The following is a 49,741-nucleotide window of genomic DNA, read 5'->3' on the forward strand; positions in this document are numbered from 1 at the left end:
CCAGCCCGGCGAGTCTGCCGGGAGTTGCAATTTCCAGATCTTCGGGCACCCGTTGCCCGGTGGTGAAGTAGGAAAGCGGAAACTTGGTCCGCAGATGGGCGTTGACGATGCTGCCGTAGCTCTCGCTCTCGTCCAGCTTAGTGAAGATCACGCGGGAAACCGGCAGGACGCCGAACCGCTCCACTATTTCCAGGACCTCCAGGTCCCTGGTGGTGGCTGCCAGGCAAAGATGAATCTCAATGGCGAAGCGCGATTCCAGAAACCCCTTGAGCTCTTCGATCTTCTCGCTGTCCTTGTGGCTGCGGCCGGCCGTATCGATCAGGATCAGCTCCTTGTCGGAGTGGAGCTCGATGGCCGCCTCCAGCTCCGCCGCGGTGGCAGCCACCTCCACCGGCACGCCCATGATGCGCGAGTAGGTCTTCAACTGCTCCACAGCCCCCACCCGGAAGTTGTCGATGGTGATCAGGGCGGCCCGGTGCCCTTCGCGCAGGGCATAGTGGGCGGCCAGCTTGGCTATGGTGGTCGTCTTGCCGACCCCTGTCGGCCCCACCAGGGCGATGATCCGCGGGCCGTTCTTTTTGACGGTCAGGGGGCCGGAGCACTTGATGGCGCTCTTGAATGCCTGGGGCAGGAACGAACGGATCGCCTCCACGGTTCCCCCCTTGCGGGCCTCCGGCTTCAGATGGTCCATGACGGCCCTGATGGCGCCCCGCTCGAGCCCCTTGCGATGGAGCTCGGTCACCACCACCCGCAGCGCAGCCTTGATGCCGCCGGATGCTTTTTCGGTCTCGGCCTGCGGAGCCTTGGCCGGCGCCGGGGCGGCCTCGGCTTTTTCGGCGGGTTGCTCCGCCCCCGCTTCCTTTGCGGCCAGGGTTTTGAAGAGGATCTTCTTCATCTCTTCCAGGTCCTGCCTGGGGATGGAGCGCGGATTGAACTCACGGGCCGCCGGGGCAGAGGCCTCGGCGGCAGCGGCACTTTCCTCGCGGCTTTGCGCCTCGGCGGCCTTGGCCTTGGCCTCCGCTTCCTGGCGCGTCATCTGCTCCACCTTCAGGCGCAGGTCTTTCAACTCCCGGGCCAGGGGGGCCAGCATGGAGTTCTCCAGCATCTCCTTGGCCGAGAGGTTCTGCTCCTGGGCCTCCCGGTAGGGATTGGGCACCGGCTGGCGCGGCTTCACCTCAAGGGCCGCCGTCACCTTGATCACGGGCTTGCTGAAGAAGCCGAGAAAGCCCTTCTTCCGCTCCTTCTTGGAAGAAATGATCATGGCGTCTGGCCCCAGTTCGGCCTTCACCATCTTGAGGGCCTCGGACATGTCCACCGCTTCGAAAGTCTTAACCAGCATTGAGCGTCACCACCCCTAACGATTGAATTTTTATGCCTGACGGCACCTCGTTGTGCGACAGAACCACCAGATTGGGCACGAACCGTTCCGTGAGCTTCTTGACATGTCGCCGGATGGATGGCGAAGCCAGCAGCACCGGCTGGGTTCCGATCTGGTTGAATTTTTCCATTTCCTGCCGGACCCCGGAGAGGATCAATTGGGCCGTATTGGGCTCGATGGCCAGATAGCTCCCCTGGTCCGACGGCTGGATCGCCTCGGCCACGACCTCCTCGACCCGGCGGTCGAGGCTGATGAGGCAGAGGGTGTCGTCGTCCCGCTTGTATTGCTCCACAATGGAGCGACCCAGGCCCTGGCGGACGAACTCGGTCAGGGTGTCAGGGTCCTTGGTGAGCCCGCCGTAGTCGGCCAGGGTCTCCAGCACGGTCCGCAGGTCGCGGATGGAAACCCCTTCCCGCAGCAGGTTCTTGACGACGCGCAGCACGGTCCCCAGGTTCAGGAGGTTCGGCACCAGTTCTTCAACAACCTTGGGGAAGGAGGCGGAGAGGTTGTCCAGCAGTTGCTGGAGCTCCTGACGGCCCACCATTTCGTAGGAATGCTTGCGGATGATCTCGCTGATGTGCGTGGCGATGATGGTGGTGCTGTCCACCACGGTGTAGCCCGCCAGTTGGGCCTGTTCCTTCAGCTCGGGCCTGATCCAGATGGCGGGGAGCCCGAAGACCGGCTCCGTGGTCCGGATGCCCTCGACCGGCATGGAAACGGCGCCCGAATCCATGGCCAGGTACTGCCCGGCCATCTCGCCGCCGCCGACCTTGGCCCCTTTGATGAGGATGTTGTACTCGTGGGGCTTGAGCTGCAGATTGTCGTGGATGTGGACCGGCGGCACCACGAACCCCATCTTCTGGGCATACTGGCGACGGATCGAGCGGATCCGCTCCAGCAACTCGCCCTCCTGAGCCGCATCCACCATGGGGACGAGGCCGTACCCGACCTCCAGCTCCAGCATGTCCAGGGGACGGATGGCGCCGGCCTGGTCGCCGGACTCGCCGGCCTCGGACGGTGCCGGCAGCGTCATGAGGTCGTCCTCCACCACCTGGGCGCTCTCCTTGGCCATCCGCCCCCCCATGTAGGCCGCTCCGGACAAAAGGAAGAAGGCCACATGGGGTAGCCCGGGGATGAGGCCGAAGGCGAAGAGAACGCCCGAGGAGACATAGAATGCCTTGGGATAGTTGAGGAACTGGCCCGAAATTTCGTGGCCGAAGTTCTTCTCGTCTGCCGAGCGGGTCACGATGATACCGGCGGCAGTGGAGATGATGAGTGCCGGGATCTGGGCCACGAGCCCCTCGCCGATGGTCAGCAGCGTGTAGTTCGAGAGGGCGGCCTCCAGGGGCATGCCGTTCTGCCAGACACCGATGATGAAGCCCCCAATGATGTTCACCAGCATGATCAGAATGCCGGCGACCGCGTCGCCACGCACGAACTTGCTGGCACCGTCCATGGAGCCGTAGAAGTCGGCTTCGCGCGACACCCGCGACCGGCGGCGCCGGGCCTCTTTCTCGTTGATGAGCCCCGAGGACAGGTCCGCGTCGATGGCCATCTGCTTGCCGGGCATGGCATCCAGGGTGAAGCGGGCAGCCACCTCGGCCACCCTGCCGGCACCCTTGGTGATGACCACGAAATTGATGATGACCAGAATCAGGAAGATAACCGCGCCGACCACGTAGTTGCCCCCGACCACGAACTGGCCGAAGGCCCTGATCACATGCCCGGCGGCATCGATCCCTTCGTTTCCGTGCAGGAGAATGAGCCGGGTACCGGCCACGTTCAGCGCCAGCCGGAAGAGCGTCGTCACCAGCAGCACAGACGGGAACACCGAAAAATCCAGGGGTTGCTGGGTGTAGAGGGCCACCAACAGAATCGCCAGCGCAATGGTTATGTTGGCGGCCAGGAACAGGTCCAGCAGAAACGCCGGCAACGGGATGATCATCAGGGCCAGGACGCCGATGAGCGCCAGGGCCATATAGATATCCGAATTGCTTTTTACAGGCTGGAGTTCGACTGCGTCCGCCGCCATGTTGGCCATGAGAAAATCCTCTCGTAAAATCAGGCGCTTTTCGTGCGCACCACACTATCTGCAACCGTTGTGCCAGCCGACTGGAGAGGGAACAAAGCAACACCATCGGATTGAATCCGGCGGGCGGGGAATCTTTTTTCAGGGAAAGGGCTAAAGAATAGTGAGAGTTGACCGATACGGATCATGTGATGTCGTATCGACAGCTTTTTGAAACAGGCCCGTCAATGTTTTGACCCCCCACCGAACAAGCCGATAAATCAGGAAAGCACTCCAAACCACCATACCCATCACAACAGATGAAAAAAAACGCCGCCCCGTTTCCGGGGAACGGCGTTTCCATGCAGAACAACAGTCAGAACGGTGCCACGGCGCGACAGCGGGTGGAGCAGTCGGCACCGTGCATGAGGACTGCCAAAGGAGGGACGAGTCTCAGTAGTATTCTTCGCCGTAGGCGGGAACCTCGTCGAGGAAGCCGGGCATCTTGTCGAGCCGCGCCAGGGCGGCATCCACCTCGGCAATGAGCCGCTGCCGGTCCTTGGGGTAGCTGCCGGCCAGCTCCAGGAAATTGGAGACATGGTTGGAGCGAAGAATCGTCCTGGCTGGCGCCAGATGGGCAAGAAGCTCCCGCGCCTCGTGCAGCAGCTCCCGCCGTGTGCACAGGTCGAGGGTGCGGATGAATTCGTCATTGTGGCGATGGAAGAGGGTGAGGAGAGAAAAATACTCGGGACTGACCCGGTTGATCCATTGCGCGGTTGCCCGGGCATGGTCGAGACTGCGACCTCGGCCGGCCAGCCCCAGGATGGCGGTCACCGAGAGCTTCATGCCCGCCTCCCGCGCCTTCAGGGCTTCCCGTGCCATTTCCTCGGCCGCAAACCCCTTGTTGGCCGCGTCCAGGGTCGCATCGTCCCCCGACTCCAGCCCGAAGTAGAGGATACGGAGCTTTTTCCCCCGCAGATGCCGGAGCTCCCCGACGCTCTTGGTGGCCAGGCTCCGGGGTGATGCGTAGGAGCCCACCCGCGTGAGATTCGGGAACACCGACGCCAGCCGGTCAAGGATGGTTGCGAGCCCGTCGAAGGGATAGACCAGGGCGTCGCCGTCGGCCAGGAATACCCGGTCCACCACGGGACGGTAGCGTGCCGGGATGCCATGGATCTCGGCCAGAACCTCGGCCTCGGGCTTCAGACTGAACCGTTTCGTCTTGTACATGCCGCAAAAGGCGCAGTGGTTCTGGGAACAGCCGATGGTTATCTGGAAGATGAGACTGCGCGCCTCGCTCGGCGGACGAAACACGGGTTCGACATAGGTGGGCATGGTCACCTCCCCGTCACCCGAACGCCAGCCGATAGTCCCGGACCAATCCCCCTCTCCATCCAATCAACGCTTGACAGCACGCCAGTGATCCTCTATTTTGTGAAAAGTTTAGTTAACACTGTTAAGCATCATGACTTTACGAGAACGCAGACAAAAACACAAGGCTCTCTTTCGCCAGGAGATTCTCGACGCCGCCCGGGAACTGTTCTCCCAGATCGGGTACGAACGGTTCTCCATGCGTAAGCTTGCGGCCAAAATCGAGCACTCCCCCACAACCATCTACCTCTATTTCCGCGACAAGGACGACCTCCTCTATTCTCTCTGCGAAGAGTTGTTCGCCAAGCTGTTCCAGAGCTACCAGGACATCTCGAAGGGGCACAGCAGCCCATTGCAGGTGTTGCGGCTCTGTCTTTTGAGGTACATCGAGTTCGGGTTGGCAAATCCCGGCCACTACAAGGTCGCCTTCTTCACAAGCCCTGTCGTCTATGGTTCGCCAACGGAATTCCTGCAAAAGGACAGCATGGGACGGCGGACCTACTTCCATATCCTCCAGACCGTTGAAGGGGCCATGGCGGCTGCCGCGCTCCGCCCCATGAACGCAGCCCTTCTCGCACAGACATTATGGACCGCCGTCCATGGCGTCGTGACCTCGCGGATTTACACGGCTGACTTTCCCATGGTGGACGCTGCCCTTCAGGCAGAGACACTGGTGGACGGGCTGCTCGCCGGCTTTGGCACCTGAAAATTTTTTCACCGCACCGTTTACACTGTTAACTGAAGATACCGTAGTTAATATTCTTGCCGCTCAAGGGAAAGGAGACTCGAATGGCAAAGGGAATACTCCACAAGTTTGCCGTAATAGCCGGCAACAAGAAGGCCGGGCGGCCGATTGAGGAAGAACGCACCACCATCGCACCCATAAAAGAGGTAACGGGAAAGGCCGTCCACTGCCGTCAGGCTGTCAAAAAGGCGGAGCAGTATCTCCTGGCGCTCCAGAACCCGGAGGGGTACTGGGTTTTCGAACTGGAGGCGGACGTTACGATACCGTCTGAGTACATCATGCTTCAGCGGTTCCTCGGCAGGGAGATTCCCCCGGAACTGGGGAAGCGGCTGGAGAACTATCTCCTGGACAGGCAACTGCCCGACGGCGGCTGGCCTCTCTACGCCGAGGACGGATTCGCCAACATCAGCGCCACGGTCAAGGCGTATCTCGCCCTCAAGGTGCTGGGGCACTCACCCCAGGCACCCCACATGATACGCGCGCGCCTCATGGTCCTCAGCCTCGGCGGCGCGGCCAGATGCAATGTGTTCACCCGTATCCTGCTGGCCCTGTTCGGCCAGATCCCCTGGCATACCCCGCCGGCAATGCCCGTGGAAATCGTGCTTCTCCCCCAGTGGTTTATCTTCCATTTGAGCAAAGTATCCTACTGGTCGAGAACCGTCATTGTCCCTCTGCTGCTGCTCTACGCCAAACAGCCCGTGTGCCGGCTGCGGCCCGAGGAGGGGGTTCCCGAGCTGTTCAGCACGCCGCCCGACAAACTGCGCCACCTGGATGGCTTTCAACCGGGGCACTGGCGGAAAAACGCCTTCATCATCCTCGACCGCCTGCTCAAGCGTTTCAACCGGCACATTCCTTCCGCCCTGCACCGGAAAGCCATTGCCGAAGCAGAACAGTGGACCAGGTCCCACATGCAGGGCAGCGGCGGGATCGGCGCCATTTTCCCGGCCATGGCCTATGCGGTCATGGCCCTCCGCGTACTCGGCTGCGGGGAAGACGACCCTGACTATATCCGCGGACTGCAGGCCATCGACGACCTGCTCCAGCATCGCACTCCGCAGGAGGCAGATTCCCCCCGCCCGGACGGCGCGTGCATCGACAGCGGCATGTCTGCGGCTTTTGCCCTCACCCCCTCTGCCCACGCGGCAGCGGACGGCACAAGGAGCAGCAGCATCTGCCAGCCGTGCAATTCCCCGATCTGGGACACCTGCCTGAGCCTTTCGGCGCTCATGGAAGCGGGCATGCCGGCGAGCCACCCCGCGGCGAAACAGGCCGTTGAATGGCTCTTGTCACAGCAGATCCTCTCGCCCGGAGACTGGTCGCTGAAGGCTCCCGACCTGGAGGGGGGTGGATGGGCGTTCCAGTTCGAGAACACCCTCTATCCCGACCTGGACGACACATCGAAGGTCATCATGTCGCTTCTGCGGGCCGGCGCGCTGGAGAATGAGCTCTACCGCGACCGGATCGCCCGCGGCGTGAACTGGGTGCTCGGGATGCAGAGCAGTGACGGCGGATGGGCCGCCTTTGACATCGACAACAACCACCACTACCTGAACGACATCCCGTTCGCCGACCATGGGGCGCTCCTCGACCCGAGCACATCGGACCTGACGGGACGCTGCATCGAGCTCCTCTCCATGGTCGGTTTCGACAGGACGTTTCCGCCCATCGCGCGGGGGATCGGGTTCCTGCGCTCGGAGCAGGAAGAAAACGGCGCCTGGTTCGGCCGCTGGGGGGTGAACTACATCTACGGCACTTGGTCGGTGCTGTCCGGCCTCAGGCAGGCCGGTGAAGATATGCAGCAGCCCTATATCCGCAAGGCGGTGGGATGGCTTACGTCATGCCAGAACCACGATGGGGGATGGGGAGAGACCTGCTATTCCTACGACGATCCTTCGCTGGCCGGCAAGGGGGCGAGCACCCCGTCCCAGACCGCCTGGAGCCTCCTGGGGCTCATGGCCGCGGGAGAGGTCCACAGCCTGGCCGTCCGGCGGGGCGTGCGCTACCTGCTCGACCACCAGAATCAATGGGGAACCTGGGAGGAAAAGCATTTTACCGGTACCGGTTTCCCACGGGTCTTTTACCTGCGCTACCATGGGTACCGCCACTTCTTTCCCCTGTGGGCGCTCGGCGTCTATTCACGGCTCAGCTCAGGACAAAAGGCCTGTCAGGACGAACGTCGCCATGCATCACCCGGCGATCTCCATCTGCCTTGGCTGGAGAGGATCAAGAAACGATAGCGGCCTCACTGCCGAGGGAACGCCTCCAGATATTCCCGCCTGAGCCGGTCGACGCCGGCGCTGCCAATGACATCCCAGGGCAATGTTTCGTCAAGGGGAATGTTGCGGTAGACGAGCGAATCGGTGTCGACAGCGAACTCCCGGGCGGCCCGCTTCCAGCTCCCTAATTCGGCGGCCCGGAGCAGAAATGCGGAGAGCCGGCGGTCGCCCCGGGAGAGGAGTGTCTGCAGGTAGGCGTCCCTGGGGCTCTCGGCAATGAGCCGGACGTTTGACAGTTTCCTCACTGCCTGCTGGAGGTAGCTAAGCTTCTTCTCCAGAGAGGCCGTATCTTCCATGCCGCACCACTGGAACGGGGTAAACGGCTTGGGCACAAAGGGGTTAACCGAGAGGATGATCTCACCGAGGCGCCTGTTCTTCCGGGCCGCAGCGATGACCCGCTCGCGGATCTTCCCCACCAGGCGGACCATTTCCTCCAGGTCGTCAGTGGTCTCGGTGGGGAGCCCGATGATGAAGTAGAGCTTCAGGTTCAGGATATCGTGGCCGATCAGCAGGTCGCAGGCGGCGAGAATCTGCTCTTCGGTCAGGTTCTTGCGCACCAGGTCGCGCATCCGCTGGCTGCCCCCCTCCGGCGCCAGGGCCACCGTCTTGTGGCCGCTCGCCTTGAGCACCTCGATCATGTCGTCGTCGAGCCGGTCGATCCGCAGTGACGAAACCGACACCTTCCCTCCCTTCTCCAGGATGAACCGGCAGAGCTCGCCGATGTCCCGGTGGTCGGAGACCGCCGCGCCCACGAGGCCGATCTTCCCACGGCGGGCCAGCCCCGCCACGGCCTGGCGCTTCAGTTCGTCAAGGGAACGCTGGCGGTAGGGAAGGTAGATGAAACCGGCCGCACAGAAGCGGCACCCCCGGGGGCACCCCCGGGAGACCTCCATGAGATACATGTCGGAAAATTCCGTGTCCGGCGTCAAAATCTCGGACACGCTCTCCCGCCGGTCCGGTTCAGCCATCGGCAGCCGCTGCACCTGCTCCGGCGCACCGCGAACCGCCCGGCGGCCGACCACGCGAACGCCGTCGTAGTTCAGGCCATAGCAGGAGGGCACATAGATTCCCGGCAGACGCGCGGCCCGGGCCAGAAAAGGCTCCCGCTCGACGATCCCCTCGTCCCGCACCAGTTCCAGCAACGGGGGCAGCAGCTCCTCCCCCTCCCCCACGCAGATCAGATCGAGAAAATCCGCCACCGGCTCGGGATTGAGGAACAGGGCCGCGCCTCCGGCCATAACGAGGGGATGGGAAGGGGTCCGCTCCGATGCCAGGGGCGGAATGCCGGCCAGGTCGAAGATGACCGGGATGTTCAGGTAGTCGCTTTCGAAGGAAACCGAAAAGGCAATGATATCGAAGGAGCCGAGGGGCTCCCCCGACTCCAGGGAGAGGAGCTTCGTATTGCTCCTGCGGTACTCCCGCAGATCGTCGGCATCGGGGAGAAAGGCCCGGTCACAGAGGATGTCGGGCTCTTCGTTCAGCAGCGCGTGGACCGCCTGGAACCCCAGGTTGCTCATCCCCACGGCATAGCGGTTGGGGTAGACCAGGCAGACGGTCAGCTTGCCGCCGCGCCGTTTGGGGGAAAAGCCTTCCTCCCGGCTCAGGAGACGGCGGTTTTTCTCGATGATTTTCCACGACATGGGGGATCAGGGTACCACGAAGGGAGAAGAGGGAAAAAGGAAAAAAAAGACCCGGCCCCCCTGGAGGGGGTAAATGGGGAGCCGGGGAATGAAAGCAGAGACCGGAACTGCTCCGGCGTGCCGCCTGCTGGCCGCGGCCAGCGCGCCGGAAGATGCTGCTAGTCGACGGACTTCCTCAGGAAGGTCGGGATGTCGTACTGATCCTCGTCGTCGATGAAAAACGCCTTCTGCCGCGAGAGCGAGGGCTCGCGGGTCTGCTGGTTGCGGACAAAGGTCGGGATGTCGCGGTTCACCTCGGCTTTGCCGAAGGGAGTGACGTTCTTCAGCTCCTGGCGGGCCTTCTCCATGTCGAAGCGGTCGCCGAAGCCGGTGGCAATGGCCGTCACCTTGAGCTGGTCGCCCAGGGTCTCGTCGATACTGACGCCGATGATGATGTTGGCGTCCTCGTGGACCTTCTCGTGGATGGACCGGTTCACCGCCTCGAACTCGTCCATGGTCATGGAGGAGGAACCGGCGATGTTCACCAGGACGCCCTTGGCGCCGGAGATGTCCACCTCTTCCAGCAACGGGCTGGAGATGGCGCGCAGGGCGGCTTCCACGGCCCGGTTCTCGCCGGAGGCGATGCCGATACCCATCATGGCCATGCCGCGCTCGCCCATGATCGCCTTCACGTCGGCGAAGTCCACGTTGATGAAGCCGCTGGTGGTGATCAGGTCCGAGATCCCCTGGACCGCCTGGCGGAGCACGTCGTCGGCCGGCTTGAAGGCGTCGATGATCGACATGGACTTGCCGGCCAGGCCGATGAGCCGGTCATTGGGGATGACGATGAGCGAATCCACGTGCTTCTTGAGTTCGCGAATCCCCTCTTCAGCCTTGGAAAGGCGCTGCTTGCCCTCGCGGGAAAAGGGCTTGGTCACCACACCCACGGTGAGTGCTCCCACTTCCTTGGCCACCTCGGCGATGACCGGAGCCGCCCCGGTACCGGTGCCGCCCCCCATGCCAGCGGCCACGAAGATCATGTCCGCACCCTTGAGGAGTTCCGCCACCTGCTCCCGGTCTTCCAGGGCCGCCTCGCGCCCCTGGGAGGGATCGGCACCCGCCCCGAGCCCCTTGGTGAGCTGACGCCCGATCTGGATCTTGGTGGGTGCCTTGGAGATGCGCAGGGCCTGCACATCCGTGTTGGCCACGAGAAAGTCAACCCCTCCGACCTGGCACTCAATCATGGTGTTGACTGCGTTTCCGCCGCTGCCGCCCACGCCGACAACCTTGATCTTTGCACACTGGTCAATGCTCTCATCGAATTCGAACATACCCTACCCCCTTGTTGGTCTAACTATGATGATGCACGTGAATGAACCGAATCAGAAGAATTCCCCGAACCACTCTTTCATCCGCCGCGTTACCCGCCGGAACATGTTCTCGTCGGTCTGGGCCGTGGGGAATTCGCGAATACCCACGTTCTTGCTCCCGTACACGACGAGTCCCACGCCCGTGGCGTAGACCGGCGAGTTGACCACGTCGGTGAGCCCGCCGATCTGCTGGGGCAGGCCCCGGCGCACGGGCAGATTGAAGACCTGCTCGGCCAGCTCCGGCATCCCCTCCAGAATGGTGGTGCCGCCGGTGATGGCGACCCCGGAGGCGATGAGGTCCTCGAAACCGCTCTTGACGATCTCCCGGTTGACCAGGGTGAATATCTCTTCCACCCGGGGCTCCAGGATCTCGGCCAGGAGCTGGCGGGAAAGGACCCTGGGCTTGCGGCCGCCCACGCTGGGCACCTCGATGGTTTCATCCTTGCCCACCAGGGATGCCATGCAGCAGCCGTACTTCTGCTTGATCTTCTCCGCCTCGGCCATGGGCGTGCGCAGCCCCACGGCGATGTCGTTGGTCAGGTGGTTGCCGCCCAGCGACAAGACCGCCGTGTGCTTGATGGCGCCGTCCACGAAAATGGCAATATCGGTGGTGCCGCCGCCGATATCGATGAGCGCCACCCCCAGTTCCTTTTCGTCTGCCGACAGGACCGACTCGGAGGCGGCGAGTTGCTCCAGGACTATGTCGGCCACGTCGAGCCCGGCGCGGTTGCAGGCCTTGATGATGTTCTGGGCGCTGGCCACGGCGCCGGTAACGATGTGGACCCGGGCCTCGAGCCGCACCCCGCTCATGCCGAGGGGCTCGCGGATGCCGTCCTGATCATCGATGATGAACTCCTGGGGAAGGATGTGGATCACTTCCCGGTCCATGGGAATGGCGATGGCCTTGGCCGCGTCGATGACCCGCTTCACGTCCTCGGAGCTCACCTCGCGGTTCTTGATGGCGATGACCCCCTGGGAGTTGATCCCCTTGATGTGGCCGCCGGCAATGCCGGCATAGACCGAGCGGATGTCGCAGCCGGCCATGAGTTCCGCCTCGGAGACCGCCTTCTTGATCGACTCGACGGTGCTCTCGATGTTGATCACGACCCCCTTGCGCATCCCCCGGGAGGGACTTGTGCCGATGCCGACGATGTCGATGCCGTCCTCGGTCACGTTGCCGACGATGGCGCAGATCTTCGTCGTGCCGATATCGAGCCCGACGATCAGATTATCCCTTCTTCCCGACATACCGTTCCCCCCCTTGCTAGCCTTTTTTCACTATGATCTTGTCCAGATAGTCGCAATCGATGTATTCCACCGCCGCCATGTGTTCCCTGAGCTCCCCGTAAATGCGGACGAAGCGGGCGAGCTTGGCCTCGTAGCCGCCGTTGCCCAGTCGGACCGGCACCCCGCCGGCCGCGGTAAAGAGCGTAAGGCCGAAGCCCTTGTCCAGGTGAATCTCAGATACGTCGGCAAGGGTGAACCCTTTACCCCTGCGCAACTGTTCCATGAGCGCCACGGTTCCCTTCAGGGCTTCGCGGGTACCGACGGGGTCCCGCGCCAGGTCCTCCTCGGTGACTCCGGTGATAACCGGGTAATCGAGGCTGTCGCCCTGGGTGAGCGGCTTGAAGACCGTGCCGCCGGCATCCATGTAGTAGAGGAATCCCATGTTCACCACGGCCACCGGCACCCGCTCCACCACCTCGATGGCGAGGGTGTGGGGGAAATAGCGCCTGACCTGCACCTTGTCGATCCAAGGGTTCTTGGCCAACTGACTGCCGATGTCCTGCAGTCTCAGCCCGAGCATCGAATCTCCGGGACGGACTCCGGCCTGCGCGATCACATCGTCCCGCTTGAGGCGCTGAAGCTTCGAAACCTCGATCTCCCTCAGCGGCAGCGGCGCGAACTCCCACTGGGAGAGGTAGCGGTATCCACCATAGCAGATGCCTCCCGCCGTTGCCAGACCGGCCAGGCCGCAGACCAGCCGGCTCCCCCAGGTAATGAGAGGACGCCAGTTGATCGGCTTGCGCTCCCGCTTCACGCGGTTGCGGGTCTGGGCCGGCTTTATCCGTGTCTTGACGTGCAGATCGCGCATATGCCCCGCGCCTAGCTTCCGGCCCCTTCCCCCTTGATTTTCAGCGCTGCGGAAACCAGAATCCTCTCCACCAGGTCCTCGAAGCCGGTCCCGGCCTCCTTGAGGGCGATCTCGGGCAGAAGGCTCAAGGCGGTCATTCCCGGCAGGGTGTTCACCTCCAGGAGATAACACTCGCCCCCTTCCGTCACGAGGAAATCGACTCTGCTGTAGCCGGAGCATCCCAGGGCGCGGTGGGCCGCTTCCCCCTCGGCCAGGAGCCTGCAGTGCAGTTCCGCCGGGAGTGCAGGCGGGCAGATGTGTTCGGCCTTGCCGGCGGTATACTTGGCCTCGAAGTCGTAGAACTCGTTCACGGGAACGATCTCGATGGCCCCCATGGCCCGGTCGTCCAGGATCCCGACCTGGATCTCGCGCCCCTTGATGAAGCGCTCCACCAGGATATCGTCATCATGGCGGAAGGCGGTCTCCAGGGCATAAGGAAGCTCTTCCGGCGACTTCACGATGCTCACCCCCACCGATGACCCTTCCTGGGACGGCTTCACCACCACCGGGTAGCCGAATCCTTCCGCCACCGGGTCAACCGCCTCGCCCCGGCGCACGACCCGGTAGGGGGCGATCGTGAGCCCCCGGGCGGCGAAGACCTCTTTGGCGACGATCTTGTTCATGGCAAGGGCGCTGGCCAGGACTCCCGATCCGGTGTAGGGGATGCCCATGAGCTCCAGCAGTCCCTGGACGGTTCCGTCCTCCCCGTAGCGGCCGTGGAGGCAGATGAAGGCAACATCGATCCACTCCCGGACCAGGACCTGCGGGAGATCCCGGCCGACGTCCACAGGAACCGCGTCATATCCCCGGCTCTGGAGGGCCTTCAACACAGCGCCACCGCTGGCAAGGGACACTTCGCGCTCGGCCGAGAGCCCTCCCATAAGTACGCCTATCTTCCTGGTTTTCAACTCATCCCTCGTCATTGCCGCTCCGCGCGAGGCATCACAACCCCTTACTCATCACCGAAAATGTTGACTTCTTCTTCAAGAGCCGTGCCGCTTTTGAGCTTCACCGCCTCCTTGATGCGTGCTGCCAGGGCCAGGAAATCGGCGGCCGTGGCCCCCCCCCGGTTGACCAGAAAGTTGGCGTGGACCTCGGACACCTGGGCTCCTCCCACCCGAGCCCCCCTGAGCCCCGCATCTTCGATCAGCCGCCAGGCCGCCTGACCGGGCGGGTTCTTGAAGAAAGACCCCGCATTGGGGAAGCCGACCTGTTGGCTGGCGGCCCGGTGGGCTCGGTACCCGTCGATCCGTTCGCCGATCCGCCGGGGATCGGCGGGATCGAGCACGAACGTGGCCCCGATGATGATTTCTCCCGGTTGCAGCCTGAGGTACCGGTAGCCGTAATCGAACAGTTCACGCCCCTTGCGCTCGAAGCCCGCAGTGCCGATGGTCAGGATCTCTTCGACCCGGTCGAGAATGGCATTGCCGTGCGCGCCGGCATTCATGGCAAGGGCACCGCCGACGGTGCCGGGAATCCCACAGAGAAACTCCAGGCCGGCAAGGCCTTCGTCCCGGAGAAAGACCGTCAGCCTGCCATTGGCCACTCCGGCCCCCACCCCGGCCCGGTTTCCTTCGAGCCGCTCCAGGGTGGTCATGCGCGCCGGCGAAATCACGACGCCCCGAAAGCCTCCGTCGCGGATCAGGAGGTTGTAGCCCCCCCCCACTGCCAGCCAGGGAGTGCCGGTTTCGGCCAGAAGTGCCAGGAGCACCCGCATGTCGTCGGGGTCGGCCGGGGTGACGAAGAAGTCCGCCGGGCCGCCCACTTTCAGCGACGTATGGCGCGCCATGGGCTCGTCCCGGAGGATCTCCCCCCGCACTTCCGCCTCAAGCCGTGCCGCCAACCGATCGTTCAAAGAACCACTCCGGGCCCGCTAGGACTGCCGGGCTTCTTTCAGTTTCGCGAGGAACGCCTCGCCGGACTGCCAGATATTTCCCGCCCCCAGGGTCAGCACGATGTCGCCGGGCTGCACGACCGTCAGCAGGTGCTCGGGAAGCACCTCCCGGTCGGCCACATAGGTCACGTCGCGCTGGCCGTGCTTGCGGATCTCCTCGGCCAGTCGCTCGGCCGACACACCTTCAATGGGGGCCTCGCCGGCCGGATAAACATCCGTCAGGACCAGCACGTCTGCGTCGTAGAAACAGGTGACGAACTCGGTGAACAGTTCCTTGGTCCGGCTGAACCGGTGGGGCTGGAACGCCACCACGAGCCGCCTCTCGGGCCAGCCGCTCTTGCCGGCAGCCAGGGTGGCCCGGATCTCCGCCGGATGGTGGCCGTAATCATCAACCACGGTGATGCCGTCCGTCTCTCCCTTTACCTGGAAACGCCGTCCTACCCCGCCGAACGTGGCGAACCCTTCCTGAATCTGTGGGAAGGGGACGTCCAGCTCCATGGCAACGGCGATACAGGCAAGGGCATTCAGCACGTTGTGGGCGCCGGGCATGGAGAAGGATACCTCACCCATGCGGTATCCCTTGTAGTGGGCCACAAAAGAAGTGGTCCCCCCTTCGAGCCGGATGTGGGTCGCACGGATGTCGGCCTGGGACGAAAGGCCATAGGTGACGAAGCGCTTCTTCACCCGCGGGAGGATCTCGGCGATGTTGCGGTCTTCCAGGCAGAGTACTGCCAGCCCGTAAAAGGGAATCTTGTTGATGAAGTCGACAAAGGTGTCCTTGATCTGATCGATCCCGCCGGTATAGAAGTCGAGGTGGTCGGCGTCGATATTGGTCACCACCGCAATCGTAGGCGAGAGCTTCAGGAACGAGCCGTCCGACTCGTCGGCTTCGGCCACCAGGAACTGGCCCTGGCCAAGCTTGGCGTTGGTGCCGAGGGTGTTGAGCTTGCCGCCGATGACGATGGTGGGATCGATGCCGCCGTGGGTAAGAACCGTCGCCACCATGGAGGTGGTGGTGGTCTTGCCGTGGGTGCCCGCGATGGCGATGCCGTACTTCATCCGCATCAGTTCCGCCAGCATCTCGGCCCGGGGGATCACCGGAATCATCCGCCGCTTGGCCTCGACCACCTCCGGGTTGTCGTCGCGGACCGCCGTGGAGGTGACCACCACGTCCACATCGGCCAGGTTCTCCCGGGCATGCCCGAAGCGGATTTCTCCCCCGAGCGAGGCGAGCCGGTCGGTGGTGTCGGACTGCTTCAGATCGGAGCCCGACACCTTGTACCCCAGGTTGAGGAGCACCTCGGCAATTCCGCTCATGCCGATGCCGCCGATGCCGACGAAGTGAATTTTCTCTATTTTACCGTACATGGTTACTCTTCTTTCCTTGTGCGTGCCACCATCTCGTCGACAATGGCCTGGGCCGCATCCAGCCGGGCAAGCCCCTGGGCCGCCTCGCCGACGGCCTTGAGCCGCGCCTGGTCGTCCATGAGGTCGCGGATCGCTTGTGCCAGCACCTTGCCTGAAAGTTCCTGCTCGATAATGACGAACCCGGCTCCCCGCTTGAGGAGCGATTCGGCGTTGCGGCGCTGGTGGTCGTCCACGGCGTGGGGATAGGGGATGAAGATGCAGGGCTTGCCGCAGGCGGTTACCTCGGCGATGGTGGTGGCCCCTGCCCGGCAGACGATCAGGTCTGCCCAGCGATAGGCATCGGCCATGGAATCGATGAAGGCCACTACGTCGGCTGCGAAGCCTTGCTCTTCATAGGCGGCGGTCACATCTTCCAGATCGTTCTCCCCGGTCTGGTGGGTGATCCGCAGCCTCTCCTTCATCTCCTTCAGGAAGGACAGAGCCTCGCCCATGGTCAGGTTGATCCGGTGGGCGCCGGCGCTGCCGCCGAAGACCAGGAGATGGAAGGCGTCATCGCCCCGCTCCCGGCGTTCGGCCAGGGCAACCTGCTGCAGGATCTGGCGGCGGAGCGGATTGCCGGTCAGGAGCGTCTTGTCCTCGGGAAAATACGTCCGCGACTCCTCGAGGGAGATGAATATCTTGTCTGCCACCTTGGCCAGCATCCGGTTGGTGAAGCCCGGGATGGCGTTCTGCTCGTGGATGAAACGCGGGATCTGCATCCCCCGCGCCGCCATCAGGGCGGGCGCCGAGGCATATCCGCCGACGCCGAGCACCAGGTCCGGACTGAACTCCTTCAGGATCTTGCGCGATTGGGCGTAGCCGTAGAGGAATTTGGCAAGCCCCTTGGCCCGGGCCAGACTCCCCTTGCCCCGGATGCCGGCCGCGGTGATGCATTCGAGCCGGTACCCCGTTTTGGGCAACACCCGCGCCTCGATCCCTTTCCAGGTCCCCACGAAGAGGACTTCGTTCCGTTTGTCGCGGGCGAGGAATTCCTCGGCCACCGCTATGCCCGGGAAGAGATGCCCGCCCGTTCCCCCTCCGGCTATCAGCAGCTTCATGGCGCCCCCTTGAGCCGCGTCGAGATATTGAGAAGGATCCCCACCGCGAACAGTGTCACTATCAATGAACTTCCTCCGTAGCTGATAAAGGGAAGCGCCAGGCCTTTGGTGGGCAGGAGCCCCGTCACCACCGCCATGTTGACGAACGCCTGGATCCCGAGCAGCGTGGCAATGCCGAATGCCAGGAACCGCCCGAAGGGCTCCTGGGCCATGAGCGCCACCCGGACGCCGCGCAGGACCAGCATGAGGAACATGGCGGCGATGACCGTCACGCCGACGAGCCCCAGCTCTTCGCCGGTGACCGACAGGATGAAGTCCGTGTGGGCCTCGGGAAGATAGAACATTTTCTGCTTGCCCTCGCCGAGCCCCTGGCCGAGCACCCCGCCGTTGCCGAAGGCAAGCCACGATTGGATGATCTGGAAGCCGGTATCGGTGGGGTCCTCCCACGGGTTGAGGTAGGCAAGGATGCGCCGGCGCCGGTAATCCACGTTCATGACGAGGAAGTAGAGAATCGGCAGAGCCACCATCCCCATGGCGATGATGTAGCGCGGCCGGGTCCCCGCCGCGAAGAGCATGATGATGGCCACCAGTCCCATGGTGAGGGCCGCGCCCAGGTCGTGCTGCTTGAGAAGGATCAGCAGGACGGCGGACAGGAGCACCATGTACGGGAGAAAGCCCGTGGAAAAGAATTTTACCTTATCCTGTTTTTTATCGAGCGAATAGGCCATGTAAACGATGAGTGCGATCTTTGCCAGCTCCGACGGCTGGAAATTGAATCCCGGCAGCCTGATCCACCGGGACGCCCCCTTGGCCGCTCCGCCGATTCCCGGGATGAAGACGAGAAACAGGAGAAAGAGGCAGCCCAACAGGATCGGGACGGCGTACTCGCGCCAGATGCGGTAGTCAATCCGCATGGCAACGGCCATGACGCCGAAGCCGAGGAGCGCGTAAACGCCCTGGCGCTTGAGAAAGTAGAACCCGTCGTGGAACTTCTTGGTAGCCACGACCGAGGAGGCCGAGTAGACCATCACCACCCCGAAGCAGGTGAGAGCCACCGCCATGAGGAGGATCACGAGGTCGTAGCGCTCGATCTCCCTTACGTTCAGGCCCAGGTTCACGGCGCGCCTCCCGGACTCAGCGCGTCCACGGCGGCGCGGAACCGCTGCGCCCGTTCTTCGTAATCGCGGAACATGTCAAAGCTGGAGCAGGCGGGCGAGAAGAGGACCACTCCCCCCGGCAGCGTCAGGGAGGCGGCCAGTTCCACGGCCTCTTCCAGGGTCGCTGCCATGCGGGTGTCCGTAAGATGTCCCAGTTCGTGGGCCATCCGCTCCTTTGCCTCGCCGATCAGGATCATGTGCCGTACGCGCTCGGCCACGAGGCCGGCGAGGGGGGCATAGCTTCCCCCCTTGTCCTTGCCGCCGGCGATGAGGGTGATGTCGTTGAAGCTTGCCAGCGCCTTTTCCACGCTTCCCACATTGGTGGCCTTGCTGTCCTCGAAGTAGCGGACGCCGTTGAGTTCGCGCACCAGTTCCATCCGGTGGGGGAGTCCGCCGAACGCCTCAACGCATGCCAGCGCCCGTTCGGCATTGCATCCCAGAAGCAGCGCGGCGGCCAGGGATGCCATGATGTTCTCGATGTTGTGGACCCCGGTGACTCTGAAGCGGTCCGTGGGAAACCGCTCCTGGCGGCCGCCATGGCGGAAGGTGATGACCCCGTCCCGGCAGAATATCCCCTCGCTAAGCTCCCGTTGCCGGCTCATGGGGAACACTGCGGCGTGCGTCCTGCCGGCGAGCCCCGCCACGATCGGATCGTCCATGTTGAGGACCGCCCAGTCCGACGCGGTCTGGTTCTCGAAAATCCGGGCCTTGGCGTCGATATACTCCTGATAGGTGGCGTACCGGTCCAGGTGGTCCTCGGTGATGTTGAGGAGCACCGCGACCGTGGGCCGGAACGAGCGGATCCATTCAAGCTGGAAGGAGCTGATCTCAACCACCACCCGGTCCACTGTTGCCCCGGTCTCCACCAGTTCGATGAGCGGATTGCCGATGTTTCCCCCAACGAACGTCCGGAATCCGCATCCCGCGAAGAGTTCGCCCGTGAGGGTCGTGGTGGTCGTCTTGCCGTTGGTGCCCGTGATGGCCACCAGAGGCGCGGTGATGAACCGGGACGCAAGCTCGATCTCGGTAACGACCTCACGCCCGGCCCGCCGCGCCGCCTGGAGATAGGGGCTTTCCTGGGGCACGCCCGGGCTTACCACCACCGTTTCGGCCGCAGCGAAGTCAGCCTCGTCGTGGCGTCCCAGCACGTAGGTCACAGGGAGGCCGGCCAGTTGCTCCAGCGGACCGGCCAGGGCGGTCTCGTCCCGCAGGTCGGTCACGGTCACCCGTGCGCCCCGCGCGGCCAGGAAGCGGGCGACCGCCACCCCGGTCCGGGCGAGGCCCACAACGAGTATGTTCTTTCCTTCAAGGTCCATGCTATCTCAGCTTCAGCGTCGAAATGGCGACCAGTGCCAGAATGATGGTGATGATCCAGAACCTGACGATGATCTTCGGCTCCGCCACCCCTTTCAGTTCGAAGTGGTGGTGAATGGGGGCCATCCTGAATATCCGCTTGCCCCGATACTTGTACGATCCGACCTGAAAGATGACCGACAGGGCCTCCACCACGAAAATGCCGCCCACGATCACCAGCAGCATCTCCTGCTTGGTGATGACCGCCAGGATGCCGAGCCCGCCCCCCAGGGAAAGGGAGCCCACGTCGCCCATGAAGACCTCTGCGGGATAGGCGTTGTACCAGAGAAACCCGATACCGGCGCCCACCATGGCGCCGCAGAGGACCGCCAGCTCACCGGCTCCCGGCACGTAGGGAGTCTGGAGATAGCTGGAAAGTTTGGCATTGCCCGCGATGTAGGCAAAGAGCAGAAACGTGGCCGCATTGATGGCAACCGGCCCTATGGCGAGGCCGTCGAGACCGTCGGTCAGGTTCACGGCATTGCTCGCCCCCACGACAACCAGCATGCCGAAGGGGATGTAGAGGTACGACAGATCCGGATGCAGCCGCTTGAAGAAGGGCACCGAGAGATCCGTTGACATGCCGGCGACGAGGACGAGGAAGCAGACGGCGCCGCCCGCGATGAGCATCTGCCAGAACATCTTCTGCCGGGGCGAGAGCCCCTTGGTATCCTTTTCCACCACCTTTTTGTAATCGTCGGTGAAGCCGATAAGGCCGTAGCCGAGGATCACGAAAAGCGTTGTCCAGACGTACCGGTTCGTCAGGTCGGCCCAGAGAAGGGTCGGGATGGCTATGGATGAGAGGATGAGGATCCCCCCCATGGTGGGGGTGCCCGATTTTTTCAGGTGCGACTCGGGGCCGTCGGTGCGGATCACCTGACGGGCCTGGAGCGCCTCCAGCTTCCGGATGACCCACGGCCCCAGGATGAACGACACCACCAGGGCGGTGATGACGGCATAGATGGTCCGGAACGTCAGATATTTGAAGACGTTGAAGATCCGGAAATCGGCGGCCAGCGGATAGAGCAGATGGTAGAGCATTAGACGTGGCCCCCTTTGCCGCCGGAGGCGGCGAACGCATCCCTGATTCCCTCGGCTACCCGATCCATGGCCATGCCGCGGGAGCCCTTCACCAGAATCATCTCGCCCGTCGCAGCCGTCCGCCTCAGATCGGCAACGATCTCGCCATGGTCGGCCGCGATGGTCACGGTGCGCTCTTCAAGCCCCCCTTCGAGGGCACCGGCGGCAACGGTCCCCGCCATGGCACCCAGCACGTAGAGCCGGTCCACGCACGTGGCAGCCAGCCGTCCCAATTGCCGATGGGCTTCTTCGGCCCCGGCGCCCAGTTCGAGCATGTCGCCCAGCACTGCCACGGCCCGGCCGCTCCCCTTGATCTCCCGCAAGGTGGTAAGGGCGGCGGCCATGGAGGCGGGGTTCGCGTTGTAGCTGTCGTCGATCAGCACCACATCCCCCACTTCCTCCAGGTTGAAGCGACGGGCATAGGGCATGAATTCGCCGAGTCCCCGGGCGATCTCGTCGGGCGCAACGCCGAGCACGCGGGCCGCTGCGGCAGCGGCCAGGGCATTGGCCACATTGTGACTGCCAAAGGCGTGCAGGGTAACGGTGACGCGGCCGCCGGGGAGCCGCAGCGTGAACCGCTGCCCTTTTTTCCCCATGTTCTCCACGTCTTCCGCGGTCACGTCGCCGCCCCTGAGCCCGAAAGAGACACGCTTCACCCCATCGGGGCTGGGGCAGCGGGCAATGAGCGGGTCATCGGCGTTATAAACGGCACAGGAGCCCGGCTCAAGCCTCAAAAAGAGCTCTCCCTTGGCCCGGGCAACCCCTTCCACGCTGCCAAGGGTTTCCAGGTGGGCCGGATAGGCATTGGTGATGACACCCACGGCAGGCCGGACGATCTCCGCAAGCCGGTCGATCTCCCCGAACTCGCTCATGCCTATCTCCAGCACCGCCCACCGGTGTGCCTCCGAGAGCCGGAACAGCATGCGGGGCACACCGATCAGGTTATTGAGGTTCCCCTCCGTCTTCAGCCCCTCGCCGGTCCGGGCCAGAATCGCGGCCAGCATTTCCTTGGTGGTGGTCTTGCCGTTGCTCCCGGTCACCGCCACCACGGGGATGTCAAACCGCCGGCGGTGGCATGCCGCCAGATCGCCCAGCGCCCGCAGCGTGTCGTCCACGGCAATGCAGGTCACATCGACCGGAAGCTGGCGCCCCGCCAGCCACTGCCGCTCAACCAGGGCCAGCCGCACTCCCCGGGCGCTTGCCGCGTCCAGGTAGTCGTGCCCGTCAAACCGCTCACCCCGCAGCGGGATGAAGAGATCACCGGGCTCCACGGTCCGCGAATCGGTGGAGACGCCAAAGGCTCCGGCTGTCTCGCCTCCCGCCACGATCTCCCCGCCCGTGGCCCCCAGTATGTCATCGAGCGTAAACAGCACGTCCCTGTCCAACCCTATTCTCCGCTGTCCGATGAACGGAATGCGGCGGCCGCCTCTTCGCGATCGTCAAAGTGGAACTTTTCCGTTCCGATGATCTGATAGTCCTCATGCCCTTTGCCCGCCAGGAGCACGATGTCGCCCGCCGCGGCAACCGTTGCGGCAAGCCGGATGGCGTCGCGCCGGGACACCAGCGAGGTGAACCCCTTGTCCACAAAGCCCCGGCCCAGTTCACGGGCATCGTATTCCCGCAGTCCCATGGGTCTGACGCCGGTCAGAACCTCCTCGATGATCGCCCTGGGCTCCTCGGTCCTTGGGTTGTCGGAAGTAACGATGGTCAGATGACTGTAGCGCCCGCTGATTTCCGCCATCACGGGCCGTTTGCCCCGGTCGCGGTCGCCGCCGCAGCCGAAGACGGTAATGATCCGCCCCGTGGCCAGCTCCGACACGGTCTTCAGGACATTTTCCAGGGCATCGCCCGTGTGGGCGTAGTCCACCAGCACCGTTAGGCCCCGTTCGTTGGGCACCCGCTCCAACCGCCCCGGAACCCGGACATCATCCTCGATCCCCCCCAGAATGGCGTCAAGAGGGAGTCCGAGGCCGACGCCCGCGGCAACGGCGGCGAGGATGTTGTACAGGTTGAACCGCCCCAGCAGGTGCGAGTGAAACGGGGCCGTCCCGAGCGGAGTGACAAGGGTCCCTGCAATGCCGTCCACGGAGAAGACGACGTTTTCGGCACGCACGGCCGCATCGGCGGCAAGCCCGTAGGAAACCACGGGCGCGGCGGAGGACTCGATCAGCCGGGCGCCGTAGGAGTCATCCCCGTTGATGGCGGCCGTGCGCCGCGGCTTGATCCCGTCGGGCGCCACAAGCTCCGTAAACAGCCGGGCCTTGCTGCCGAAATAGGACTCCATGTCCCGGTGATAGTCCAGATGGTCGCGGGTCAAATTCGTGAAGACCGCCACGTCGAAGCGGCAGCCGTCTACCCGCCGCTGCTCCAGGGCATGGGACGAGACCTCCATCACCACCGCCTTCGCCCCCTCGTCCACCAGATCGCGGATTGTTGCCTGCAGTTCAACGGATTCCGGCGTGGTGTGGGGCGCGGGAACGAGCTTCGAGCCGAAGCGGTAGCTGATGGTTCCGAGCACTGCTGCCGGAATGCCTGCCCGGGCCATGATCGCCTCGACCAGATAGGTGGTGGTGGTCTTGCCGTTGGTGCCGGTGATGCCCACCACCGGCACGCCGTCAGTGGGCTGTCCGTAAAAGAGCGCCGCCATTCGCGACATGGCAAGGCGGGCATCCCTGACCCGGATCCATTCCATCTCGCCCGGCGCCCGCGCTTCGTCCTCCAGCACAACGGCGACCGCGCCCCGTTCGCGGGCAGCCGCAATGAAGTCATGCCCGTCGGACGCGACCCCTTTTAACGCGAAAAAGAGACCACCGGACCTCACCTGCCGTGAATCGCAGTAAAGTCCGTTGATCTCCCGCGTCAGATCGCCCCGTACCGCGATGGGATCAACAACCCGTGCCAGATCTTCTAGTCGCATGGTTCCTCGCCATTGAAGCGTAATTGCTGGCGTCATGCCGATGGTACGAACTTCACCCACACCTGATCCGACGGCCCAATCCGGTGTCCGGGACGCGGGCTTTGCTCGACGGCCCGACCGCTTCCCATGAGCCTCACGTTGAGCCCCCGCTCTTCCATGGCCTTGAGGGCCTGCCGCATGCTCATGCCTCGAAAGTTGGGCATCACTGCCCCTTCTCCTGCGTCGACGATCTCTCCTTCCGCGGCGGGAAGTTCGTCTTCCGCGTGCTGGCCTGCCTTTGCCTCGACCACCTTCGGCTTGCTCCTGACAATGCCGTCGGGCGGCACCTTCAGGTAGCAGAGGGACTGCAGTGCAATGGAACTGAAGGCGGGCGCCGCCACGACTCCGCCATAGGGGCTTGTCTTGGGCTCATCGATCATGACGAGGATGGTAAGCCGGGGCCGATCGGCCGGGACAAAACCGATGAATGAGGCTGTACGCTTGGTGAGCGAGTAGCCCCGCGTCACCGGGTCGACCTTCTGGGCCGTACCCGTCTTGCCCGCCACCCGAAATCCTTCCACTGCCGCGTTGGTGCCGGTCCCGCCCTCCACTGCCACCCCTTCCATCATGCGGGCCACGGACGTGGCTGTTGCCTCGGAGACCACCCGTCGCACCGGTTGCGGAGATGAACTCTTGATGACGTTGCCCTCGCTGTCGACGACCCGCTCAACCAGGTACGGCTTCATGAGGGTCCCGCCATTGGCGATGGCGGAAACGGCTGCCGCAAGCTGGATGGAACTGGCGGTCACCCCCTGGCCGAAGGAGACGGTGGCCAGATCGATGCCGTACCACTGGTTCCAGTCCCTGAGGGTTCCCCCTGTCTCTCCGGGGAGATCAATGCCGGTCCGCGCACCGAAGCCGAAATTCCGCAGGTATGAATAGAGCCTTGATGCACCGAGGCGGCTGCCAATCTTTGCGGACCCGATGTTGCTCGAATACTTCAGAATCTCCGGGATGCTCAGGCTCCCATACTTGTGGGTGTCGTGAATGGTCCGCCCGCCGATGGAGAAGCTGCCACCCTCGCAGTTGATCCAGTCGCCCGGCCTGATCACCTTTTCCTCAAGGGCCGAGGCGATGAGAAACACCTTGAAGGTGGATCCCGGCTCATAGCTGTCGGCCACAGCCCTGTTGCGCCACAGGGATGGATGATAGGCGCCGTGGGCGTTCAGATTGAACGTCGGGTAATTGGCCATGGCCAGGACCCGTCCGGTATGGGGGTCCATGACGACGGCGGTGCCGGCCCGGGCGCCGCTGCCGTCAACGGCCCGGGCAAGCTCCTTTTCGGCGATGTACTGGATGTTCTTGTCAAGGGTCAGAACGACATTGTGCCCCATGGCCCCGTTCTGGACCACAGTCCCCTTCAGCGCCACATCCCGGCCAAGGGCGTCCCGCTCGGTCACCAGATAACCGGTGCCGCCAAGGATGGTTGTGTCGTAGCGCCGTTCGATCCCCTCAAGCCCCTCAGGGTCCAGGCCGGTAAAACCGATGACATGGGCCGCCACTTCCGAGTTGGGGTAAAACCGTTTGGTTTCCTTGACGAAACCGATCCCGTCAATATCCAGTGACCGGATTCTTTTCACCACATCGGGAGTCAACCGGCGCTGGAGCCAGACAAAGTTCCTGTTCCCCTGCAGCTTGCGGAGCAGGGTTTCTTTCGGAATGCCCAGAACCGGGGAGAGCCGCACCGCCGTCTCGTCCAGGTCAGCGATCGACTTGGGCTCGGCAAAGCAGGAATCCATCTCCACCGACACGGCAAGGGCCGAGCCGTTCGCGTCGTATATGGCCCCCCGGGCAGGCGTCAGGGGAACAATCTTCTGGTGCTGGCGGTCGGCAAGCTTGAGCAGGTGGTCGCGCTTGACCACCTGGAGATAGAAGGCGCGACAAACAACGAGAGAAAAAAAGAAAACGAAGAAACCGCCAATAAAGCGGATGCGCAGAGTTATCCATTTCTCCGCGTCATATCTCATTTCACAACAACCACCTGCTGATCCGTGGGAAGCGCCATGCCCAGCTCCCCCTTGGCCACGGCCTCGATCCGGGCCGGGGTCTTGAGGGAAGCCACTTCGAGCTTGAGGCGATTCTGCTCCTCCTGAGCCGTCTTGAGCTGACGAGCCACCTCGGCGACCTCCAGGTTCAGGTCAACGACGCGCACGCGGGACCAGACGTGAAAGACGGAGACAAGGGTCAACAGAACCAGCACCGCAAGAAGGTACGGGAACAGGTCGCCCCGCTGGGCGTACATCTCCTCCAGCTTCCTGGGAGCCGCAACCTTGCTGAATTCCGTCCGTGCCTGCGCCATCTCCGCCTCCTTCTGCATCCGCAAATACTACAGTTTTTCTGCCGCCCGCAGCTTGGCACTGCGCGCTCTCGGATTCTTTGCCACCTCTGCTTCACCCGCCATGACCGGCCGCCCCGTCAGGATGCGGAGTCGGGGAGCGCCGCCGCACACGCAGCGGGGAAGCTCCTTGGGGCAGGTGCACCCCTGGGCGTAACGGCGGAACATGGTTTTGACGATTCGATCCTCCAGCGAGTGAAAGGAGATCACCACCCCCCGCCCGCCGGGTCTCAGCAGTCCAAGGGCAGCCTCAAGCCCCCGCTCCAGGCTGCCGAGTTCGTCGTTCACCGCTATCCGAAGGGCCTGGAAGGTCCGGGTGGCCGGGTGAAGCCGCTCTTCCCAGGCTCCCCGCGGGATTGCCCCCTTGATGATGTCGACCAACTGGAGCGTTCGCTCGATTGGTCCGCCGGCCCGGGCCTTGACGATGAACGAGGCGATCCGCCGCGCCCATCGCTCTTCGCCATATTCTTTTATGATCCGGGCCAGCTCGTGTTCGCCCAGTCCGTTGACCAGGTCCGCGGCGGTGCCGGGTACCGAGGTATTCATCCGCATGTCGAGAGGCGCATCGGCCAGGAAACTGAACCCCCGCTCCGCCGTGTCCAGTTGGTGAGAGGAGACCCCCACATCAAGGAGAAATCCGTCGACACCGTCGACCTCCAACTCGGCAAGAATCCGACCCATCTCCGAGAAGTTGGCGGGGACCGGCCTGAATCGCTCGCCAAATGAAGCGAGTCGTTCACGGGCGGCCGCCAGAGCCGCAGGGTCCCGGTCAAACCCGATCAACATCCCGTCCGGGGCCGTTGCCTCGAGGATCAGCCGGGCATGCCCAGCCCCCCCCAGAGTCCCGTCCACATACACCCCGCCGGGGCGGGGGGATAAGTACTCCAGCACCTCGGCCGGCATGACCGGACGGTGCGAAAATGTCGCCACCTAGAGCCCCAACTCTGCCACCGTCTCGGAATCGGACGGGAAATTCTTCAGATCCTGAATCCGAACCTTCTCGCGCTCGGCCTGGCTCCAGACCTCAATCTTGTCCATCACGCCGATAAAAAGGATGTCCCGCTCAAGGGCGGCCCCTTTTCTCAGGTGGGGAGGGATCAGCAGGCGCCCCAGCTTGTCGGCGCAGCACTCAACCGCGGGGGAAATGATCGTCCGCATGATACTGTTGCGCTGGGCAGAGCTCAGTCCCCTGCTGGAACGGAAATGTTCCTCGAACTCCACCCACTTGGCATAGGGAAAAATCAGGAGACCGCTACTGAAGGCGCCTCCCCCCAGATCAACGGGCGCAGAGTTGGTTATCACGAAACGATCGTCACCATGAACGTCAACGAGAATCTCCCGGAATTTGGCCGGAAGACTCGTTCGTCCCTTGGCGTCAATGGTTGTCTCGTAGATTCCTCTGAACATATTCCCCGGCACACCTTGCCACGATTTACCACAATTTACCACTTAGTGCCAAAAACTATACCCGCCACCCCAAGGGTTGTCAAGGCAAATCTGGCCATTGCACAGGGGATTGTTTTAGTTCTATTTCAACCAGTTATCGCGTTCCCAGAACCGCCGGAAAGCTGAATTGCCCTCTCGGACGGCCGCGGATAAACAAGAGCCTCAGCGAACACCCCGGCCGATCATGCGGGTATGTCCCTATCCCCAAAAACCAATGGAATTCACGAACAGAATGTACCGTCTTTCGCCATCCCACCGGCATGCTGCAAACCTGCCGGCAGAGTGTCAAAGCGAGTTCAACGGACATGGGAACAGGACTTAGAAACAGGAGGGATGAATCCGATTCACCACAACGGAGGGAGAAGAAAAAAAGGGGCGCAGCGCCCCTTGAGTTACTTATCCTTTTTCCGATCCAGCAGGGAGACGATTTTCGCCCCCTTCCCCTTGTCCGGCGGGTCGCCGGGAGGAGGCTCCGGCGACTGAGACGGGGTAACGGACTCCCGCGCCAGGGGCGACACGATTTTTTCCATCCGGATCGGTGTCCCGCCCATGGTGAAGGGAGTCCCGTTGATCTGGGCCTCCTCAAGTATCCAGGTATAGATTTCCAGGGGCACCGTGAGCACCAGGAGCTTGACCCGCCACCAACCGGGCTTCACATCGGGCGAAACATCTTCGATACGGGCGTAGAATCCCGGCTTGTTGTCTATGTGGACCAGAACGAGATCATTGATGGCGGTTGACATTGCCCCCCCTTGCTCCGTTTCGAGAATGAAACCCTACAGAGGCCGCAGGCGATCGGCCTGCACCATGAGAAGCCCCTGCCTGGCGCGGGAACCGAGAAGCGCCTCAAACTCACCATAGAGGCGGCAAAGCTCCCGTTCGCGGCGATAGAACTCGTCAATCCGCTCCGGCTCCCACAGCCCTTCAACCCGCTCGCAGTTAAACGTTATGCAATTGAACGGTCGCAGGGCCGGCTGCATGAGGCAGCCTGCGTCACCGAGATAGGGGCAGAAGTCGCGGCCGAAGCGGGGCTCGAAAAGCTCGGCATTCGTTGATCGATAAATCAGCAGGTCCGCCACCGTAAAATGGTACTTTCCCCGCAGGCAGCACTCGCCGCCGCAGGAGGCACAGATCACCGAACTGCCCATTTCGTGGGCCAGGCGGTGCAACTCCTCCTTGGCCGCGCGAATGGCGCTCCCCTTCTCCCGGAGCATCGCCCTGACCGGCTGCGGGAGCCGGAGGTATTCGCCGGTGACCGCCGCCACCGCGGCATGCCAGACGTCCTGATCATTCATGAAGAGAGCCGGATTCTTCGAGTTTGTTGCGGCGAAGCCCGCATGGTCTGTAAAAAAACTGGCCGAAGCAGCCCATAAGCCGGGTTCTGTTCCCACCGCGGGTTACCCCTTGGCGGGCGATGACCATTCCTCTGGGACCGCCGTTACCGACGGCCTCAAGCAGCCAACCCGGAAGCACGGACGGGCCGTCCTTGACGCTTCCCTATTCGGCCTTGCTCCTGGTGGGGTTTACCTGGCATCCGGCGTCACCGCCGAACCCGGTGAGCTCTTACCTCACCCTTTCACCCTTACCCGCCTGAGCGGGCGGACTTCTCTCTGTGGCACTATCCCTGGGGTCGCCCCCGCTGGACGTTATCCAGCACCATGCCCTGTGGAGCCCGGACTTTCCTCCCCCCGCACGCGGAGAGCGGCCATCTGTTCTGCTTCGACCAAGCCGTTATTCGACAACCCTGCGTCAGGCGTCCTGACGCAACACCAGCATCCGCTGGCAATGGGGGCAGAGGACCAGGTCGTCCCCCCTGTAGAGCGAATTGTAAAGCTGGGGCGGCAGGTTCATGTTGCAGCCCGAGCAGTTACCGTTCCGGGCGACCACGAGAGCCACGCCCTGGCGACGGAGGCGCAGGGCTTCGTACCGCTTGAGCAGCGATGCCGGGATTCCCTTGGCCGTCTCGGCCTTGGCGGAGGCATCCGATGCTATTTCCTGATCGAGACGCTCCAGGGCAGACGCAAGCTCTGCCTTGCGGTCTCCCAGGTTCTCCTCCAGGCTGTCAAGATCTCCCTCCCGGGCAGCGATATCGGCAGCCAATTGCTCGACCTGTCCCGTTTTCTGGATGAGTTGCTCCTCAAGCTCGCCCTTCTGCTTCTTGGCCGCCGTGATCTCTTTCAGGATCGCCTGGTACTCTTTCTGGGTCTTGATTTCCTTCTGCCGCGCCTCTGAGCGGACGATATTCTCATCCTCCGCGGCCAGATTCGCTTCAAGACCCCGCTTTTCCTCTTCGGCGACCGTCAGTTCGGACTTGACGCCGTCCACGGCGAGCCGCGCCTCTTCCACCTGCCGGTCCAACTCGGCGAGCTGATCGAGAAGCGCCTGCCGTTCTCCCTGGCGGCCGTCGATCTTCAGGTCAAGCTCCTGCAGTTCCTCAAGCAGCATCAGATTTTTGCGCAACACCAACCTCCCTCTGTTCTCCGTTAGTCAGTCTCCCGGAAGAAACCGTTTATCGCCAGACAAATGGGTCCCGCTCGCCATTGAACGCAACCACGTCAGCCTCGAACCCCTTCGGGACCAGATCAGCCGTCAGCCGTTCCGCAACGCCGGACACCATGATGGCCTCCGTGCCGAAATGTCCGGCATCCAGCAGTGCGATACCGAGAGCCTCCGCATCCCGTGCTTCATGATACTTCACATCCCCGGTCACGAATACGTCCGCACCCTGACGGTGGGCATCTCGCAACAGCGACATGCCGCTGCCGCCGCAGAGGGCAACCTTCTTCACCCGCCTCCCCGCGTCACCCACGAGCCGGACGCCGACAAGGTCCAGCTTTGCCTTCACGGCATCGGCAAAGGAAGCCAGCGTCGTCTCCTCCGCCAGATACCCGATCCTGCCGAGCCCCTGCGCAGCCCCGCGATTGAGTAGCGGGTAGAGATCAAAAGCGGGCTCCTCGTAGGGATGAGCCTTCAGGAGAGCCGTAAGCGCGGACGAAACCATCTCCTTGCGCACCAGAACCTCGATACGGGTCTCTGCCACCTGCTCCCTGACCCCGACTGCCCCCAGGAAGGGACGTGCCCCCTCAAGGGGACGAAATGTGCCGATACCACCGCTTCTGAACGAGCAGTCCCGGTAGTTGCCGACCGTGCCACTGAAGCGGAACAGGGCTTCGGACACCTGCTCTTCATGGCCCTGGGGCACAAAGACCGCAAGCTTGACCAGTTCTTCGGTCGCCGTCACCGACAGGGGCTGAGCAGAGCACATGCCGAGCCGCTGCGCCAGGAGGTCATTCATGCCGCCATCGGCGATATCGTAATTGGTATGGAGAGAGATGACGGCCAAGCCGCCTGAAATGGCCCGCAGCACGGTTGCCCCGGTCGGATCGTTGGCGGATATTCGCTTGAGGGGACGAAAGAGGAACGGATGGTGGGTGAGCAGGAGCTGACACCCGGCGGCAATGGCGGCATCCACGGCCTCCCGGGAGCCGTCCAGGGCGACCATGATCCGTGAAACGGCACAGGTCGGGTCCCCCACCATCAACCCCACGTTATCCCACTCTTCGGCAAGGACTGGTGGAGCAAATTTATTAATGATTCCGAGTATGTCAGAGACTTTTGGCGTCATCATCGAAGGCAAAAGAAAAAGAGTGCCACCGTTCGGCGTGCACTCTTTTTCGTCTGATCAGTTCCTGCGATCGTAATCGGAGCTCTCGGGGCATCCCCGCATCTTCCTACCTGGGTTGTCGGGTGGTGGGCCCACCAGGACTCGAACCTGGGACCGACCGGTTATGAGCCGGTTGCTCTAGCCAACTGAGCTATAGGCCCGAAAAGCGAACTTTAACTTTACGGCAAACCATGCAAGGCGTCAAGGGAATTGTTAATGCTGCCCGCGCGCCGATGCACCCGTCAATAGAGATCAAACCTCAGGAAGCGGCACTCAAGGGGACCGTTGAAGAGGACGATCCGCCGGGATGCCCTGAGCCCCACTGCCTTGGCCAACTCGGTCCCGCCGGTGAGAAGCCAGGCGGTATAGCCGGCGCAGCGCTGTTTCAGAACGTCGCCGATCTGGCGGTAGAGGCCCCGAAGCTCTTCCTCTTCGCCGAGCCGCCGGCCATAAGGCGGGTTAAAGAGGATAACGCCGGGAGCGGGAGGTGGTGCCAGATCCCGCATATCACCGGATGTAAAGGTGATGTGCTGTTCGACTCCAGCCCGCCGGGCATTGGCTGCGGCGATCGCAAGAAGGTCGGTCTGCTGGTCGCTCCCCAGGAGAGGGGCCGGCAGTGACGTGCGCTCCCCCTGGCGGGCCTCGGTTACAAGACGGCGCCAGAGTGAAGAGTCGAAGCCGGGCCAGTGCTGGAACCCGAAACGCTCCCGGATGAGGCCGGGCGCCCGGTTGAGAGCCTTGAGGGCCGCCTCCACGAGGATGGTGCCCGAGCCGCACATGGGGTCCAGGAGGGGAACGGTGCCGTCCCAGCCTGTAATCTCCACAAGGGCGGCGGCAAGGGTTTCCCGCAGCGGGGCCTCCCCCGCATCAGTCCGGTAGCCGCGCCGATCCAGACTGGCCCCGGAACTGTCGAGGCTCACGGTGCAGACGTTGCGGGCCAGATGAACATGAACCCCCAGGTCCGGCTGCCTCGGGTTCACGTTGGGCCGCCTGCCGTGGCGGTCGCGGATGGTGTCGACGATGGCGTCCTTGGCCTTGAGGGCCACGAACCCCGAATGGGTCAGGACCGAATCGCGAAGAGTGCATTCTACTGCCAGGGTCATGTCGGGGGTAAGCCAGTCGTTCCACTGGATGGAGCGGACACCGTCGTACAGCCGCTGGGGTGAATCACAGGGGAACTGGGCAAGCGGCACGAGGATGCGGCTCGCGGTCCGCAACCAGAGATTGGCCCGGTAGCAGGCGGCAAGGTCGCCCGTGAAACGCACCCCTCCGCGCTCGATGGCCACCCCGCGGAAACCGAGGCTGCGCATCTCGGCGGCCAGGACGTCCTCGACCCCCTTGGCAGTGGTGGCGAAGAAGGCGTGCTCGCCCGAAAGGGGAGTGACTGCGGTACGTTTGCGTACAATGACCGACGACATGAATTACTCCAGACAGGATTTGATACCGGCAAGCCCTTCAAGAGCGCCGCATGCGAGAGAAATATGGGGGGCGCCGATCTGAGCCTCCCGGGGATTGATCCGGATTGCCACGGCCTGGTGGAGGGAGCCGACTTCCTCGGTCAGGTAGCGGATTGTGGGAATTGCCGTTCCCGCCCCCAGCTCCACCACCACCGCGCGCCGGCCTCGGGCATCAGCCAGGAACTCGTCGAAGTTCCGCTGCTGCCGGGCGGTCCGTCCGTTGATCCAGCCATAGTCCCCGAACATGAGGATGTTGGGCCGCGCCACGCCACCGCAGTGGATGCAGCGGGGAACGTGACCCGCCCGCATGGTCGACTCGTCAACGGGAATGGTTTCCCGGTTCTCCCAGATGGCCATGGTGCACGGCGTGGCGCACTGGAGATGATGAATGGAGCCGTGCACTTCCAGAATACGGTCTTCGGCAAACCCGGCCTGCTGGAACTGGCCGTCCACGTTGGAGGTCACCACGAAATGGTCGAGACCGTAGCGTTCGATCCATGCCCTGAGGATTCCGAACCCGGCGTGGGGGACCGTGGCGCGGTAGAGATTGGTCCGATGGCCGTAGAATCCCCAGCCAAAGGCCGGATCCCTCTCGAAGTGAGCCGGGTTGGCAGCGCCGACAAAGGTGATGCCGAGCCGTTCATAGGGCGGATACGCCTTCCAGAAACCGCTATCACCCCGAAAGTCGGGCAGCCCCGAATCAACGCCCATGCCGGCCCCTGCCGTGATGACCAGCACTTCGGCCCGCTGCAGCGCTTCGGCAGCACGCAGGAATCGCTCACGCAGTTCCATGGATCACCTCCCGCGACACCCAGTTGCCCCGAACCTCAGATGGCCACCCGCACGAGGACGGGATCGAGCAGGCGGCACGCCTCGCGGGGGTCGAGTCCCACCAGATAGCCGCGCTTGCCGCCATTGATATATATCCTCGGCAGGCCGAGTATCGTCTCCTCCATATAGACCGGCATGGCATGCCGCGTACCAAAGGGCGAAGTCCCTCCTACCTGGTAGCCCGAATGCCGGTTTGCCGTGTCGGGGGAGCAGGGAGACACACTTTTGACACCCATGACCCGCGCCAGTTCCTTGGTGGAGACCTGCCGGTCGCCGTGCATCAGGACGATGAGCGGCCGTTTCGCCTCGTCTTCCATGATAAGCGTTTTCACCACGCAATGTTCGTCCACGTCGAGCTCCCGGGCGGAGACGGCTGTTCCGCCTTTTTCCTCATAGGCATACACGTGGTCCGTAAACGTTATACCTGCGGCCCGTAGTTGACGTATGGCCGGAGTAACCGGCGCCTTGTCCTTGGCCATTAAAGCCTCCCCGGTGCCGCCGGCCAGGGCCGGGCGGCTCGGCACAAAAACAGCGAGGCCGCGTCGGGTCTGACCGGCGCGGCCTCTGGTTTTTCCGGCACAGGCCGGCTACTCCACGAAGCTGCGAAGTTTTTTGGCCCGGCTCGGATGGCGGAGCTTGCGCAGGGCCTTGGCCTCGATCTGGCGAATCCGCTCCCGGGTCACCTCGAAGTCCTGCCCCACCTCCTCGAGGGTATGATCACTCTTCTCGCCGATGCCGAAACGCATCCGCAGAACCTTTTCCTCCCGGGGGGTAAGGGTGGCCAGCACGCGGGCGGTCTGTTCCGAAAGGTTGGCCTTGATGACCGCCTCCAGAGGCGAAACCACGCCCTTGTCCTCAATGAAATCCCCCAAGTGCGAATCTTCCTCTTCCCCGATGGGAGTTTCGAGGGAAATGGGCTCCTTGGCGATCTTGAGAACCTTGCGTACCTTGTCGAGGGGGAGATTCATCCGTTCGGCGATCTCCTCCGGCGACGGCTCGCGACCGATCTCCTGCACCAGTTGACGGCTGGTCCGGATCAGCTTGTTGATGGTCTCGATCATATGGACCGGAATCCTGATGGTGCGGGCCTGGTCGGCGATGGCCCGGGTAATGGCCTGCCGAATCCACCAGGTGGCATAGGTGGAAAACTTGTAGCCGCGCTGGTACTCGAACTTGTCCACGGCCTTCATGAGGCCGATGTTCCCCTCCTGAATCAGATCGAGGAACTGGAGGCCCCGGTTGGTGTACTTCTTGGCAATGGAGACCACGAGCCGCAGGTTCGCCTCCACCAGCTCCGACTTGGCCAGCTTCGACTTGGCTTCGCCCCGATCGATGGCCCTGAGGGCGTCGGAAAGCTCGCGGGCCTTGAATCCCGACTCATCCTCCACCTTCTTCAGCTTCTTCTCTGCGGAGCGCAACCTTTTCTCGTGCTTCTGGGCATCCTCCAGGGAAAGCTTGACCCCCTTCCCCACCGCTCCGCTGGCAGCGATCTCCTTGAGGATATCGGCGGAAATCCCCGCCTCCTTCTCGATGGCAACGATCTCGGCCATAATGGTATCCACTTTGGCCGACAATTCCTTGAGCCGTTGGGCGATCTTGGCGATGTGGCGATCCTTGAGGCGAAGCGCGGCAACCATCTCGGCGAGCTTCTCCTTCAACTCCTGGCGTCCAGCGGTCAGCTCCTCGCGGCGGGAGTCGGCAAGGCCTTCCTCATCCAGTTCGGCGTTCAGGGCGACCAAGCGGACATCGACGGCCGCAATCTCCTCCACCTGGGCGAGGAGTCGGGTCTTCTGCACATCCTCCTCGTCCTCCTCCAACTCCTCTTCCTCCACCTCTTTGCTGATCTCGGCGGCGCTGACCTGTCCCTTGAGGAGCTTGTCGCCGAGCGAAATAACCTCTTTTACCGTGATGGGGGTATTGAGGATAACGCCGGCGATATCCCGCTCCCCTTCCTCGATCCGTTTGGCGATTTCCACTTCCCCCTCACGGGTGAGCAGTGACACCGAGCCCATCTCGCGCAGATACATGCGCACCGGATCGCTTGTCCTGCCCAGAGCGCCCGGTTCGTACTCGAAATCTTCCTGCTCCCCCTCAACCTCTTCCTCTTCCTCCAGGTCGAGTTTCATCTTGGGGATTTTTACCTTCTGGGCCGAATCAACGATGTCAATATCCATCTCACCGAACATGCTCATCACGTCGTCGATCTGCTCGGATGAAATATCCGGGGGAAGAAGGTCGTTTACCTCGTCATAGGTGAGGAACCCCTTCTCCTTTCCCAGGTCGATGAGCTGCTTGACTTCGTCCGTGCTTTTCTTGGCCATCAAGTTCACCTCATTGCACACATGGTCTCTTTAAGATAACTGCGATTTCCTGTTTCGCAAGGCCTCTATCTCAGCGAGCAGTTCCCGGTACCGGGGGGTGTCCGGATCAGCCGCGGCCAGCTCTCTGGCCAGCTCCTTGAGCCGTTTGAGGCCACCCCGCTCCAGGGCCTGGCGGCACTGGTCAAAGGCCTTATGAACATCAACGTCCACAAGATGCTCGTCGTTGACGAGGAACGCCGCGATGCGTCCCTTTTCCTCAGGGGATGCAACCAGTTCGAGAAGCTCCCCCCAGTCGATCTCCGCCCGCCGACTGTGCCGCTCAAGTATGGCATCGGCAACGGGAGCAAGCTCGGGGCGGAAAAGCCCCGCGGCCTCACCGCGGCGGACCCGGTCCGCCACTTCACCGGATCGCGCCATGAGGGCAAGCAGCATCTCCTCGGGTCCCGCGCCGCGGGGCCGGCGCTCCGCTGGCGGGCGGAGGAGCGGGGCAGGGCGCGCTCCGGCGGTTCCACCCGGCGTGCGCAGCAGGGAACGGACATCAATGCCCAGAACCCGCGCGATCTCCTTCACGTAAAGTTCCCGCTCGATGGGATTGACGAGCTTTGCCAGGCGAGGCGCCAGTTCGTCCGCCACCTTCACCTTTCCCTCCACCGTGCCCGCATTCACCTGCCCGAGCAGGTCGCGGAAGAGGAAGTCAAAGGCCGGCCGCGCCTTGGCGAGCCGTGCCCGAAAGGCGTCCGCCCCTTCCTTCTTGACGAAACTGTCCGGGTCTTCCCCCTGGGTCAACTCCACCACGTGGGCCGGGAAGTTCTCCGCGAGAAAGAGGTCGATCGCCCGCACGGTCGCCTTGCGCCCGGCACTATCCGCGTCGAACAGGGTGTAGGCTTTCCCGGCGTAGCGCCGCAGAAGCTTCACGTGACCTTCGGTCAGGGCCGTGCCGCAGGTGGCGACCACGTTCCGTACCCCGGCCTGATAGAGGGCGAGATGGTCGAAATACCCCTCAACGACAATGGCGCTGCCCTGCTCCCGCAGGGCGCCTTTTGCCAGGTGGACGCCGAAGAGCACATCGCTCTTGTGATAGATGGGCGACTCGGGCGAGTTAATGTATTTGGGCAGCGAGTCGTCCAGGACTCTGCCGCCAAATCCGATCGTGCGTCCGTGAATATCGGCAATTGCAAACAGGAGACGGTTGCGGAAGATGTCGAAGTAGCCGCCCCCCTCGCGCCGCCGCACGAGCCCCAGCCGCTCCGCCAGCTCCATGGAAACCTTGCGGTGCTGCAGGTGCCGTGAGAGATAATCCCACCGGTCCGGCGCGAACCCGAGACGGTACGCCTCGGACGTCTCCCGGTCCACACCGCGCGCTTCAAGGTAGCGGCGAGCCGTGCCGGCCTCTTCGCTTCGTTCCAGGGACTCGCGATAGAGCCTGGCAGCCAGGTCCATGATCCCGTAGAGCTCTTCGCGTTCGTCCTGCCGCCGTTTCTCTGCCGCGGTAACGGGACGGTCCGCGATTTCGACGCCGACCCGCTTGCCCAGGAACTTGACCGCTTCGGGAAACGACAGCCCCTCCATCTTCATGACAAAGGTGATGGCATTCCCGCCAACGCCGCAACCGAAACAGTGAAAGATCCCCCGGGCCGGATTCACGTTGAAGGAGGGGGTCTTCTCGCCGTGGAACGGACAGAGTCCCTGGTAATTGGCACCCGATTTCCGGAGGCTCACATAATCCGAGACCACCTCAAGAATCGGCGCTCGCTCGCGGATCTCCCTGATCTTATCGTCGGGGATGTTTGACATCTTTAGCCCGTAGTTGCGGGGTCTGAGCTTCCGATCCGCGGCTTCCGCGCCACCCCTCGGCCATCCCTTTGCCGGCATCGATGAAGGCCCGCGCCGTCACCGACCGGGCAAGCCATGCCCGGAGCCCCGCCGGCACAGGCGGCGCGCTGGCCAGGTAGAGAATGATACAGATGAGAAATGCACCTTCAAGCAGGCCAAACACGGCACCGCCAACCCGGTTCACCCCTCCGAGCAGCGTAATCGACATAACCACGGTGAGAAAATGGCCAAGGAGGTAAAAGAGAAGGGCAGCCCCCAGAAAAATGACGACAAACGCCACGGCGGACGAGATGCGGACGGGCAGGTGAATCATTGTGGCAATAACCCCGCCGACGGCGGGGTGGAAGGAGAATGCCGCCCATCCTCCAACCACAAATCCGAGCAGGGAGCACACCTCGCGGACGAGCCCCTTGAGAACCCCCTTGACGGCAAATGCCAGTACTACGCCCCAGAGCAGGATGTCGAGAAGGCCCATGTCATGCACCTGATTGGAATCAAAAGAAGAAGGGGCAATTCAGAGAATCGCCCCCAGGGTCTGATCGCGGAACTCAGAGACCGGAAAACGTTCGTCTAGGCAAGTTGTTCCTTGACGATGGCACTGACCAGCGATCCGTCAGCCCTGCCGGCCACGTGGGGCATGAGTGCCTTCATTACCCGTCCCATGTCTTTGACACTCTGGGCGCCGGTCTCTGTAATGACCGAGGCCACCAGCCCCTTGATCTCTTCCCGGGTGAGCTGTTGGGGAAGAAAGCCGAGCAGTACCCGAAGCTCCCGCTCCTCTTTTTCCACCAGATCGGTACGTCCGGCCTCGCCGAACATGCGGATCGATTCCCGGCGTTGCTTGACGAGGGATGAAACGACTTCTGTCACTTCTTGTTCGGAGAGTTCGCGCCGCGCCTCGATCTCGCGGTTTTTCACCGAAGAGCGAACGAGACGGATGGCGGACAGGCGAACCTCGTCCCTGGCCTTCATGGCCTCCTTCATCTCCTCGTTCAGGCGGTCCCTCAACATGGCAACTCCCCGGCTCACAACTCCATATCCGGCGCTGAAAGCGGCAAACGGACGCCCCACAATCCGGAGGCGTCCGTAACATCGCTCCATGCCGCATGGGCATACACGTAACGGCCTCAGCGCTAGTCCATCATCTTGCGCTGTTTTTTCATCGCACGCTTGCGCGCGGCAATGGCCTTTTTCTTTCTCTTGATACTCGGCTTCTCATAGTGCTCGCGCTTGCGGACCTCGGAGAGGATTCCCGCCTTTTCGCACTGCTTCTTGAACTTCTTCAGCGCGAGCTCGAATGATTCAGTTTCCTTGACCTTTACTCCCGGCATCCATGTTCCCCTCCCTCCTCTATGTAAATTCGCTGCAAATCTGAGCTGATAGAGTCAGACGACGAGCCGGTGAAATTTTTGCGAGAAGAGACATAATAACAGCGGAAGCGTCAATGTCAAGTTTTTATTCGAAGATCAAAGCACTATCGCCCGTTTCTGTTCGCCTTTTCAACGTGCCCGGAGGTGCCGAAACGGCGGCGGAGCTCATCGTACACATCCCTCGGGGCTATGTCGTAGTGGCCGAGAAGAATCAGGGTGTGAAAGAACAGATCGGCGGTCTCGTAAATGATTTCCTCCCGAATCCCCCCCTTGCCGGCAATAATGACTTCCGTCGCCTCTTCACCGATCTTCTTGAGGATCTTATCGATCCCCTTGTGAAGGAGTGACGCCGTATAGGAGCTCTCGGGCAAGGCGCCTTTCCGGTCGAGAATCACCTCGTAGACTGCCTGCAGGATGTCGTCGCGCTCGCTCATGGCCGGATTGGAACCCCCCGTTGGCGGAGATACTCCTTGGCCTCGCCAATGGTGTACTCCTTGTAGTGAAAGATGGATGCGGCAAGACAGGCACTGGCCCCTGCCTTGACGAAGCCGTCGTACAGATGCTCCAGGTTTCCCACCCCGCCGGAGGCGATGACCGGAATGGAGACCGCATCGACGATGGTGCGGGTCAGGGGGATATCGTAGCCGTCCTTGGTGCCGTCCCGGTCCATGCTGGTGAGGAGGATCTCGCCGGCACCGTACCCTTCCATCCGCCGGGCCCACTCCGACGCGTCGATGCCGGTGGGGTTGCGGCCACCGTGGGTGTAGACCTCCCAACGATTCTCGCCGGGAACCTGTCGGGCGTCGATGGCAACCACGGTGCACTGGGAACCGAAGCGCTCCGCAGCCTCTCGCACGAATTCTGGCCGGTGGACCGCGGCCGTGTTGATGGAGACCTTGTCGGCTCCGGCGTTGAGGAGATTGCGGATATCGTCCACAGTCCGCACTCCGCCCCCCACGGTGAGGGGCATGAAGACCCGCTCGGCGGTGCGGCGCACTACGTCGATGATGATGCTTCGCTCGTCGGATGAGGCGGTGATGTCGAGGAACGTGAGTTCATCGGCACCCTGGCGGTCATAGGCCTCCGCGATCTCCACCGGGTCGCCCGCGTCCCGCAGTTCCAGGAACTGGACCCCCTTGACGACCCGGCCGCCCTTCACGTCCAGGCACGGGATGATCCGCTTGGTCAGCATCTCAGGCGCCTCCCCGCTTCGTGAGCGTCACCGCCTCGGCCAGATTGATGGCCCCGGTGTAGACCGCCTTGCCGGTGATGACTCCGGCGATACCGCTCGCCTCGATGGCCATCAGGTTCTCGATATCCTTCAGGGACGACACCCCTCCGGAGGCGATGACCGGGATCGAGACCGCCTCGGCCAGAGCCCTGGTTGCCTCGATGTTCGGCCCCTGCATCATACCGTCCCGGGCGATGTCGGTGTAGATGATGGCGGCCACGCCGTAGCCCTCGAACCGCTGGGCCAGATCCACCGCCGTGACGCCGGTGACCTCGGCCCACCCCTGGACCGCGACCATGCCGTTTTTGGCATCGATCCCCACCACGATCCGACCGGGGAAGAGACGGCAGGCATCCTCCACCAGTTCGGGGTTCCGCTGGGCCGCAGTGCCGAGGATCACCCGGCCGATGCCGAGGGAAAGGTATGCCTCGATGGTGGGGATGTCCCGGATGCCGCCCCCCAACTGGGTGGGGATGGCAATGGCCTTGGCAATGGCCTCGATGGAGGCGCGGTTCTTGGGTTCGCCGGCAAAGGCGCCGTCCAGGTCGACAATGTGGAGCAACTCCGCCCCCTGGCGCACCCACTCCCGGGCCTGGTCGGCGGGGCTGTCGCAGAAAACGGTATCCTTCTCCATGAGCCCCTGTTCGAGGCGGACGCACTTTCCTTCCTTAAGGTCGATGGCGGGGATGACGATCATTCACTGAACCTTTCACCGTAGAGGCACGGAGACACGAAAAAAGGCCTATCAGGAGGATTACTCCGCTCCTCCGTGTCTCCGTGGTGGACTTTATGCTTTTGAACGCGCGAAATTTTCCAAAATGTGCACACCCACCGTCTGGGACTTCTCGGGGTGGAACTGGGTGGCGACGATGTTGTCCTTCCAGACGGCGGCGCAGAACTCGACGCCATAGGTACAGGTGGCGGCGATCACGCTCGTGTCGTCGGGCAGTACATAGTAGGAGTGAACGAAATAGACGTTGGCCCCGTCCTCCACCTCGGCAAAGGCCGGTGGACGGCGTTTGATGGAGAGCTGGTTCCATCCCATGTGGGGGACCTTGAGCTCCTCGCCTCCTTCGCGCATCCCTTCGGGAAAGCGGAGCACGTGCCCCGGAACGACGTTCAGCCCTTGGCAGAGGCCGAATTCCACGCTGTCGCTGAAGAGGAGTTGCATCCCGACACAGATGCCGAGGAAGGGGCGCCCGTCCCGAACCACCTTGAGGATCGGCTCCACGAACCCACCCTGTTCCAGATTGCGCATGCAGTCCCGGAAGGCGCCCACGCCGGGCAGGACGATCCTTTCCGCCTCCAGGACCACCTTCGGGTCGGCAGTAACAACCGCCTCGAAGCCCACCTTCTCGAACCCCTTCTGGACCGACCGGAGGTTTCCCATGCCGTAATCGATGATTGCGATCTTAGTCATAAAGGCCCTTTGCCATAAAGGTCACAGAGAAAACGCCGTACCGATCGGTACCTGGAGTTTTGTTCCGCCACTTAGATGAATTAGATAGATAGGGCGCTTCCCTGTGCCCCCTGTGGCAGAACGATCTAAAGCTTGCCCTTCGTTGACATGACCCCCTGAATCCGGGAGTCCACCTGGGTCGCCTGGTCCATGGCCCGGGCAAAGGCCTTGAAACACGCCTCGACGATGTGGTGGACATTGTCGCCGTACATGACGTTCAGATGGATCGTGGCACCCAGGTTATTAACCACGGCCTGGAAAAATTCCCGCACCAGTTCCACGTCGAACTCGCCAATCTTCACTTTGGGAAGTGACACGTGGTAGACGAGGTAGGGACGCCCCGAGATGTCCACCGTCACGCTGGCAAGGGTTTCGTCCATGGGGACCGTGGCCTGGCCGTAGCGCCGGACTCCTTTTTTATCGCCCAGAGACTCTTTCAACGCTTGGCCGAGGACGATACCGATATCCTCCACCGTATGGTGAAAGTCGATATCGATGTCCCCCGTGGCGTCCACCTGAAGGTTGAAGAATCCGTGACGGGCAAAGAGGTCGAGCATGTGATCGAGAAACGGCACCGAGGTGCAGACCTTCGCCTCGCCCGTGCCGTCTACATCAAGGGAGAGCTTGATCTGGGTTTCCTTGGTGACTCGTTCGATGGCAGCTTTCCGGGACATGAAACCCTCCTTGTGGGATCGAAGTTAGCCAATCTCTTTCAGAGCGGCGAGGGTCGCCTCCATCTCCTCCCACGTGCCGATGGAAATCCTCATGCCATGGGCCAGGAGCGGGTCGGAGAAGTGGCGGACCAGGATCTTGCGGGCATAGAGGCCGTCGTAGACCCGTTTGCCGTTGCGGTCCGGCGGTGCGGCAAACACGAAGTTCCCCTGGGAGGGGATCACACCGTAGCCGAGCGCCCGGAGTTCAGCGGAAAACCACTCGCGGGTCTCGCGGATCAGGCGGGTGCACCCGGCAAAGTATGCCCGGTCCCGCAGGGAGGCCACGCAGGCGGCCTGGGCGAGACGGTCCAGGTTATAGTGATCGCGGATCTTGTCCAGGGCAGCAATCACCGCCGGACGGGCCACGGCGAAGCCGAGCCGCATGCCGGCCAGGGAGTAGCTCTTGGACAGGGTGCGGGTCACGACCACGTTCTCGTGCCGCCGAACCAGATCCAGGGCATCGCCGTCGGCAAAATCGGCATAGGCCTCGTCCACCACCAGGACCCCGGTGCAGCGGGTCGCCAGCTCCTCGACGTAAGCAAGGGGAAAGGCGAAGCCCAGCGGCGAATTGGGGGTGGTCAGGAAGAAGAGCCTTCCCTCGTAGCGGCCGGGAAAACCGGCAATGCGAAGGTCATCCGTGAGGCCGAAGGTCCGTACCCGTGCCCCCTGGATTTCGGCCAGGGTCGCGTAGTAGGAGTAGGAGGGATGCACGTAGCCGACCTCCTCCCCCTCGCCGGCAAAGGCCCGGATCAGGTTGTTGAGAACCTCGTCGGAGCCGTTGGCCATGATGACCCAGGCGGGATCGAAGCCGAACAGCTCGCCCACGGTCTCCCGCAGCACCTGGCTCGACGCGCTGGGATAGGTGCGCAGGAGCGCCCCGTCGTCCCCCAGCTCCGCCAGAATCGCCTTCACCACCTCGGGCGACGGCGGATAGGGGTTCTCGTTGGTGTTCAGCTTGATCCACGACGCCACGTCCGGGGGCTGATAGCCGGGCACGTAGCCTGCCATTGCGGCGATATTTGAGCGAAAGGGAAGCATGGCGTGCTCCTGTCGTTTCTCGTTATTTCAGGCGGATGCTCACTGACCTGCCGTGGGCCTCCAGACCTTCCAGTTCGGCGATCCTGACGATGTCGCGGCCCAGACGGTTCAACCCCGCCTCGCTGAAGTAGACGATGGAGGATTTCTTCACGAAATCGTCCACCGACAGGGGGGAGAAGAAACGAGCCGTGCCTCCGGTGGGCAGCGTATGGTTCGGGCCGGCCAGATAGTCGCCGGCCGCCTCGGGGGTGAAGTGGCCGAGGAAGATGGCACCGGCGTTTTTGATCCGCGGCAGGATCTCGAAGGGATTTGCCACGGCCAGTTCCAGGTGCTCCGGGGCGATCCGGTTCGAGAAGGCGATGGCCTCGTCCAGGCTCCCGGCCACGATGACGGCGCCGTAGGTCTCCCACGACGTGCGGGCGATGGTCTCCCGGGAGAGCTGCGCCACCTGCCGTTCCACCTCCGCCGCCACCTGCTCGCCGAAACCGCGGTCGGTGGTAATGAGGATGGATGAGGCGAGTTCGTCGTGCTCCGCCTGGGAAAGGAGGTCGGCGGCGATGTGGGCCGGGGTGCCGCTCCCGTCGTTGATGACGAGGATCTCGCTGGGGCCGGCGATCATATCGATCCCCGCCTGGCCGAAGACCAGTTTCTTGGCCGTGGCCACGTAGATGTTTCCCGGGCCGGTGATCTTGTCCACCCGGGGCACCGTGGCGGTGCCGTAAGCCAGAGCGGCCACCGCCTGGGCACCGCCCAGCCGGAAGATCCGGTCAACGCCGGAGAGCCGCGCCGCCACCAGAACGTGTGGGTTGATCTCTCCGCCGGGGGTCGGGGCCACCATGACGATCTCGCCGACGCCGGCCACCCGGGCCGGAACCGCATTCATGATGACGCTGGAAGGATAGCTCGCCTTGCCGCCGGGAACGTAGATCCCGACCCGCTCCAGGGGCGTCACCATCTGGCCGAGAAGGATGTCGGGCTCGGCGGTGGAGAGCCAGGTTTCCTGCTTCTGCTTCTCGTGGAAGCGGGCCACCCGCTCAACCGCCAGCTTGAGGGCGGCAACCTCCTCGTCCTTCACCTTGGCAAAGGCGTACTCGATCTCGTCCTCGGTCACCTGGAGAGCCGCAACGGAAGCGACCTCCAGCCGGTCGAAGCGCCGGGTGTACTCCAGGAGCGCCTCGTCTCCCCGTGCGCGGACATCGGCGATGATGTCGAGAACCACCTGCTCCACCTCGCGGCCGGTCTCCTCCCCCCGGGCGAGGATGGCGGCGAATTCCGCGTCAAAGTTCGTATCCCTGATGTCGAGGAATTTCATACGTGCTTCTCCAGCCCTTCGATGATCCCGGTAATCCGGGGATGCTTGGTCTTGAGGCTCGCCCGGTTGACGATGAGGCGCGTGGTGATCTCGGCGATGGTCTCAACCTCCACCAGGCCGTTCTGGCGCAGGGTCTCGCCGGTGGACACCAGGTCCACGATCCGCTCGGAAAGCCCGACCAGCGGAGCCAGCTCGATGGACCCGTAGAGCTTGATGATCTCCACCTGAACCCCCTTGCGGGCGAAATACTTCTCCGTCACGTTGGGATACTTGGTGGCGATCCGGATGTTGGTCCAACTGGAGGGGTCGTCGTCCAGGGCAAGTCCCGCCGGTTCGGCCACCATCATCCGGCAGTAGCCGAACTTCAGGTCCAGGGGCTCATAGAGGTCCTTTTCCTGCTCCATGAGAGTGTCCTTGCCGACGATGCCGAGGTCGGCGCAGCCGTACTCCACATACGTGGGGACATCGGTGGCCCGGACGATCATGTACCGCATCCGCTGCTCGTGATTTTCGAAGATGAGCTTTCGGGTGTTGGAGAGGAGCTCGTCGCAGTGGATTCCGATCTTGCCGAAGAGGGCTACCGAATCTTCCAGAATCCGCCCTTTGGGGATGGCGATGGTTATGTAGTCGGTCATAGCACGTCAGGGACCGGGGACCAGGGACCGGGGACCAGAAACGGCACCCTCTCCCCCTGCCGCCGGGTCACTCCTTTACACGTTGGATATCGGCACCGAGGCCGGCCAGTTTCTTTTCGATGGACTCGTATCCCCGGTCCAGGTGGTAGATACGGGAGATCTCGGTGGTATTGTCGGATGCCAGACCGGCAAGGATGAGCGATGCCGAGGCCCGGAGGTCCGTGGCCATGACCGGCGCGCCGGACAGCTTCTTCACCCCTTTCACGGTGGCGGTGTTCCCCTCAACCGTGATGTCGGCGCCGAAGCGCAGCAGCTCCGAGACGTGCATGAAGCGGTTCTCGAAGATGTTCTCGCTGATGACGCTCGCTCCGTCGGCCACGCACATGAGGGCCATGAACTGGGCCTGCATGTCGGTGGGGAAACCGGGATAGGGGCGGGTCTTGATGTTCACGGCCTTGGGACGGCGTGGCCCCTTCACCCGCACCACGTTATCACGATTGGTGATCTCCACGCCGGCATCCTGAAGTTTGAACACGAGCGCATCCAGGTGCTCCAGCTTCATGTTGCGGATCTTGATGTCGCCACCGGTGATGGCCGCCGCCACCATGAACGTGCCCGCTTCGATCCGGTCCGGCATGACGTCGTGGGCAACCGGCGCCAGCTCCTTCACCCCGGTGATCCGGACGGTGTCGGTGCCGGCACCGTCGATCCTTGCCCCCATCTTGATCAGGATCTCGGCCAGATCGATGATCTCGGGCTCCCGGGCGGCGTTTTCCAGAACCGTCTCTCCTGTGGCCAGGGCCGCCGCCATCATCAACTGCTCAGTGCCGCCCACGGTGGAAATGTCGAAGTTGATGCGGGCACCCTTGAGCTTTTTCGCCTTGGCCTCCACGTAGCCGTGCTCCAGCCGGATGTCGGCACCCAGGGCGGCAAGCCCCTTGAGGTGGAGGTTGATGGGACGGGCGCCGATGGCGCAGCCCCCGGGAAGGGAGACCCGTGCCCGGCCATGGCGAGCCAGCAGCGGCCCCAATACCAGTACCGACGCCCGCATGGTCTTCACGAGATCATAGGTGGCCTCCACGTTGTTCACGTGGGTCGTGTCGATCCGGACGATGTTGCCGTTTCCTTCCACCACGGCGCCCAGGGACTCCAGGACCTTGATGGTGGTATTGATGTCGCGCAGGAAAGGAACGTTACGGATCTCGTTGAGACCGGGGGCGAGGATGGTGGAGACGAAAATGGGGAGAGCCGCGTTCTTGGAGCCACTGACCGAGACCTCTCCGGTCAGTTTCTTTCCCCCTTTGATGATCAGCTTGTCCAATGGAATGCCTCTGTCGTGATAGTGTGTCGTGGCCGGGTCTGGCGCGAAAACCGGCCTACCCGATCCTTCCGCCGACCACCCGGTCGATGCCGGCGGGGTCTTGAGCGGTAAAACAGTCGCTGAAGCCGGCACGGGCGAACATGCCGAGCACTGCCTCCGCCTGGCCGATGCCCAGTTCGACCATGAGCCAGCCACCGGGATTCAGGTGCGCCGGGGCGGCCGGTACGATGAGCCGGTAGAAATCGAGGCCGTCGGCTCCTCCATCCAGTGCGGCACGGGGTTCGTACTCCCGAACCTCCGGCTGAAGCGCCTCCAGGTCGGCGGTGGGAATATAGGGGGGATTGGAGACGATCAGATCGAACCGCTGGTCCCCAAAGGGCTCGAACAGGGAGCCCTCGAAGAGGGTCACCCGCGCGCCGTGCCGTTCCACGTTCCGTTGGGCCAGGGCGAGGGCGCCGGGAGACTGCTCGACCCCCCACACCTGGGCGTGGGGAAGGTGCCTGGCCAGGGCCACGGCAATGCAGCCGCTGCCCACACCGATATCGAGCACCGTCGCGACGTGGGGGGCACGGCGGTGCGCCTCCTCCACGATCACCTCGGTGTCGTGCCGGGGGATGAGAACCGCCGGCGTCACGGCGAAATCGAGGCCGCAGAACTCCTGGGTGCCGAGGATGTACTGGAGCGGCTCCCGCTTGGCCCGGCGCGCCACGAGCCCGCGGCAGGCGGCAAGCTCCTCCGGGTTCAGGGGTTTGTCGAAATTGACGTAGAGCCCCACCCGATCGAGCCCCAGGGCGGCACTCAGGAGCCATTCGGTTTCCAGGCGAGCATTCTCGACCCCCTTTTCAGCCAGGTAGCCCCTGGTCCAGTCGAGAACCTTGCGAATCGTCCAGATTTCAGGCTTTTCCGCCATCTGCCGCCTCCGCTGTCCGGGCGGATCAGGCCGCTTCGGCCTGGGCCTTCAGGGCCTCCATCTGATAATGAGTCCGGAGCGCATCCACCACCTCGGCGATGTCTCCTTCCATGAGAGAGTCGAGGCGGTAGAGGGTGAGACCGATCCGGTGATCGGTCATCCGGCCCTGGGGGAAGTTGTAGGTACGGATCCGCTCGCTCCGGTCGCCGCTTCCCACCTGCTGTTTCCGGTCCGCGGCGATCCGTGCGTTCTGCTCCTGATGGAGACCGTCGAGGATCTTGGTCTTCAGTACCTTCATAGCCTTGGCCCGGTTCTTGATCTGGCTCCGTTCGTCCTGGCACTCCACCACGATCCCGGTGGGGATGTGGGTGATCCGGACCGCTGATTCGGTCTTGTTGACGTGCTGCCCGCCGGCCCCGGAGGCCCGGTAGACGTCGATCTTGAGATCGGCCGGGTTGATGTCCACCTCGATATCTTCGGCCTCGGGCAGAACCGCAACGGTGCAGGCGCTCGTGTGGATGCGCCCCTGAGCCTCGGTCTCCGGCACCCGTTGTACCCGGTGGGTCCCCGATTCGTACTTGAGCTTGGCAAATACCCCCTGCCCCTCGATGAGGGCCACGATCTCCTTGAAGCCCCCCCGCTCCGACTCCGAGGCGGACATGACCTCTACCTTCCAGCGGTTGCGCTCGGCAAAGCGGGAATACATCCGGAACAGGTCGCCCGCAAAGAGGGCCGATTCGTCACCGCCGGTGCCGGCGCGGATTTCCAGGATGACGTTGCGGTCGTCGTTTGGGTCCCTGGGCAGGAGAAGGAGCTTGATTTCCCCTTCAAGCTCCTCCTGCCGCCGCTCCAGCTCCTCCAGCTCGGCCTGGGCCATTTCCTTCATCTCAGGATCGGTCAGCAGCTCCCGGTTTCCCTCCATCTCCTCCAGCACCTTTTTGTACGTGCGATAGGACTCGATGAGCGGCGTCAGGTCGTTATGCTCCCGGGACAGCCTCCGGAATTCGGGCTGATTGCCGAGCACCGCGGGGTCGGCCAGCAACGATTCGAGTTCATGGTAACGTACTTCCAGCTCTTCTATCTTGTCGAACATTCACTGCGTCCTTTGTTGATTACACCACCAGACGATCATCCCGGTAGCCGTCGTTCACTTCCAGGGCCTCGGTCATAGAGCGGATCGCCACCTCAACCTGGCTGTCGTCGGGTTCGCGCGTGGTGAGTCGCTGAAGCGCGAGGCCCGGGGCGATAATGAGCTTCACCAGTGGGTTCTGGTCATTTTTTGCGCTCCACTTGAGAAACTCGTAGGAAACCCCGGCGATGACAGGCAGCAGCACCACCCGGGCGCCTGCCTTCATCCAGAAGGGCCAGAGCTTGGGAATGAGCGAGAAGATGACGATGCTCACCAGCATGACGATGAGCAGAAAGCTCGTTCCGCACCGGGGGTGGAGGCGGCTGTATTTCTGCACCGTAGCCGCCGTCAGCTCATCGCCGGCCTCGAAGGCGTAGATGGTTTTGTGCTCGGCCCCGTGATACTGAAACACTCGCTCGATATCGCTCATGCGGGAGATGGAGACGATATAGAGGAGAAACACCACAACCCGGATGACACCGTCCACCAGGTTGAAAACGATATTGGACGAGCCGATGACCGGCACCAGAAGCTTGGTGAGATAGAGGGGCAGCACGAAAAAGAGCAGGATGCCGAAGCCGAGGGCAACCGCCATGGTTCCCCCCAGGGCCCAGGACGAAATCTCCTCCTTCTCCCCCTCTTCCTCCGCAATGGCCTCGTTGGCCGAGAAATTGAGCGCCTTGAGCCCCATGGCCAGCGAGGTAAAGAGCGCCACCGCCCCTCGGAGGACCGGCAACTTGACAACGGGATACCGTTCAGAGAGAGGGGGGACCTCCTCCCGCTTGACGGCAATATCGCCGCCCGGCCGGCGCACGGCAATGGCCATGGACCGGGGAGCACGCATCATCACCCCTTCCAGCACGGCCTGCCCACCCACGTTGATCCGCTCGGCAACCAGGAGCATCTGCACCAGAAGCATTCTCAGCCGTT

The 49,741-nt window shown here is 63.0% G+C and carries 46 protein-coding genes, 1 tRNA gene and 1 other RNA gene; 2 read left to right on the forward strand and 46 right to left on the reverse strand.

Annotated features, from left to right (window positions below; translation table 11 throughout):
- From flhF to AC6CDK_RS04375, 3 genes are all read right to left on the reverse strand, one after another.
- Window positions 1-1,339 (reverse strand): flagellar biosynthesis GTPase FlhF (gene flhF, locus AC6CDK_RS04365; protein ID WP_496639733.1); only part of this gene is annotated, 1,339 nt, incomplete at its 3' end.
- Complete coding sequence (gene flhA / locus AC6CDK_RS04370) at window positions 1,329-3,419, reverse strand: flagellar biosynthesis protein FlhA (protein WP_039646812.1); 2,091 nt, start codon at window positions 3,417-3,419, stop codon at window positions 1,329-1,331. The genes flhA and flhF, both read right to left, overlap by 11 nt.
- A 420-nt stretch (window positions 3,420-3,839) precedes the next feature.
- Window positions 3,840-4,721, reverse strand: a complete 882-nt coding sequence (locus AC6CDK_RS04375) for a radical SAM protein (RefSeq protein ID WP_039646814.1) — start codon at window positions 4,719-4,721, stop codon at window positions 3,840-3,842.
- 130 nt (window positions 4,722-4,851) lie between these two features.
- Between AC6CDK_RS04375 and AC6CDK_RS04380 the strand changes: the two genes are divergently transcribed.
- Both AC6CDK_RS04380 and shc read left to right on the forward strand, forming a co-directional pair.
- A complete protein-coding gene (locus AC6CDK_RS04380) occupies window positions 4,852-5,463 on the forward strand; it encodes a TetR/AcrR family transcriptional regulator (RefSeq protein ID WP_039646816.1) in 612 nt (203 codons plus the stop codon).
- A gap of 83 nt (window positions 5,464-5,546) precedes the next feature.
- Window positions 5,547-7,739: a squalene--hopene cyclase gene (gene shc / locus AC6CDK_RS04385; protein WP_039646818.1), complete on the forward strand. Its 2,193-nt coding sequence runs from the start codon at window positions 5,547-5,549 to the stop codon at window positions 7,737-7,739.
- A 5-nt stretch (window positions 7,740-7,744) separates the two neighbouring features.
- Here the strand turns inward: shc and AC6CDK_RS04390 are convergent, their stop codons facing one another.
- The 43 genes from AC6CDK_RS04390 to AC6CDK_RS04600 form a co-directional block, all read right to left on the reverse strand.
- Window positions 7,745-9,418, reverse strand: coding sequence for a radical SAM protein (locus AC6CDK_RS04390; RefSeq protein ID WP_192905370.1), 1,674 nt, complete (start codon window positions 9,416-9,418; stop codon window positions 7,745-7,747).
- 158 nt (window positions 9,419-9,576) lie between these two features.
- On the reverse strand, window positions 9,577-10,728 hold the full coding sequence (gene ftsZ, locus AC6CDK_RS04395) for a cell division protein FtsZ (RefSeq protein ID WP_039646822.1): 1,152 nt from the start codon (window positions 10,726-10,728) through the stop codon (window positions 9,577-9,579).
- A 51-nt stretch (window positions 10,729-10,779) separates the two neighbouring features.
- Entirely contained in the window at window positions 10,780-12,015 is a 1,236-nt protein-coding gene (gene ftsA, locus AC6CDK_RS04400; RefSeq protein ID WP_039646824.1) for a cell division protein FtsA, read from the reverse strand.
- A gap of 16 nt (window positions 12,016-12,031) precedes the next feature.
- Window positions 12,032-12,862: a cell division protein FtsQ/DivIB gene (locus tag AC6CDK_RS04405; protein WP_039646826.1), complete on the reverse strand. Its 831-nt coding sequence runs from the start codon at window positions 12,860-12,862 to the stop codon at window positions 12,032-12,034.
- Between the two features lie 11 nt (window positions 12,863-12,873).
- Window positions 12,874-13,824, reverse strand: a complete 951-nt coding sequence (locus tag AC6CDK_RS04410) for a D-alanine--D-alanine ligase (protein ID WP_192905371.1) — start codon at window positions 13,822-13,824, stop codon at window positions 12,874-12,876.
- 29 nt (window positions 13,825-13,853) lie between these two features.
- Window positions 13,854-14,756, reverse strand: a complete 903-nt coding sequence (murB, locus tag AC6CDK_RS04415; protein ID WP_192905372.1) for a UDP-N-acetylmuramate dehydrogenase — start codon at window positions 14,754-14,756, stop codon at window positions 13,854-13,856.
- An 18-nt stretch (window positions 14,757-14,774) separates the two neighbouring features.
- A complete protein-coding gene (murC, locus tag AC6CDK_RS04420; RefSeq protein ID WP_039646832.1) occupies window positions 14,775-16,163 on the reverse strand; it encodes a UDP-N-acetylmuramate--L-alanine ligase in 1,389 nt (462 codons plus the stop codon).
- Between the two features lie 2 nt (window positions 16,164-16,165).
- Window positions 16,166-17,260: an undecaprenyldiphospho-muramoylpentapeptide beta-N-acetylglucosaminyltransferase gene (murG, locus tag AC6CDK_RS04425; RefSeq protein ID WP_192905373.1), complete on the reverse strand. Its 1,095-nt coding sequence runs from the start codon at window positions 17,258-17,260 to the stop codon at window positions 16,166-16,168.
- Window positions 17,257-18,378 (reverse strand): putative lipid II flippase FtsW, encoded by a 1,122-nt coding sequence (gene ftsW, locus AC6CDK_RS04430; protein WP_192905374.1) that lies wholly within the window; start codon window positions 18,376-18,378, stop codon window positions 17,257-17,259. The genes murG and ftsW overlap by 4 nt, the downstream gene beginning before the upstream one ends.
- Window positions 18,375-19,733, reverse strand: a complete 1,359-nt coding sequence (gene murD, locus AC6CDK_RS04435) for a UDP-N-acetylmuramoyl-L-alanine--D-glutamate ligase (protein WP_039646837.1) — start codon at window positions 19,731-19,733, stop codon at window positions 18,375-18,377. The genes ftsW and murD overlap by 4 nt, the downstream gene beginning before the upstream one ends.
- Window position 19,734: 1 nt before the next feature.
- Entirely contained in the window at window positions 19,735-20,811 is a 1,077-nt protein-coding gene (gene mraY / locus AC6CDK_RS04440) for a phospho-N-acetylmuramoyl-pentapeptide-transferase (RefSeq protein WP_039646839.1), read from the reverse strand.
- A complete protein-coding gene (locus AC6CDK_RS04445; RefSeq protein WP_192905385.1) occupies window positions 20,811-22,223 on the reverse strand; it encodes a UDP-N-acetylmuramoyl-tripeptide--D-alanyl-D-alanine ligase in 1,413 nt (470 codons plus the stop codon). Before AC6CDK_RS04445 ends, mraY begins: the two co-directional genes overlap by 1 nt.
- Window positions 22,224-22,237: 14 nt before the next feature.
- Entirely contained in the window at window positions 22,238-23,767 is a 1,530-nt protein-coding gene (locus AC6CDK_RS04450; protein WP_192905375.1) for a UDP-N-acetylmuramoyl-L-alanyl-D-glutamate--2,6-diaminopimelate ligase, read from the reverse strand.
- 32 nt (window positions 23,768-23,799) lie between these two features.
- Window positions 23,800-25,773: a penicillin-binding protein gene (locus AC6CDK_RS04455; protein ID WP_066358040.1), complete on the reverse strand. Its 1,974-nt coding sequence runs from the start codon at window positions 25,771-25,773 to the stop codon at window positions 23,800-23,802.
- A complete protein-coding gene (gene ftsL / locus AC6CDK_RS04460; RefSeq protein WP_039646845.1) occupies window positions 25,770-26,105 on the reverse strand; it encodes a cell division protein FtsL in 336 nt (111 codons plus the stop codon). The genes AC6CDK_RS04455 and ftsL overlap by 4 nt, the downstream gene beginning before the upstream one ends.
- A 27-nt stretch (window positions 26,106-26,132) precedes the next feature.
- A complete protein-coding gene (gene rsmH, locus AC6CDK_RS04465; RefSeq protein ID WP_082833156.1) occupies window positions 26,133-27,071 on the reverse strand; it encodes a 16S rRNA (cytosine(1402)-N(4))-methyltransferase RsmH in 939 nt (312 codons plus the stop codon).
- Window positions 27,072-27,548: a division/cell wall cluster transcriptional repressor MraZ gene (mraZ, locus tag AC6CDK_RS04470; protein ID WP_039646847.1), complete on the reverse strand. Its 477-nt coding sequence runs from the start codon at window positions 27,546-27,548 to the stop codon at window positions 27,072-27,074.
- A gap of 431 nt (window positions 27,549-27,979) precedes the next feature.
- Window positions 27,980-28,330, reverse strand: coding sequence for a hypothetical protein (locus AC6CDK_RS04475; RefSeq protein ID WP_039646849.1), 351 nt, complete (start codon window positions 28,328-28,330; stop codon window positions 27,980-27,982).
- Between the two features lie 33 nt (window positions 28,331-28,363).
- Window positions 28,364-28,882, reverse strand: a complete 519-nt coding sequence (locus AC6CDK_RS04480) for a hypothetical protein (protein ID WP_039646851.1) — start codon at window positions 28,880-28,882, stop codon at window positions 28,364-28,366.
- A gap of 59 nt (window positions 28,883-28,941) precedes the next feature.
- Window positions 28,942-29,309, reverse strand: an RNA gene (gene rnpB / locus AC6CDK_RS04485) — RNase P RNA component class A.
- A gap of 27 nt (window positions 29,310-29,336) precedes the next feature.
- Entirely contained in the window at window positions 29,337-30,050 is a 714-nt protein-coding gene (locus AC6CDK_RS04490; protein WP_318258353.1) for a zinc ribbon domain-containing protein, read from the reverse strand.
- 46 nt (window positions 30,051-30,096) lie between these two features.
- On the reverse strand, window positions 30,097-31,215 hold the full coding sequence (locus AC6CDK_RS04495) for a Nif3-like dinuclear metal center hexameric protein (protein WP_039646856.1): 1,119 nt from the start codon (window positions 31,213-31,215) through the stop codon (window positions 30,097-30,099).
- A 120-nt stretch (window positions 31,216-31,335) separates the two neighbouring features.
- Window positions 31,336-31,412: transfer RNA gene (locus AC6CDK_RS04500), tRNA-Ile, on the reverse strand.
- An 81-nt stretch (window positions 31,413-31,493) separates the two neighbouring features.
- Entirely contained in the window at window positions 31,494-32,669 is a 1,176-nt protein-coding gene (locus AC6CDK_RS04505; RefSeq protein WP_192905376.1) for a THUMP domain-containing class I SAM-dependent RNA methyltransferase, read from the reverse strand.
- Between the two features lie 3 nt (window positions 32,670-32,672).
- Window positions 32,673-33,500 (reverse strand): SIR2 family NAD-dependent protein deacylase, encoded by an 828-nt coding sequence (locus AC6CDK_RS04510; RefSeq protein WP_192905377.1) that lies wholly within the window; start codon window positions 33,498-33,500, stop codon window positions 32,673-32,675.
- Between the two features lie 35 nt (window positions 33,501-33,535).
- On the reverse strand, window positions 33,536-34,018 hold the full coding sequence (ybaK, locus tag AC6CDK_RS04515; protein ID WP_039646861.1) for a Cys-tRNA(Pro) deacylase: 483 nt from the start codon (window positions 34,016-34,018) through the stop codon (window positions 33,536-33,538).
- A 108-nt stretch (window positions 34,019-34,126) separates the two neighbouring features.
- Window positions 34,127-35,860 carry an RNA polymerase sigma factor RpoD gene (rpoD, locus tag AC6CDK_RS04520; protein WP_039646863.1) on the reverse strand — a complete coding sequence of 578 codons (1,734 nt, stop codon included), beginning with the start codon at window positions 35,858-35,860 and terminating at the stop codon, window positions 34,127-34,129.
- 30 nt (window positions 35,861-35,890) lie between these two features.
- On the reverse strand, window positions 35,891-37,654 hold the full coding sequence (gene dnaG / locus AC6CDK_RS04525) for a DNA primase (protein WP_039646865.1): 1,764 nt from the start codon (window positions 37,652-37,654) through the stop codon (window positions 35,891-35,893).
- Window positions 37,632-38,168 carry a CvpA family protein gene (locus AC6CDK_RS04530; RefSeq protein WP_039646868.1) on the reverse strand — a complete coding sequence of 179 codons (537 nt, stop codon included), beginning with the start codon at window positions 38,166-38,168 and terminating at the stop codon, window positions 37,632-37,634. The genes dnaG and AC6CDK_RS04530 overlap by 23 nt, the downstream gene beginning before the upstream one ends.
- Before the next feature lie 95 nt (window positions 38,169-38,263).
- The gene (locus AC6CDK_RS04535) at window positions 38,264-38,704 is read right to left on the reverse strand and encodes a GatB/YqeY domain-containing protein (RefSeq protein WP_039646870.1); all 441 of its coding nucleotides are present in this window, start codon (window positions 38,702-38,704) and stop codon (window positions 38,264-38,266) included.
- 122 nt (window positions 38,705-38,826) lie between these two features.
- Entirely contained in the window at window positions 38,827-39,024 is a 198-nt protein-coding gene (rpsU, locus tag AC6CDK_RS04540) for a 30S ribosomal protein S21 (protein WP_010943714.1), read from the reverse strand.
- Between the two features lie 143 nt (window positions 39,025-39,167).
- Window positions 39,168-39,497: a phosphoribosyl-ATP diphosphatase gene (locus tag AC6CDK_RS04545; RefSeq protein WP_039646872.1), complete on the reverse strand. Its 330-nt coding sequence runs from the start codon at window positions 39,495-39,497 to the stop codon at window positions 39,168-39,170.
- Window positions 39,494-40,255, reverse strand: coding sequence for an imidazole glycerol phosphate synthase subunit HisF (gene hisF, locus AC6CDK_RS04550; RefSeq protein WP_039646874.1), 762 nt, complete (start codon window positions 40,253-40,255; stop codon window positions 39,494-39,496). The genes AC6CDK_RS04545 and hisF overlap by 4 nt, the downstream gene beginning before the upstream one ends.
- Window position 40,256: 1 nt before the next feature.
- Window positions 40,257-40,991 (reverse strand): 1-(5-phosphoribosyl)-5-[(5-phosphoribosylamino)methylideneamino]imidazole-4-carboxamide isomerase, encoded by a 735-nt coding sequence (hisA, locus tag AC6CDK_RS04555; RefSeq protein ID WP_192905378.1) that lies wholly within the window; start codon window positions 40,989-40,991, stop codon window positions 40,257-40,259.
- Between the two features lie 90 nt (window positions 40,992-41,081).
- Window positions 41,082-41,714 (reverse strand): imidazole glycerol phosphate synthase subunit HisH, encoded by a 633-nt coding sequence (hisH, locus tag AC6CDK_RS04560; RefSeq protein ID WP_066358044.1) that lies wholly within the window; start codon window positions 41,712-41,714, stop codon window positions 41,082-41,084.
- A 125-nt stretch (window positions 41,715-41,839) separates the two neighbouring features.
- Window positions 41,840-42,427: an imidazoleglycerol-phosphate dehydratase HisB gene (gene hisB / locus AC6CDK_RS04565; protein WP_039646880.1), complete on the reverse strand. Its 588-nt coding sequence runs from the start codon at window positions 42,425-42,427 to the stop codon at window positions 41,840-41,842.
- Between the two features lie 24 nt (window positions 42,428-42,451).
- The gene (gene hisC, locus AC6CDK_RS04570; protein WP_192905379.1) at window positions 42,452-43,504 is read right to left on the reverse strand and encodes a histidinol-phosphate transaminase; all 1,053 of its coding nucleotides are present in this window, start codon (window positions 43,502-43,504) and stop codon (window positions 42,452-42,454) included.
- Between the two features lie 22 nt (window positions 43,505-43,526).
- Window positions 43,527-44,816 (reverse strand): histidinol dehydrogenase, encoded by a 1,290-nt coding sequence (gene hisD / locus AC6CDK_RS04575; RefSeq protein ID WP_039646883.1) that lies wholly within the window; start codon window positions 44,814-44,816, stop codon window positions 43,527-43,529.
- Window positions 44,813-45,451 (reverse strand): ATP phosphoribosyltransferase, encoded by a 639-nt coding sequence (hisG, locus tag AC6CDK_RS04580; protein ID WP_039646885.1) that lies wholly within the window; start codon window positions 45,449-45,451, stop codon window positions 44,813-44,815. Before hisG ends, hisD begins: the two co-directional genes overlap by 4 nt.
- Window positions 45,452-45,518: 67 nt before the next feature.
- Entirely contained in the window at window positions 45,519-46,772 is a 1,254-nt protein-coding gene (gene murA, locus AC6CDK_RS04585; RefSeq protein ID WP_039646887.1) for a UDP-N-acetylglucosamine 1-carboxyvinyltransferase, read from the reverse strand.
- A gap of 55 nt (window positions 46,773-46,827) precedes the next feature.
- On the reverse strand, window positions 46,828-47,682 hold the full coding sequence (gene prmC, locus AC6CDK_RS04590; protein ID WP_039646889.1) for a peptide chain release factor N(5)-glutamine methyltransferase: 855 nt from the start codon (window positions 47,680-47,682) through the stop codon (window positions 46,828-46,830).
- Window positions 47,683-47,707: 25 nt separating this feature from the next.
- Window positions 47,708-48,775 (reverse strand): peptide chain release factor 1, encoded by a 1,068-nt coding sequence (prfA, locus tag AC6CDK_RS04595; RefSeq protein ID WP_039646890.1) that lies wholly within the window; start codon window positions 48,773-48,775, stop codon window positions 47,708-47,710.
- Window positions 48,776-48,794: 19 nt separating this feature from the next.
- On the reverse strand, window positions 48,795-49,715 hold the full coding sequence (locus AC6CDK_RS04600; protein WP_496639745.1) for a DUF1385 domain-containing protein: 921 nt from the start codon (window positions 49,713-49,715) through the stop codon (window positions 48,795-48,797).
- Window positions 49,716-49,741: the final 26 nt, after the last annotated feature.

This window comes from Geobacter sp. PheSNFMC (assembly GCF_059620965.1).

What these genes read in the sequence shown, in the direction of transcription:
- AC6CDK_RS04375 (WP_039646814.1), bottom strand. Translation starts at nt 4,721, where the DNA reads ATGCCCACCTATGTCGAACCCGTGTTTCGTCCGCCGAGCGAGGCGCGC.
- AC6CDK_RS04495 (WP_039646856.1), bottom strand. Translation starts at nt 31,215, where the DNA reads ATGATGACGCCAAAAGTCTCTGACATACTCGGAATCATTAATAAATTT.
- ftsL (WP_039646845.1), bottom strand. Translation starts at nt 26,105, where the DNA reads ATGGCGCAGGCACGGACGGAATTCAGCAAGGTTGCGGCTCCCAGGAAG.
- AC6CDK_RS04535 (WP_039646870.1), bottom strand. Translation starts at nt 38,704, where the DNA reads ATGTTGAGGGACCGCCTGAACGAGGAGATGAAGGAGGCCATGAAGGCC.
- shc (WP_039646818.1), top strand. Translation starts at nt 5,547, where the DNA reads ATGGCAAAGGGAATACTCCACAAGTTTGCCGTAATAGCCGGCAACAAG.
- rpoD (WP_039646863.1), bottom strand. Translation starts at nt 35,860, where the DNA reads ATGGCCAAGAAAAGCACGGACGAAGTCAAGCAGCTCATCGACCTGGGA.
- prmC (WP_039646889.1), bottom strand. Translation starts at nt 47,682, where the DNA reads ATGGCGGAAAAGCCTGAAATCTGGACGATTCGCAAGGTTCTCGACTGG.
- AC6CDK_RS04390 (WP_192905370.1), bottom strand. Translation starts at nt 9,418, where the DNA reads ATGTCGTGGAAAATCATCGAGAAAAACCGCCGTCTCCTGAGCCGGGAG.
- mraY (WP_039646839.1), bottom strand. Translation starts at nt 20,811, where the DNA reads ATGCTCTACCATCTGCTCTATCCGCTGGCCGCCGATTTCCGGATCTTC.
- rpsU (WP_010943714.1), bottom strand. Translation starts at nt 39,024, where the DNA reads ATGCCGGGAGTAAAGGTCAAGGAAACTGAATCATTCGAGCTCGCGCTG.
- AC6CDK_RS04450 (WP_192905375.1), bottom strand. Translation starts at nt 23,767, where the DNA reads ATGCGACTAGAAGATCTGGCACGGGTTGTTGATCCCATCGCGGTACGG.
- flhA (WP_039646812.1), bottom strand. Translation starts at nt 3,419, where the DNA reads ATGGCCAACATGGCGGCGGACGCAGTCGAACTCCAGCCTGTAAAAAGC.
- hisB (WP_039646880.1), bottom strand. Translation starts at nt 42,427, where the DNA reads ATGTCCCGGAAAGCTGCCATCGAACGAGTCACCAAGGAAACCCAGATC.
- AC6CDK_RS04410 (WP_192905371.1), bottom strand. Translation starts at nt 13,824, where the DNA reads ATGACGAGGGATGAGTTGAAAACCAGGAAGATAGGCGTACTTATGGGA.
- hisC (WP_192905379.1), bottom strand. Translation starts at nt 43,504, where the DNA reads ATGCTTCCCTTTCGCTCAAATATCGCCGCAATGGCAGGCTACGTGCCC.
- hisD (WP_039646883.1), bottom strand. Translation starts at nt 44,816, where the DNA reads ATGAAATTCCTCGACATCAGGGATACGAACTTTGACGCGGAATTCGCC.
- AC6CDK_RS04505 (WP_192905376.1), bottom strand. Translation starts at nt 32,669, where the DNA reads ATGTCGTCGGTCATTGTACGCAAACGTACCGCAGTCACTCCCCTTTCG.
- AC6CDK_RS04600 (WP_496639745.1), bottom strand. Translation starts at nt 49,715, where the DNA reads ATGCTCCTGGTTGCCGAGCGGATCAACGTGGGTGGGCAGGCCGTGCTG.
- AC6CDK_RS04510 (WP_192905377.1), bottom strand. Translation starts at nt 33,500, where the DNA reads ATGGAACTGCGTGAGCGATTCCTGCGTGCTGCCGAAGCGCTGCAGCGG.
- AC6CDK_RS04405 (WP_039646826.1), bottom strand. Translation starts at nt 12,862, where the DNA reads ATGCGCGATCTGCACGTCAAGACACGGATAAAGCCGGCCCAGACCCGC.
- dnaG (WP_039646865.1), bottom strand. Translation starts at nt 37,654, where the DNA reads ATGTCAAACATCCCCGACGATAAGATCAGGGAGATCCGCGAGCGAGCG.
- AC6CDK_RS04480 (WP_039646851.1), bottom strand. Translation starts at nt 28,882, where the DNA reads ATGAATGATCAGGACGTCTGGCATGCCGCGGTGGCGGCGGTCACCGGC.
- prfA (WP_039646890.1), bottom strand. Translation starts at nt 48,775, where the DNA reads ATGTTCGACAAGATAGAAGAGCTGGAAGTACGTTACCATGAACTCGAA.
- AC6CDK_RS04545 (WP_039646872.1), bottom strand. Translation starts at nt 39,497, where the DNA reads ATGAGCGAGCGCGACGACATCCTGCAGGCAGTCTACGAGGTGATTCTC.
- murC (WP_039646832.1), bottom strand. Translation starts at nt 16,163, where the DNA reads ATGTACGGTAAAATAGAGAAAATTCACTTCGTCGGCATCGGCGGCATC.
- murG (WP_192905373.1), bottom strand. Translation starts at nt 17,260, where the DNA reads ATGAAGCTGCTGATAGCCGGAGGGGGAACGGGCGGGCATCTCTTCCCG.
- hisF (WP_039646874.1), bottom strand. Translation starts at nt 40,255, where the DNA reads ATGCTGACCAAGCGGATCATCCCGTGCCTGGACGTGAAGGGCGGCCGG.
- murD (WP_039646837.1), bottom strand. Translation starts at nt 19,733, where the DNA reads ATGGACCTTGAAGGAAAGAACATACTCGTTGTGGGCCTCGCCCGGACC.
- AC6CDK_RS04530 (WP_039646868.1), bottom strand. Translation starts at nt 38,168, where the DNA reads ATGGGCCTTCTCGACATCCTGCTCTGGGGCGTAGTACTGGCATTTGCC.
- AC6CDK_RS04380 (WP_039646816.1), top strand. Translation starts at nt 4,852, where the DNA reads ATGACTTTACGAGAACGCAGACAAAAACACAAGGCTCTCTTTCGCCAG.
- ftsZ (WP_039646822.1), bottom strand. Translation starts at nt 10,728, where the DNA reads ATGTTCGAATTCGATGAGAGCATTGACCAGTGTGCAAAGATCAAGGTT.
- AC6CDK_RS04475 (WP_039646849.1), bottom strand. Translation starts at nt 28,330, where the DNA reads ATGTCAACCGCCATCAATGATCTCGTTCTGGTCCACATAGACAACAAG.
- hisG (WP_039646885.1), bottom strand. Translation starts at nt 45,451, where the DNA reads ATGACCGACTACATAACCATCGCCATCCCCAAAGGGCGGATTCTGGAA.
- hisA (WP_192905378.1), bottom strand. Translation starts at nt 40,991, where the DNA reads ATGATCGTCATCCCCGCCATCGACCTTAAGGAAGGAAAGTGCGTCCGC.
- ftsA (WP_039646824.1), bottom strand. Translation starts at nt 12,015, where the DNA reads ATGTCGGGAAGAAGGGATAATCTGATCGTCGGGCTCGATATCGGCACG.
- ybaK (WP_039646861.1), bottom strand. Translation starts at nt 34,018, where the DNA reads ATGGCCAAGGACAAGGCGCCGGTTACTCCGGCCATACGTCAACTACGG.
- AC6CDK_RS04455 (WP_066358040.1), bottom strand. Translation starts at nt 25,773, where the DNA reads ATGAGATATGACGCGGAGAAATGGATAACTCTGCGCATCCGCTTTATT.
- hisH (WP_066358044.1), bottom strand. Translation starts at nt 41,714, where the DNA reads ATGACTAAGATCGCAATCATCGATTACGGCATGGGAAACCTCCGGTCG.
- mraZ (WP_039646847.1), bottom strand. Translation starts at nt 27,548, where the DNA reads ATGTTCAGAGGAATCTACGAGACAACCATTGACGCCAAGGGACGAACG.